The organism is Alteriqipengyuania triglochinis, assembly GCF_054655655.1.
In genome coordinates this window covers 333,136-388,215 of record NZ_BAAHNC010000003.1, presented here as the reverse complement: position 1 = coordinate 388,215, position 55,080 = coordinate 333,136, and the positions used below count along the sequence as shown (strand labels likewise).

The following is a 55,080-nucleotide window of genomic DNA, read 5'->3' as shown; positions in this document are numbered from 1 at the left end:
TCGACAAGGGGATGGAGCAGGAAGCGAAGGTCCGCCGCGAGATGGAAGCGGCGATTCGCAAGGGGCTGGAACAGGGGGAATTCACCCCCCACTACGAACAGCAGATCGATCTCGAAACCGGCCGGCTGGTCGGCTTCGAAATGCTTGCGCGCTGGAACTCGGCCGAACTGGGCGAAGTCCCGCCCGATATCTTCATTCCGATCGCCGAACACAGCGGCCTGATCGGCCCGTTATCCGAAACGCTCATCCGCCGCGCCCTGATCGACGCGCAGAGCTGGCACGAGAGCCTGACCCTCTCGGTCAACGTCTCGGCGATGCAGCTGCGCGATCCGTGGTTTCCGCAAAAGCTGCTGAAGTTGCTGGTGAGCAGCGATTTTCCGGCGAGCAGGCTCGATGTGGAAATCTCCGAAAGCTGCCTGCAGGAAAACCTGTCTTCCGTGCAGACGATGGTCGTCAGCCTCAAGAACATGGGCGTGCGGGTCAGCCTCGACGATTTCGGAACCGGATTCTCCTCGCTCACCCAGCTGCGCGCCCTCCCGTTCGACCGGGTGAAGATCGACCGCAGCTTCGTCGGCGAACTGCGCAAGGTTGCCGAAGCCGCGCCTTCGCGGGGTCGCGATCCGGAACAGCACGACCATATCGTGAGCACGCTCGTCTCGCTCGGCAAGGGATTGCAGATCCCGGTCACGGCGGAGGGGGTCGAGGACGATTCGATCCTCGAAACGCTGCGCGGCATGGGCGAAATGAAGGGCCAAGGCTATCTCTACGGCAAGCCCGAAGATGCGGCGGCGGTCGTCAAGCGACTCGGCGAACTCGACATGCTGGCCGAGAAACCGCAACCGCCACCCATGCCGGAACCCGAACACCGCAAGAGCGCCTGACCTTTACGAAGGCCACCCCCCGCCATAAGTGCGGGGAACGATGCGTATTCCCTTCGTCAAGATGCATGGGCTGGGCAATGACTTCGCGATCCTGGACGGGCGCGAAGCGGACGTACCGCGCCTCGCGCCCGCACAAATCCAGGCCCTGGCGGATCGCCATCGCGGGATCGGCTTCGACCAGCTGATCGTCCTCGGCCCGGCGCAATCCGCCGCCATGACCATGCGCATCCACAATGCCGACGGCAGCGAAGTGGAGGCATGCGGCAATGCGACCCGGGCGGTCGCCGTGCTGCATGGCGCTCCCGCGACGATAGAGACGGCCGGCGGGCTGCTGCATGTCCGGCCCGATGGCCTCCAGGCGGAGGTCGCGATGGGACGTCCCCGGTTCGACTGGCAGGACATCCCCCTCGCCTATGCGATGGACACGCGCGAGATGCCGCTGGGTTGGGAGATGCTCGAACAGCCGGGCGCGGCGAATATCGGCAATCCCCATGTCGTCTTTTTCGTGGACGATCCGGACGCGGTTCCGCTCGACAGGCTGGGCCCTCAGATAGAGACCGATTCCCTGTTTCCCGAGAGAATCAACGTCAATGTCGCGCAGATCACCGCGCGCGATGCCATCCGCCTGCGCGTGTGGGAACGCGGCGCGGGGCTTACCCTCGCCTGCGGCACCGGCGCGTGCGCGACGGCCGCGGTCGCCTATCGCCGCGGTCTCGTCGATGCACAGGTCCGGGTGACGCTGCCCGGAGGCACGCTGACCATCCGTCACGACGAGGACGGCGTCATCCACATGGGAGGCCCCGCGAGCGAAGCGTATCGCGGCACCTTCGAGCTCGACGATTTCGCATGAGCGAGGGGCGCGTCATTTCACTCGGCTGCCGCCTGAACCATGCCGAGAGCGAGCGGATCTCCGCCCTCGTCGAGGCTGAGCGCGATCTCGTGGTGGTCAATTCGTGCTCGGTCACGCGCGAGGCGGTGCGCCACACGCGGCAGGCGATCCGCCGGGCGCGCAAGGCGCATCCCGATGCCCGCCTGCTGGTCACCGGCTGCGCGGCAGAGACGGAGCGCGAGGATCTGGCGAACATGGCGGAGGTCGACGGGTTCGTCGCCAACGCAGCCAAGCTCGATCCGCGCAGCTGGAACCTGCCCGAACCCAGGGCAGCGCTGCGCCAGCAGGGCACGCGTGCCTTCGTTGGCGTGCAGAACGGCTGCGACCACGCCTGCACCTTCTGCATCATTCCGCAAGGACGCGGCGCAAGCCGGTCGGATTCGATCGGGACCATACTGCGCGCGGTCGAGGCGCGGCTGGCGGAAGGAACGCGCGAGGTCGTGCTTACGGGGGTCGACCTGACATCGTGGGGGCAGGACCTGCCCGGCTCACCCGGGCTGGGATCGCTGGTGTCCGCTATTCTCAACGCCTTCCCGCAGCTGCCGCGCCTGCGCCTCTCCTCGGTCGACGGGATCGAGATCGACGAGCATCTGTTCGACCTGATCGCGCACGAGCCGCGCGTGATGCCGCACCTGCACCTGTCGCTCCAGCACGGCAGCGACCTGATCCTCAAGCGGATGAAACGGCGCCACAGCCGCGCACAGGCGATCGATCTCGTCGCGCGGCTCAAGGCGCGGCGGCCCGAGATCGCTATCGGGGCAGACCTGATCGCGGGTTTCCCGACCGAGACCGATGCGCACCACGCCGATAACCTCTCGATCATCCGCGAATGCGGGATCGTCCACGGACACGTCTTCCCCTACTCCGCGCGCGAGGGCACGCCCGCCGCGCGCATGCCGCAGGTTGCGCCGGCGACGATCAAGGCGCGGGCGGCGCAGCTGCGCAGCGCGGTGCGCGAAACCCGCGACCAGTGGCTCGCCGGCCTGATTGGCACGGGGCACGAAGTGCTCGCCGAAAAGGATGGCAGCGGCTACACTCCCCACTTCGCCCGCGTGGCCCTGCCAAAGGGTACCGCGCCGGGGACCATCGCAACCATTTCCCCCACCCGGATCATCGAAGGGATGCTCGTATGAGCGACCAAGGCTCCTCAAGCTGGAGCGACCGCCTGCTCGGCGGATTTCGCAAGACCTCGGATCGCCTGAGCGAGAATATCGCACCGGTCGGCAACACCCGGCTCGACGATGCGACGCTCGACGAGATCGAGGACGCACTGATCATGTCCGACCTCGGGCCAGAGGCGGCGGGCCGCGTGCGCGAAGCGCTGCGCGAACAGCGTTTCGGTGCCGAGATTACCGAGCGGCAATTGCGCGAGGCGGTCGCGGAAGAGATTGCCGCGATCCTGCGCCCGGTGGCCAAGCCGCTTGAGGTCACCGCCTTCCCACGCCCGCAGGTGATCCTCGTGATCGGGGTCAACGGCAGCGGCAAGACGACCACCATCGCCAAGCTCGCCCACCTGTTCATGGAAGACGATTACGAGGTGATGCTGGCAGCGGGCGACACCTTCCGCGCGGCAGCCATCGGCCAGTTGCAGACCTGGGCAGACCGCGTGGGAGTGCCCTTGGTCCGCGGGCCGGAGGGCGGCGACCCGGCGAGCATCGTGTTCGACGCGGTCAAGCGCGGCACAGATGAAGGCACCGACGCACTGATCGTCGACACCGCAGGCCGGTTGCAAAACAAGCGCGAGCTGATGGACGAGCTGGCCAAGATCCGCAAAGTCCTCGGCCGCCTCAACCCGGAGGCGCCGCACGATGTCGTGCTGGTGCTCGATGCCACCAACGGCCAGAATGCGCTCAGCCAGATCGATGTCTTCCAGGAGGTGGCGGGCGTCACCGGCCTGATCATGACCAAGCTGGACGGCACTGCGCGCGGCGGCATCCTGGTCGCGGCGGCGCAGAAATACGGCTTGCCCATCCATGCCATCGGCGTGGGCGAGCAGATGGGCGACCTGCGGCCCTTCGATCCGGACCTCGTCGCGCGCGTGATCGCCGGGGTAGCATAATATATAGCCGCTCAGGGCGAGCGGATAGTGAGGCTGCAATGAGTGAACCCGAACCCCAAACCGAACCCCAGAAGCCCAAATCCGGCTGGCTGAACGTCGCGATCGATTACGGCCCGCTGATCGTCTTCCTTGTCAGCTTCTACCTCTTCCAGCCCGATGGGGAGGATTCGGTCGGCACGCTGTTCGCGATCATCAAATCGACCGGGGCTTTCATCGTCGCGGCAATCGCGGCGGTGATCGCGAGCAAGCTCATCCTTGGCCACGTGTCCAAGATGCTGATGCTCTCGACCGTGCTGATCGTGGGCTTCGGCGGCATGACGATCCTGCTGCGCGATCCGTTCTACGTGCAGGTCAAGCCGACGGTGCTCTACGCCTTTTTCGGCATCGTGCTGCTGATCGGCTGGATGCGCGGCAAGGCCTTCCTGCAATGGCTGCTCGAGGCGGCGTTCGAGGGATTGTCACAGGAAGGCTGGCTCAAGCTGTCGCGCAACTGGGGCTTTTTCTTCCTGTTCCTTGCCGTGCTGAACGAGGCGCTGCGCATGTCGCTCAGCTTCGAAAGCTGGCTATGGGCCAAGCTGTGGGTGTTCATGGGGCTGAGCCTCGCCTTCACCTTAACCCAGTTGCCGATGCTGCTGAGGCACGGCCTCGACCCCAATCGGAACGAAGGCCTGCCCGATGAGGAACCGCCAACCGGGGCATAGGCAGGGTTGTCAGCTGCCGGGTTCGGCACCGCCCGCGTGGTGGCCGTCGTCATCCGGACGGTCCGTGGCGGCCAGCCCGAGGCGGGCGGCCATCCAGTTGATCGTCGGGCCCTGAATAACGCTCGACAGCAGCACCACGAAGAACACGATGTTGAAGATCGTGAACGCGCTCGGCACGCCTGCCACGATCGGGAAGGTGGCGAGCACGATCGGCACCGCTCCTCGCAGCCCCGCCCATGATACGAACAGCTTTGCCCGCCAACCGAACTGGCGAAATGGCGCGAGGCAGACGAACACGCTCACCGGGCGGGCAACGAACATCAGGATAAAGGTGATGGCGAGGCCCGGCACAATCACGCCCGTCAGGTTCGACGGGGCAATCAGCAGGCCGAGGGTCAGGAACATGACGACCTGCGCAAGCCACGCCAGCCCGTCCTGAAAGGTCGAGACGATGGTGCGCGCGAGATAGGTCCGGTTGCCCGCGACCAGCCCGGCGACATAGGCCGCGAGGAAGCCGTTGCCGCCCAGCACCGCTGCCAGGCCATAGGCGATCAGCGCGGCAGCGATCGAGATGACGAATGCCAGCCCGCCATGGCGGTAAGGCGAGCGCTTGAGGATCTCGGGCAGCATATAGCCCGCCCCGAACCCGATCAGCGCCCCCAGCGCCATTTGCAGGAGGAATTGCGGCACGAGCGACACCGGCGAGAAATCGGGCACCGTGATGAACATCAACGCTGCCCCGACGAGGAAGATCGCCATCGGATCGTTCGAGCCCGATTCCACCTCGATCAGCGCAGGCACGTCGCCGTGCAGGTCGAGCCCGGTGGAGCGCAGGATCGCGAAGACCGCCGCCGCGTCGGTCGACGCGACGATGGCGCCCAGCAGGAAGCCCTGGAACGGGCTGAAACCCAGCAGCAGGACCGCAGCGAGAGCCATGATCCCGGCACTGATCATCACGCCGCCCGTGGCCAGCACCAGAGCGGGCGTGGCGACGCGGCGCACGTCGCGCCAGTCGGTATCGATCCCGCCGGAAAACAGGATGAAGATGAGGCACGCGATGCCCACGCCCTGCGTCAGGACGTAATCGTCGAACGCGATGCCCCCTGGCCCATCCACCCCGGCGAGCATGCCAAGACAAAGGAATCCGATCAGGGCCGGCAAGCCGAAGCGGCTCGAGAGCGATCCCGCGAACACCGTGGCTAACAGCAGGATGCCCAGGACGAGGAGGGCGACTTCGGGACTGAGGCTAAGCATGGGGCCTTGAGATACGATCAGAGACACCGTGACAAGCGGGATGCGCGCCAACCAGCGCTGAGGCCGGCCCGTCGATGCGTTTCGTTGCCCCGTCGCCGTGCGCGGACAGCCCTAGACGACCGCCTAGATCCGCACCTGGCTCCCAAGCTCCACCACCCGGTTCGTCGGCAGGCGGAAGAACTGCATTGCGCTCGCGGAGTTGCGGAGCATCCAGGCGAAGATCTTCTCGCGCCAGATCGGCATGCCGGGCTTCTCGCTCGGCAGCAGGGTCTGGCGGCTGAGGAAGAAGCTCGTCTCCATCATGTCGAACTTGCCGCCGCACCGGCTCATGCTCTTGAGGCCTTCGGGCACGTTGGTTTCGTCCATGAAGCCATAGTGCAGGATCGCACGGTAGAAGCCGCTGCCGATCTCGGTGAACTCGCAGCGCTGTTCGGGATCGACGTAAGGCACATCCGCGATCTCGACCGTCAGGATCACCACGCGCTCGTGCAGGACCTTGTTGTGCTTGATATTGTGCAGCAGCGCGGAGGGCACGCCGGCGGTGCTCGACGCCATGAAGATCGCGGTCCCCGGCACCCGGGTGGCGCTGTTCTGCGCGGACTTGGCGAAGATCTCTATGGGCAGCGCGACCTCGCCCATCCGTTCGCGCATCAGCTTGCGCCCGCGCGCCCATGTGGTCAGCAAGGTGAAGGCGATCAGGCCCACGATCAGCGGGAACCAGCCACCATCGCCGATCTTGGTCAGGTTCGCCGCGAAATACGCCCCGTCTACGATCAGGAACAGCAGCACGATCGGCGCGGCGACCCACCATTTCCACTTCCACACGCCCACGAACAGCACGCCCATCAGCAGCGTGTCGATGGTGACCGCGCCGGTCACCGCGATGCCGTATGCGCTGGCGAGGTTGGAGGAATTCTGGAAGGTCAGCACGAGGATGATGACCGCGGTCATCAGCGCCCAGTTGACCGCCGGGATGTAGATCTGGCCCGCCTCGCTCTCGCTCGTATGCCGCACGGCCAGACGCGGAATGTAGCCCAGCTGCATCGCCTGGTGGGTGATCGAGAACGCGCCCGAGATCACTGCCTGGCTGGCGATGAAGGTCGCCACCGTAGCGAGGAACACGAGCGGCAGGCGCCATTGCTCGGCGGCGAGGAAGAAGAACGGGCTCTCGATCGCTTCCTGCGCCGCTTCGGGCGGCAGGCTGATCATCATTGCGCCCTGCCCGAAATAGTTGAGCAGCAGGCACGGCATGACGAAGCCGAACCACGAAAGGCGCATCGGGCCGCGGCCGAAATGGCCCATGTCCGAATACAGCGCTTCCGAACCCGTCACCGCGAGGACGACCGAGCCGAGCGCGAGGAAGGCAAGCCACCCGTCGAGCAGGAAGAAGTTGACCGCATGGTGCGGGCTCAGGGCCCACAGCACCTGCGGGTGCTGGATGATCTGCCATACGCCGAGCAACGCGATGACCGAGAAGTAGACGATCATCACGGGCGCAAACAGCGCACCGACCTTGGCTGTCCCGCGACGCTGGATCAGGAACAGCGCGACCAGCAGGCCGAGCGCGATGGGGATGACGAAGTCCTGCAGCCCTTGGTCGACGACAGTCAGCCCCTCGACCGCCGAAAGCACGGAGATCGCGGGCGTGATCATCGAGTCGCCATAGAACAGCGAGGTCGCGAATACGCCCAGCAGGATCGCGAGCCAGCTGTATTTCGACTGGCCGATATAGCGTGAGATCAGTGCGACCAGTGCGAGCGAGCCCCCCTGCCCCTTGTTATCGGCGCGCATCAGGATGGTGACATACTGGATCGCGACGATCAGCGTCATCGACCAGAAGATCAGGCTGACCACACCCAGAACGTGCGCCGCATCGAGCGCGAGCGGATTGGGCCCCACGAAAGTCTCGCGGAAGGCGTAGAGCGGGCTGGTCCCGATATCGCCGAAAACGATGCCGATCGCGCCGAAGGCGAGGGTTGCGGTGGACGCCTGATGCGCCGCCGAGCCCTTTGCAGGCGCAGCGGCACCGGGGCGATTGCCCGGTTCGGAGCCCGATGCTGGTGCGGAATCACTCATGCAATGAATGCCATTCTCATGCCTGCGAGCCCCCGGCAGGCGCGGTCTTCACTCTTTCGAGGAGAGAGACCGGCGCGGTTAGCAGTGCCCGTGTGCAAGTGCAACATGCACGCGCAAGCGGATTTACCGTGGTTCAGCGGGCGCTTGCATCATCGGCCCGCGTTGCGGGGGGCGTTCGCCCAGCACCTTGATCACCCCTTCGAGCCGCTCCAGCTGCTGCGCGACATACTCGCGACCGCGGGCATCCTCGGGAATATCGGCGATCGCCTGGGCCCAGAAATCACGTGCGCCGACGAGGTCGCCGGTCCGCATCGCGAGCAGGCCGCGAAAGTAATCGGGCGCAGGATTGTCCGGCGTTGCCTCACGTGCACGCTGAAACGCATAGTCGATCGGGGGCGTCACCCGCCCCCGCGTGTGGTCGGCCAGCGCCAGTGCAAGCGCCAGCCACGCCTCGCCATCCTGCGGATTCTCGCTCACCCCGTTGCGCAGCAGGCCGGCCGCATCGACATGCTGGCCACGGCGGGAGAATGCGTCGGCCATGACGACATAGCGCGAAGGCTGGATGCCCTCGATATTGTAGAAGCCGCGCCGCGATTCGATCAGGTTTTCCGATGTGGGCATGATCGTGTTTTCCGCCTGTTTGGGCGCCGCTGCCAGATCCGGCGATCCCTGCCATGCATAGCCTGCCAGCGCGAAAACCAGCGCCGAGGCGAGCAGCGTCCACACCCGCCGACCCTCGCGCGCGGCCAGCAGGCCGACACCCAAGGCGGCAAGCGCGAGCACGCCGATGGCGATCCATGTCGCGATCACTCCTCACCCCTCCCCAGACGGCGGAACAGGATCGCGCCCGCAACGAGAATGAACAGCACCGGGAGAGCGAAGAGCGGCCAGGTCGCCCGGTCGAAGCCGGGGCGATAGGTCACGTAGTCGCCATAGCGCTCCACCAGCCAGGCCCGTACTTCATCCGGGCTTTCGCCTGCCGCGATGCGACTGCGCACCTGATGGCGCATGTCGCCCGCCATCGCCGCATTGCTGTCGGCGATCGATTGCGACTGGCAGGTGAGGCAGCGCAGTTCTTCCATCAGCGCCTGCGCGCGTGCCTCGTCCTGCGGATCGGCCAGCTGTACATTGGCAAGCGGCGCAGACGATGGCGCCTGCGCTGCCACAGGCGCGGCCAGCGCGAGGATGAGGGCGGCGAGGAGCGTCGATCGCATCATCGTGCGTCCTCCCAGGCGGCGTAGATCTCGTCGACATTCTCGGGCCGGATATCGCCGATATGCTGGTGCCGGATGATCCCCTCGCCATCGATCACGAAGGTTTCCGGGACCCCGCTGGAGCCGAGCGCGAGCTGCAGCTCGGCAATGTCGTCGCGCGCGACGACCGTATAAGGGTCGCCATAGTTTTCCAGGAAGCGGGCGATATCTTCCGGCGTGTCGCGAATTGCGATGCCGACGATCGGCACCCCCCGCTCCGCCAGGGCTTCGAGCTGCGGAGCTTCGGCGATGCACGGCACGCACCAGCTGGCCCAGACATTGAGCAGGCGCGGCTGGCCATCGGCGAACGCACCGGAGGATACCCGCGCGGCTTCGTCGGTCGTCCCCGGCAGGTCGAAAGCGGGCAATGGCTTGCCGATCATCGTGCTGCGGATGAACTCGTCCTTGGGCTGGGTCAGCTGATAGCCCGCCATGCCGAGGAAAAGCGCAAACAGCGCCAGCGGGAGGATGAGCCAGACACGCTTCATACCGTCGCCTTCTCCGCGCGCCGCCGCGCGACCTCTTCACGGATGCTGCGCGCCCGCGCACTGGACCGCATGTGGCCGAACATCGAAAGCAGGCCGCCCAGCGCGATGATCAGCGCGCCGTACCAGATCAGCGTCACGAAGGGCTTCCACCAGAGGCGCAGCTGCCACCGGTCCTCGCCCGCCGCATCGCCGAGAATGGCGTAGAGCTGGCCGTCCCAGCGCGTCAGCAGCGCGCTCTCGCTGGTGGCCTGCGGGGGATCGGTGAAGTAGCGTGCTTCGGGCAGCAGCTCGTTCTCGATCCCGCCATGCGACACCATGACCCGGGCCTGCAGCGCCGTCCAGTTAGGCCCGGCGACCGGCTCGACCGATTGGAGGGTCACGTCGAACGGCCCCACCGCCACGCTTTCGCCGGTGCGCATGGCAACCAGACGCTCGCTCGAAAAGGCGGTCTCGCTGGCCATCCCGGCAAGGCTGACCGCGACACCGAAATGCGCGATCATCGATCCCCACAGTGCCAGCGGGACCAGCCGCAGGCGGCGGCCCTTCAGCGGCATCCAGCTCGCCACGGCCAGTGCTGCGGCGAGCGCCAGCCCTATGGTCGGCAGCACGCCCGCGCCGGTGAAGGCCGCGACGAGGGTGACCGATGCGGCAAGGATCGCGCCCACCAGCACCAGCGGGATGGCGATCCGCGCCAGACTGTCGCGCTTCCAGCGCAGCAGCGGACCGACCAGCAGGACCAGCAGCATCGGGACCGCGAACATGGCGGTGACCGGATTGTAATAGGGCGGGCCGATGGAAACGCGGGTGTCGAACGCCTCGGCCAGCAGCGGGTAGAGCGTGCCCAGCAGCACCACTGCGAGGATCGCGCTCAGCATCACATTGTTGAACACCAGCGCGCCCTCGCGGCTGACCACCGCGAACCGCTTGCCCTCCGCCAGGGCCCCTGCCCGCAGGGCGAACAGCCCGAAGGCCCCGCCCACGTAGAGCGTCAGCAGCGCGAGGATGAACGCCCCACGTGCCGGGTCGACTGCGAAAACGTGCACGCTGGTCAGGATGCCGGAACGCACGAGGAAGGTGCCCACCATGCTCATCGAAAAGGCGACGACGCCCAGCATCATGGTCCAGGTGCGCAGCGCATCGCGCGCGGCCAGCACGCCGACCGAGTGAAGCAGCGCGGTCGCGGCAAGCCACGGCATCAGCGATGCATTCTCGACCGGATCCCAGAACCACCAGCCGCCCCAGCCAAGCTCGTAATAGGCCCAGTAGCTGCCCGCCGCGATGCCGAGCGTGAGGGCAACCCATGCCGCCAGCACCCACGGCCGCATCACCCGCGCCAGTTCCGGCCCCGCCTGCCGGGTCACCAGCCCTGCGACGACGAAGCAGAAGGCGACCGAGAGGCCGACATAGCCGAGGTAGAGAATCGGCGGATGGAACGCGAGGCCGATGTCCTGCAGCAGCGGGTTGAGCCCGGCACCGAAATCGGCGGGCGGGCTGAGCCGTTCGAACGGGTTAGAACTGAACAGCAGGAAGGCCAGGAAACCCAGAGCCACGAAGGCCTGCGCCGCCAGCACCGCCTTCATGAAGCGATCGTCCATCCGCCGCTCAAGCGCGGCGACCAGCGCACCCGACAGGCCCAGGATCGTCACCCACAGCAGCATCGAGCCCTCGTGGTTCCCCCAGGCACCCGAAAGGCGATAGATGAAGGGCTTGTCCGCATTGCTGTTCGCTGCGACCAGCGCGACCGACAGATCGGTCATCACGAACACCCGCAACAGGCAGGCGAAGGCGAACAGCAGCAACAGCCCCTGAACGACCGCGGCCGGCCGGGCGAGCGCGCTGACCGGATCGGGCGCAGCCTCGCCATCGGGCGCCGCGCGCACGCCCACGATCCCAGCGAGGAACTGCAGCACGCACATGCCTGCGGCGAGCCACAGGGCAGCAAGGCCGAGTTCTGCGGTCATGGTGCCTCGACCTGGTTCACCGCGCGGCGCTTTCTTCCAGCCGTTCGTGCATCGCCTCTTCGCTCAGCCCTTCCAGCTCGCGCGGGGTGTAATTCTCGTCGTGCTTGGCGAGCAGCGTCTCGGCCTCGAACGTGCCGTTGGAGGCCAGGCTGCCATTGGCGATCACGCCCGATCCTTCGACGAACAGGTCGGGCACGATCCCGCGATAGGTGACAGGGATCGCATTGTCGCCGCGTCCAACGACCGAGAACGCGATCGTCACGCCATCGGGCAACGTGCGGATCGAGCCTTGCTGAACCATCCCGCCAAGGCGAATGGCGCGGCCCGGTTCGGGCGGGTTCTCGGCAATATCCTCGGGCAGGTAGAAATAGTCGGCCTGCGCGCGCAGGCCCCACGCGGCCAGCATCCCGGCCGCGAGCAGGACCGCCAGCGCCACCAGCACCAGCACCAGACGCTGGTGCTTGGGTGCCAGTCCGGTCTTTGCGGGGTTGCTCATTTCGCCTCCCTGCCCAGCTTGCGGGCTTCATCGCGCGCACGTTCCGCACGGCGCATCCGCAGCCAGCTGAGGATCAGCAGTGCGGCAATCGCGGGGATCGCCAGCGCATAGGCAGCGATCACGTAATCCCATTGGGAAAGCGCTTCACGTATCATGATGCGGGCTCTGCCTCCATCGCGCGGCGACGAAGCCGCGCCTCCGCCTGCGCCTCGGCCAGCAGCGCGCGCATGTTCATCAGCACGCAGGCCGCGAACAGGCAGGTGAAGCCCAGCAGCGCGACCATCATCGGCCACAGGAATACCCCGTCGATCGCGCTGCCGCCGGTGGTGATGCTGGGCGGCTGGTGGAGCGAGTTCCACCACACGACCGACCGGTTGATGATCGGAACATTGACCGCGCCGACCAGCCCGAAGATCGCGGGCAGCCGCGAGGAGGCGCCCTCGCGCGCAACCGCTTGGCTGAGCGCGATGTAGGCGAGATAGAGGAACAGCAGGATCAGCATGCTGGTCAGCCGCCCGTCCCACACCCACCAGGTGCCCCATGTCGGCCGGCCCCAGATCGATCCGGTGGCAAGGCACAGCGCAGTGAAGACGAGGCCGGGAACGGCGGCAGCGCGGGCTGCGAGGGCCGCAAGCGGGTGGCGCCAGACCAGCAGCGCGAGGCTGGACCCCGCGATGGTCATCCAGCCGGCCATGCCTAGCCACGCCGTAGGCACGTGGATGAAGATGATCCGCACGGTCTCGCCCATCAGGCGGTCCGGCGGGACCATGAAAAGGCCCCACGTGACCGCGGCAATCGATGCGACCAGACCCACCGCGAGGAGGATCGGGGTCAGCCTTCGTGCGAGGCCTAGGAACTTACGAGGATTGGCGAAGCCGTGCATGATTTTATCGCCCGCCCTATGCCGTCCGCGCAGGCCCGACGCAAGGATTCATGGGCCTTTGTGCCGCCGGACCATCCGGGCTTCAGCCGCGCCCGATAAGCTCCTGCGCCATCGCATCGGCCACGCGATCGGGCGAGGAACCGCTCGCCTCGCTGTCGTGCCAGATCTTGGTCAGCCGCTCGGGAATCTGCGCGATGCGCTTGCGCACTTCGTTAATATCGCAGGGCGCATCCTCGCGGCGGCACAGGTATTCCATCGTCACGCTGATGATCCCGCCAGCGTTGATGACGTAATCGGGCGCATAGAGAATGCCGCGCTCGGCAAGGGCCGTGCCGTTTTCCGGCCGGGCGAGCTGGTTGTTCGCACCGCCCGCAACGATCTTGCAGTCGAGCCGGGCAATGCCCTCATCGTCGAGGATCGCGCCCAGCGCATTGGGGCTGAAGACATCGCAGCCGACCGACATGATCGTGTCGGCGGCGACCGTGTCGGCCCCCAGTTCCTTCGCCAGAGACTCCGCCTGGTCGGCATGAATATCGGCCAGCGTCAGCTTTGCGCCATCCTTGGCGAGCAGGCGCGCGACACCGCCGCCCACGCTGCCGATGCCCTGCATGGCGACATGCACGCCTTCGACGCTGTCGGTGCCCAGCTTGTGCTGCACGGCGGCCTTGATGCCCAGATAGATACCCAGCGCCGTGAAGGGGCCGGGATTGCCGCCCGCCTCGCCTTCTTCGACCGGCAGGCCGGACACGTATTCGGTGCGCTGGTTCACGGCGACCATATCGCTCACCGTAATGCCGACGTCTTCCGCCGTGACATACTTGCCGCCGAGCCCGTCGACCGCATCACCGAAAGCGGCGAGCATCTCGGGTGTCTTCGTGCGGTCTTCGTCGGCCAGGATCACGGCCTTGCCGCCGCCCATCGGAAGGCCGGCCATCGCGTTCTTGTAGCTCATCCCGCGGCTCAGCCGCAGCGCATCGCGCATCGCATCGCCGGGTTTGGCATAGTGCCAGAAGCGGGTGCCGCCGGCTGCCGGGCCGAGATGGGTCGAATGCATTGCAATAATCGCGGTCAGACCACGCTTTGCGTCGCGGACGAAGTGAACGACCTCGTGGTCGTCGTAATCGGGCTCGGTCCAGAAAGCGGTCATCGCGTTGCGCGTCGTCCCCATGATCGGTGTTGTCATCCTGATCGGGACTGACGGGGGGCAAATGGGGCGATCGAGGGGTCTCGAACCCCCGACCTCCGGTACCACAAACCGGCGCTCTAACCAACTGAGCTACGATCGCCATATGCCCGGCGCATCCCCGCCAGGGGGGAGGCAGTTACGCGCACGAATCGTTCCGTCAAGGGCGGAACGTGTGCGCCTTATTCGCTTGCACGCAGGAAGCCAATTAGGAATTTAAATCGAGCTTAAAAACCTGTTTCACGCATCATTCTTGCGCGGCTTGCGAATCGCCCTCCCCCTGTCGCATGAGACCGGCATGCGCGATCCCGGCGAATCCGATGCGAGAGAGCTTGCGGCCAAGGGCATGCAACGCCTGCCCTACCCCAAGCTGGAGCTGTTCCAGAAACGCGGCTTCCTCGACCCCGAATTCTGCGCCGAGCTGATCACGATGATCGACGCCAAGCGCCGCCCCTCCACTCTCGCCGATCACGACGGGGACATGTATTTCCGCACCAGCGAGACCTGCGATCTGCCGGTCGACGACCCGCGTACGCAGACGCTTGATGCGATGCTGACCGAACTGTCCGGGATCGATCCCGCCTATGGCGAGCCTCCGCAGGGCCAGCGCTATGCCGTGGGGCAGGAGTTCAAGGCCCATTGCGACTACTTCAATCCCGACGGGCAAGACTGGGAGAAGTACTGTTCGGTCGCAGGCCAGCGCACCTGGACCTTCATGATCTACCTCAACGAGCCCGAGGCAGGCGGCGCAACGCGCTTCAAGGTGGTGAAGAAGAGCTTCCAGCCGGAGACCGGCAAGCTGGTGTGCTGGAACAACCGCCGGCCAGACAAGACCACCAACCCCAACACGATGCATCACGGGATGAAGGTGCGCAAAGGCACCAAGTACGTGATTACCAAGTGGTATCGCGAGAAGCCGTGGGGGTGGTGAGGATCACCGCGAATTTGCCAAGAAGCACCGCCCTATCCCCAACCGTCGTCCCGGACTAGCGAACGAAAAAGGGCGGCCCCGTCGGACCGCCCTTCCCTCGCGGCACGAGGCCGCAAAGCGCGTAAAATCGCGTTATTTCTTGAGGCTGAGCCCACCGAAGCGCTTGTTGAACGCGGCCACGCGGCCACCTTCCTGAAGCTGCTGCTTGCCGCCGGTCCATGCCGGGTGGCTGGTCGGGTCGATTTCCAGCGTCAGCGTGTCGCCTTCCTTGCCCCAGGTGGAGCGGGTCTGGAATTCGGTGCCATCCGTCATCTTGACGTTGATGGTGTGGTAGTCGGGGTGACCTTCGGCCTTCATGTCATGTCTCCATAGCCTCGGAACGGTTCCGACCGGTCCAGCTGTCGGGTTGTGAAAGGCGCGCGGATAGTCGCATCGCACGCCTTTGGCAAGTCTTCTCGCCTACTCCGGCGGATCCGCGATCATCGCGGTGAATTCGCACTCGCAGGTCACCTTGCCATCCACGCTCGCCTTGCCGGCGAACTTGTAGACCCGGCTGCGCTTCTGCAGGAACGAGACCTTCAGGTCGAGCAGGCAGCCCGGCGTCACAGGCGCACGGAACTTTGCCCCGTCGATACCCATGAAATAGACGAGCTTGCCCGTGCCGGCGAGCTCCAGCGTCTCTATCCCGAGGATCGCAGCGGCCTGCGCCAGCGCCTCGATCTGTAACACGCCGGGCATGATCGGCGCGCCGGGGAAGTGGCCCTGGAAGAAATCCTCGTTGAAGGTCACCGCCTTCACCGCATGGATTTCCTCGCCGAGGGTCAGGCTCTGCACGCGATCGACGAGCAGCATTGGGTAACGATGCGGCAGGGCCTTGAGGACCTGCCGCACATCCATCTGCCGCGTCTCGCCCCCTTCGGGGCCGGCACCGTTGTTTTCCACGTCCGAGATGGGATTAACGCCCGGTCGGCTGCGCAGCGGGCTGCTGCGCTGCGGGCTGCTGGCCCTGCTGCGCCGCGGCAGCCTGACGCTGCTGCATGGCCGAAAGCATGATCAGCTGCTGGATTTCTTGGTACAGCTGCGCACCGGCCTGCGACGGCTGCCAGTCGGCGGGCGGGGTAACCTGAACCGTCGGCGCAAGCGTGTTGATCGCGGCGGTCACCGAAGCGGTCACATCGGCATTCTCGGGCGCGTAGATCAGCGCATTGGGCGCGAGCATGATCTGGATCGAACGCTCTTGGATCACCTGCTGCACGGCCTGGGCGTATTGCTGGCCAATCTGCGACACGACCCAGATGCGGGCACGCTGGATCGGGGCCTGGATCGCATCGATCTGCTGGTCGAGCGAACCGACCTGCTGTTTGGTCGCTTCGGGTGCGGTCGCCACTTCGGCGTCGGACAGCTGGCCATCGCCGTCGGTGTCGAGACCGCGAACCACGACATCGCGCTGCTGCTGCAGCTGGGTCGCCTGTGTGATCTGGGCCTGGTACTGGGTCCGGATCTGCTCGTAACCGGTCTGCAGCGCCTGTGCCCTGGCGACAGCCAGCGCCCGGTCGGCGGTGGCGATCCCGTTCACCTGCGCACTGACCGGTGCGGACAGGGCAAGGCTTGCGAAGGCGACGGCGCCTGCGGCGGCAAGATTGCGATAATTCATCAGAATTGCGTCCCTACATTGAATGAGATTGTCTTGGTGTCATCGCCCGGTTGCTTGCTGATGACGTGTGCGAGGTCGATCCGGAAGGGACCGAAAGGCGAATTCCAGTTGACCCCGATGCCGACCGAGATGCGCGGCGTGGCCGAATTGCCGAGGAAGACCTCCTGGAACGGCGGGATATTCCTCGCGAGCGCCGTGTTATCAGCCGACGTAAGGCATGACGGCGGGTTGGGATTGACCGGGTTGGTCACCGTGGTGACGTCGCCCGGATCCGAACCCGGCGTACACACGGCAGTGCCGCCTCCCGCCGGGGTCACCAAGGTCGCGACGTTGACCTGCGTGTACAGGGCTTCGCCATCGGCATTGCGGATCGGGATATCGAGCCCGTCGGGGAACGGGCTGTTCTGCAGCGTCGGCGTCTCGACATTGAACAGCGCCCCGACATCGAGGAAGATCGACGGCCGCAGACCCAGCTCACGCGCGCCCGAGCCGAGCGGAATTTCAAGCTCTGCCCGGCCGAGGTAATAGGCGTTGCCGCCGATTGCGTCGTCCTGGATGCGATCGCGGTCGGTAATGATGACAGGGTTGCCGTCTGCGTCCGCCGTGATCGGCTGGCGCAGCACGCGCGGGCCGATGCCGCGAATGTCGAACCCGCGGAATTGCGGCTCGCCGAGGAAGAAGCGGTCCGTCAGCAGCACATCGTCGCGTCCCGGACCGCGATCCTCGAGACCCTTGATATAGCCGCCTTCGGCCGAAACCGAGAAGATGAAGTCGCCCAGCACCGGCCAGTACTTTGCGGCCTGGCCCCGGAACTTCACATACTTCACGTCGCCGCCGAGACCGGCAAAATCGACGCCGAGCGTGCCGCGCTCACCGCGTGTGGGGCGATAATAGCTATTGAGCGAGTTGTAGACGAGGTTGAGGCCGAGGATCGAACTGGTCCGATCGCCCAGCACGTCGCACAGGAAGCGCCCGGCAAGGATCGGTTCGCACTGTCGCACGCCGTCACCGTCGAAATCGGCGAAGAAGGCGTTCTCGTCGACGCTGATCTGGTCGTAGTTGAGGGTGTAGCTACCGATCAGCGATGCATATTCGGTCAGCGGAACACCGACCCGCAAGGAGCCGCCAGTGGTCGTGTTCTCGTAGCGGGTCTGGTTGCGATTGTTCAGGTTGAAGCTGTTGACGTCGCGCCGGTAGAGATCGACCCCCAGCGAAATATTGCGGTCGAACATGTAAGGTTCGGAGAAGCTGAGGTTCACCGAGTTCGAGAAGCGGGAAACCTGGGCCGAAAGGCCGATGGTCTGCCCGCGACCGCGGAAATTGCGCTGCCGAATCGAGCCCGCGAACAGGAAGCTTTCGAGCGAGGAGAACCCGGCCGAAAGCTGCAGTTCGCCTGTCGGCTGTTCCTCGACATTGGCTTCGAGGATGATCCGGTCCGGATCGGCGGTCTCGACCTGCTGGACTTCGAAACCTTCCTGGAAGAAGCCGAGCGAGTTGATGCGCGCGGTGGTCCGGTCGATCGCGAGGCTGTTGAAGGCGTCGCCTTCCGAAGCACGGAATTCGCGACGGATCACCTTGTCCTGCGTCAGCGTGTTGCCGTTGACGTCGACCCGCTCGATGTAGACGCGCGGCGCCTCGTTGATAACGAGGGTGACGTCCATCGTCCGGTCTTCGAGATTGCGACGGAACTGCGGGCGAACGTCGGCGAAGGCATAGCCGAAGCGGCCGGCCAGCTCGCTGAGCGATTCCACCGTGTCCTCGATCCGCTGGGCATTGTACCATTCACCCGGCTCGATCGCGATGTTCTGGGTCAGCACATCCTCGTCGAAATCACGGATTTCGCTGGTGACGTCCACATCGCCGAAGGTGTACCGCTCGCCCTCTTCCACCACATAGGTGATGATGAAGTCGCGCTTGTCCGGGGTCAGCTCGGCAACGGCCGAAACGACGCGGAAATCGACATAGCCTTCGGTCAGGTAGAATTCGCGCAGCTTCTGCTGGTCGAAGGCCAGGCGATCGGGGTCGTAGCTGGTATTGCCGCTGAGGAAACTGAACAGGCCGGTTTCCTTGGTGATCATCTCACCCTTCAGGTTCCCGTCCGAGAACGCTTCGTTGCCGATGACGTTGATCTGGCGGACGCGGGACTTGGGCCCTTCGCTGATCTCGAAAACGAGATCGACGCGGTTCTGGCTCAGCTGGACCGTCTTCGGCTCCACCGTAGCGGCAAAGCGCCCCTGGCGCTTGTACAGTTCGATGATGCGGGCAACGTCCGCACGCACTTTCGACCGGGTGAAGATCTGGCGCGGGGCCAGCTTGATCTCGGGCACGATCTTGTCGGACTTGAGACGATCGTTCCCTTCGAGGATGATCCGGTTGATAACCGGGTTTTCCTCCACCTCGATCAGCACTTCGCCGTTATCGTTGCGGATCGTGTAGCTTTCGAACAATTCGGTCGCAGCCAGATCCTTCAGCGCCTGGTCGGCTGCGGCGGTGGTGTATTCGTCGCCGGGGCGCAGGCGTACATAGCTGAGGATGGTCTGCGGCTCGAGGCGCTCCACCCCGCGCACGGAAATCGTGCGAATGGTGTCGCCCTGCGGCTGAGCGGCGGTTGCGGCAGGCTGAGCGTCAGCCTCCCGGGTGTCATCCTCTTGAGTTTCCTGCGCGAATGCCGCTTGCGGCAGGCCGCCAAGGGTAGTGCAGGCGAGCAGCGCAATCGCGTAGCTGCGAATAGTGCGCGAGCGGCGCGATGCGCCCGTATCGATGGCCGTCATTGGCGAAAGTGTCCCGTCAAAATGTGTCGACCCGGATCGTACCCAGCTATCTTTGCCGCACCGGTCTTCCGGATCCGAGGATCCGGCGCCCTCTGCCCGATACGCGCTCCCCTTTCAAGCTGGTGCGATGTGCTGTGGGTCCACCTCTCATGTCCCTGCCCGGATCCGCGTCAGCCAAACAGCGTCAGCGTCGCCAGGTCGTTGATCGTCACGAATAGCATCAGCGCCAGCACGAGGGCCACGCCGGTACGATACGCCATTTCCATCGCGCGGGGGCCAACCGGTTTCCGGCGGATTGCCTCCGCCGCGTAGAAAGCCAGGTGGCCACCGTCGAGTGCGGGAATTGGCAGCAGGTTAATGAATGCCAAATTAAGTGAGATCAGCGCGACGAAGTTGATGAAGGCGACCCACCCCAAGCTCAGCTGCTCGCCGGAAAACTTGGCGATCTTCACCGGGCCGCCCAGTTCGCGCACCGAACGCTGGCCGACGACGATCTGCTTGATACCCGTGATCATCATCGAAAACGTGTCGATCGACTGTTCCACCCCGCCGACCAGCGCATCGACGGGACCCTGTTTCTGGAAGTCGTATTCGACCCCCGCCGACTCGACACCGAGCAGGCCGATCTTCGAAACGTTGCCGAAGCGGTCCTCCACCTCGTGGCTCATGGTGGTGACGCTGATGTCGAGCATGTCGCCATCGCGATCCACGCCCAGTTCCATGCGCCGTTCGGGGTGCAGCATCACTTCCTGCTGCAGGTCGCGGAAACTCTCGATCGGGTTGCCGTCCAGTGTCACGATCCGGTCGCCGATCTCGATCCCGGCGTCGCGTGCAGGCGATTCCTCGCTGAAGCCCGCAACGGTCAGCTGCTGCTCCGCATCGACCGGCACCGGCCGGCCGAAAATCATGAAAAAGGCGGCAAAAATGCCCAGCGCGATGAGGATATTGGTCGCCGGCCCGGCAAACACGATCAGCGCGCGGCGCCACAGCGACGCGTTCTGGAACGCGCCCGGCGGCGCAGGCGCATCGGGATCGGGGATGCTCGCGGGGTTCATGTCCCCCCGGAACTGGACGTAACCGCCCAGCGGCAGGGCGGAAATCCGCCAGCGCGTTCCGTGCCGGTCGTTGAAACCGGCGAGTTCCTTGCCGAAGCCGACCGAGAAAGCATCGGCCTGCACCCCAAGGGCGCGCCCGACCAGCAGGTGCCCCAGTTCGTGAAGGGTCACCAGCGGCCCCAGCACCAGCAGGAAGCCGATGACCCACATCCATACAGGGGGCTGTTCGATCATGCGTTCTCCAGAATGGCCTGCGCCTGCCGCCGCGCAGCCGCGTCTATTGCCAGCACGTCATCCAGTGCAGCAGGCCGTGGCGGCCTGGCCGACTGTTCCAGTACGTCCTCCACCAGTGCCGCAATCCGGGTGAACGGAATGTGACCGGCGAGGAATGCCGCGACCGCAATCTCGTTGGCGGCATTCAGAACCGCGGGAGCCGCCCCGCCCTCCTCGCAGGCTTCACGCGCGAGGCGGGTGGCCGGAAAGCGCTGTTCGTCGGGCGCGAAGAACGTGAGTTCGCCGATCCCCGCCAGATCGAGCGGCTTGCACGCCGCCTCCATCCGCTTGGGCCACGCGAGGCACGATGCGATGGGGACCATCATGTCCGACGGGCCGAGCTGGGCCAGCGTCGAATGGTCGCGATATTCGACCATGGAGTGGATCACGCTTTGCGGGTGAACAATGATCCGGATCTTCTCGAGCCCGACCGGAAAGAGGTGGTGCGCCTCGATCAGTTCCAGCCCCTTGTTCATCATGGTGGCCGAATCGACGCTGATCTTCGCGCCCATGTCCCAGTTGGGATGTGCGACCGCCTGATCGGGCGTGACGCGCTGCAGCTCTTGCGCGGAATGCAGCCGCAGCGGCCCACCGCTGGCCGTGAGCGTGATCATCCGCACTTCGGCGAGATCATTGCCCGCCAGGCACTGGAAGATCGCATTGTGCTCCGAATCGACCGGCAGCAGCGTCGCGCCGTGCTCTTCGACCGCCTGCATCATCACTGGCCCGGCAGAGACCAGCGCTTCCTTGTTCGCAAGCGCGATGGTGCCGCCCTGCTCGATCGCCGCCATGACCGGCGCAAGGCCGGCGCAACCCACGATCGCCGCCATGGTGATATCGACCGGGCGGCTCGCCGCCTCGATCAGCGCCGCGCGTCCGCCCGCCGCCTCGATCCCGCTGCCGCTCAACGCCTCGCGCAGTTCGGGCAGGCAGGCTTCGTCGCTGACCACCGCGATCTTCGCATCGAATTCGCGCGCGAGCTGCGCGAGCTTGGTCGCGCTGCAATGCGCGGTCAGCGCCTCGACGCGCCACGCGTCGCGATGCTGCCGCAGCAGCTTGAGCGTCGAGTCACCGACCGAGCCGGTGCTGCCGAGGATGGAAATCGAGCGCATCGGCCTAGATCGCCAGCGAAACCATGATGCCGACCACGATGGAAACCGGAATCAGGCCGTCGAAGCGGTCCAGAAAACCGCCGTGCCCGGGGATGAGACGGCTGGAATCCTTTACCCCTGCCCGCCGTTTCAGCCAGCTTTCGAACAGGTCGCCGAGCAGCGCGATAAGCGCGAGAACCGGCCCGGCCACCGCCGCCACCAGCAGCGCCTGCGTATCGAGCACGCCCATGATGCGCGACGACAGGTAGATGAGCGGCGTCAGCGCCAGGAAACCGCCGAACATCCCGCCGATCAGGCCCGCCCATGTCTTGTTGGGGCTGACCCGCGGCATGATCCGCGGCCCGCCGATCAGCGTACCGAAGATATAGGCGAAGGTGTCCGCCAGGATCACCACCGCGATCGAGATGTAGAACGACTGGATGTCGAAATCGATCAGGATCAGCGCCGCAAGGCCGATATAGGCCCCGCCGGCAAGGATGCCCGCGAGCCGATAGGGAATATTGCCGGTCGCCTTGATGATGAGGAAGATCAGCTCGAGAAAGCAGATCGCCGAGACCACCGCGACCAGTATGTCGAGCCCGCGGTCGCCCAGCCAATAATAGGCGCCGAGCGCGATGGCGATCATTACCGCCGAAGACGCGGCCCTGATGCCCAGCGTCTTGCGCCGCGAATGTTCCTTGATCTCGCGCAGTTCCGCATCGGTCGCGAGCACTTCGGGATGCGCATCCGCATCCTTGTTCAAGCGATCGGTCCCGGTATCGTCCGGCGTGTCGTTCGCGGTCGCCTTGTCATCGGCCGCCATAGCGCCTCTCCCTCTTCGCGAAGTCGTCCAGCGCTTGCGCCAGATGCTGCGGGGTGAAGTCCGGCCACAGCGTCTCGACGAAGATCATCTCCGCGTAAGCCATTTGCCATAACAGAAAATTCGACAGACGCACCTCGCCACTTGTCCGGATGAGGAGATCGAGCGGGGGCAGGTCGGCGGTGAACAAATGACGCTCGATCGCCTCAGGCGTGATCGCGCCTTCCTTCGCCGCAGCCTTCGCGGCTGCCGCGATTTCCTGCTGCGAACCGTAGTTGAGCGCGACCGCCACCGTGCGCGTCCCGCCGGAGGTACGCTCCAGCGCGTCGTCCAGCATGTCGACGATATCGGGATCGAGCGCGCGCCAGTCGCCCACGATCTTCAGCTTCACGCCGTTCGCGACGAATTCGTCGAGGTCGGTCCGGATGAAGCTGCGCATCAGGTTCATGAGGTCGGACACCTCGTCTTCCGGCCGCTTCCAGTTTTCGCTGCTGAAAGCGTAGAGCGTGAGGCATTCGACCGGACCGTCCTTGAGGCTGCGAACCAGCGTCCGCACCGCCTCCACCCCGCGCTTGTGGCCGAGGGCGCGCGGAAGCCCCCGGCGCTTGGCCCAGCGCCCGTTGCCGTCCATGATAATGGCGACGTGCCTGGCTCGGATTTCGTCCGTCATCGTCAAAGCCCGTTCGTGGTGAACCTGTCGAACCGCGAACGGCAAGCACGCGTTCGCCCTTCGAAGCTGCCGACGGCGCGGAGCGCCACCCGCCCGGGGCGAACGGTGGCGGACCCGCCGATCACTGGGTCATGATTTCCTTCTTCTTCGCTTCGACGGCCTTGTCCACCTCCTCGACATACTTGTCGGTCAGCTTCTGGACCTCGTCCTCGGCGCGCTTGCGATCGTCTTCGGAAATCTCTTTCTTCTTCTCGTCTTCCTTGAGCGCTTCCATCCCGTCGCGGCGGACGTTGCGGATGGCGATCTTCGAATTCTCGCCGTACTTGTCCGCCAGCTTGGCAAGATCCTTGCGGCGTTCTTCGGTCAGGTCCGGCATCGGAATGCGCAGGGTCTGCCCGTCCTGCATCGGATTGAGGCCGAGATTGGCGTGGGCAATGCCCTTCTCCACCGCGCTCACGTTGCTCTTGTCCCACACCTGCACGCTCAGCATGCGCGGCTCGGGGGCCGAGACGGTCGCCACCTGGTTCAGCGGCATCATCGATCCGTACACCTCGACCACCACGGGATCGAGCAGGCTGGTGTTCGCGCGGCCGGTGCGCAGGCCGGCCAGATCGCCCTTCAGGCTTTCCACTGCGCCCTGCATGCGGCGTTCGATATCGCTCTTGTCGTACTTGGCCATGTGTTCGGCTTCCTCGGTCTATTGTTCTGCCTGGACGATCGTCTGCGCACCCTGTCCGGCGAGAACACGGGCGAGATTGCCCTTCTCGCGGATCGAGAACACGACGATCGGAATCTTGTTGTCGCGGCACAGGGCCACGGCGCTGGCGTCCATCACTTTCAGGTTGTCCGCCAGCACCTTGTCGTAAGTGACTGTATCGAAACGCTTGGCATCCGGGTTCTTCTTGGGGTCCGAATCGTAGACCCCGTCGACGCTGGTGCCCTTGAACAGCGCATCACAACCCATTTCGGCAGCGCGCAGCGCGGCACCGCTATCGGTCGTGAAATAGGGTGCGCCCACACCGGCGGCAAAGATGACGATGCGGCCCTTTTCCAGATGCCGCTCCGCCCGGCGCCGGATCACAGGCTCGCACACCTGGTCCATCTGCACCGCCGACTGCACCCGGGTCGGCACGCCCAGCTGTTCGAGCGCGCTCTGCATCGCCAGCGCGTTCATCACCGTGGCCAGCATGCCCATGTAATCGGCCTGCGCACGATCCATGCCCTGCGCCGCGCCGGCCATCCCGCGGAAGATGTTGCCGCCGCCGATGACGAGGCAGATTTCCCAGCCTTCCTCCTTGGCCTGTTTCACTTCCTGCGCCAGCTCGCTGACGAACGCGGGATCGATCCCGAACTCCTGTTCGCCCATCAGCACCTCGCCCGAAAGTTTCAGGAGGATGCGCTTTGCGTTGCTGATCGGCATGGGGGGTGCTCGGCCTTGAAGTGCTGGAAACCAAAAGGCCCTAACGCGAGCGCGCGCGGGTGGCAACGGCGTGCGCGGCATTTGATCGGGCGCTTGCCGGATCGTCGAAGCCCCGCCATTCCATCGCGATGAGCGATTTCGCCCCGCACCGCCCCCGCCGACGGACCGTCCTCCTTACCCTCCTGGCGGTCGCGACGGTGATCGGCGCGCTGGTTGCGTGGAAAACGTCGCGCGACACATTGTCCGATCCTGAAGTCAAGCGAACCGCCGTCTCCCTGCCCGATTGGCCCGCAGGAAGCGATCCGGTCACGCTCGCGCTGATCTCAGACATCCACGTCGCGGGGCCCGACATGCCGCCCGACCGCCTCGAACGGATCGTGGCGCAGGTCAACGCGCTGCATCCCGACGCGATCGTGATCGCGGGCGACCTCGTGAGCGAGAAAGGACTGGCCACGCGTGTCTACCCGCCGGGGGAGATCATCGCGCCGCTGGGCAGTCTTTCCGCGCCGCTCGGCGTGTTTCTGGTGCCGGGCAATCACGATCACTGGTTCGGCTGGCCCGGGCTCAAGGCACAATTGGAGCGCATCCGGATCACGACCCTTGAAAACGAGGCCGCGCAGGCGGGACCGCTGGTCATCGGCGGGCTGGACGACGACCATACCGATCACGACGATATTCCGAAAACCCTCGCCGCGGTCGCGAAGCTCGACGGTGCGCCGGTGTTCCTCAGCCACAGTCCCGATCCCCTGCCCGACCTGCCGCAAGGATCGGTGATCCTTGCCGGACATACGCATTGCGGACAGGTGCAGCTGCCGCTGATCGGGATGGTCTTCACCCAGTCGCGCTATGGCAAGCGCTTCGCCTGCGGTCGCACCGACGATCCGCACGGCACCGCCATCGTCGGCGCCGGCCTCGGGACCAGCGGATTGCCGCTCCGCTTCGGCACGAGGCCTCAGGTGTGGCTGATCGAGTTTCGCGCGGCAGACCGAAGGTCGGCGAGGTCCGAGTAGCGCTGGCGCGTTCCGGCGACGGCTGGGCCGAGCCAATACTGCCGAACGTCAGGCGTCCTGCGGGAAGGCGATCTGGCGGGAATTTACCTGGACCGAAACGACCGATCCTCCAGTGGCGAGAATCGGCTTGAAACTGACCGACCAGAAACGCTCGTTACCCCGGGCGGTAGGACAGCTGGCCGTGAACTCGAGCGCATCGCCCTGAAGTGCGGCGAAGAACCTGGTCTTCACGAAAGCCTGCGACTCTTCGGGCCACAGTTCCCACCAAGGCTTGCCCAGAACCATCTCCGGACTGTCGATCTCCATCGCGCCGAGACCGCCGCAATTGATGAACTCTATGTTCCCGTCCACGCTCAGCAGCTTGATGCAGTCCTCGCTCTGTTCGAGCAGGCTGGCCGCGAGATCGGAAAAGGACAGGCCGACGGCTTCCGGATCGGGAAGGTAGCCGGCTTCTGGAGAGGGAGAGATATTGTACGTGTAGGCGGCAGTGGACATGACAGTTCGACCTTTCGATCCCGACTGCGCCCACCGCAACGCGCCTCCGGATACCTCTTCGCATAGTGCTGAAAGGTTTAACAAAAGGTTGCCGCCCTTTCGGCGAGGGTCCGGCATACGAAAACGGCCGCCGGGCAGGAACCCGGCGGCCGCGAATTGGGCGCATTGTGATCGGGTTTTAGCCCTTCACGGCTGCCGCGACTTCCGCCGCGAAATCGCTTTCTTCCTTCTCGATTCCTTCACCGAGCTGGAAGCGGACATAGTCCTTGAGGACGATCGGCTTGCCAGCGTCCTTGCCGGCCTGCGCCACGACCTGTTCGATCGGGGTCTTGTTGTCGTGCACGAGGATCTGGCTCATCAGCGCGTTTTCCTTGGCGAACTTCGCCACCGCGCCCTGAACCATCTTTTCCTGCACGTTTTCGGGCTTGCCACTTTCGGCAGCCTTTTCGGCGGCGACCTTGCGCTCGCGCTCGATCAGCTCGGGGTCGAGATCATCGGCAGTCAGCGCCTGCGGGAAGGCGGCGGCGATGTGCTGCGCCAGGCGGGTGCCGAGTTCTTCGAGCACGGCCTTGTCGGCTTCGCTTTCGAGCGCGACGAGGACACCGATCTTGCCGAGGTTCGGCGACACGGCATTGTGCACGTACGGCACGACCAGACCCTGATCGACCGAGACGGTCTTCATCCGGCGAACCTGCTGGTTCTCGCCGATGGTCGCGACATTATCGGTCAGCTTGTCGCCGATCGTGCCGCCATCGGGATGGGCCATGCCCTTCAGCGCTTCGACATCGTCGGCGTCGGCGCTCAGCGCGACCTGCGTGGTCTTGCGCACGAAATCCTGGAACTGGTCGTTCTTGGCGACGAAGTCGGTTTCCGAGTTCACCTCGACCGCCACGCCGTTGGTGCCTTCCACGGCAACGCCGACGAGGCCTTCGGCGGCGGTGCGGCTGGACTTCTTCTGCGCGGTGGCGAGGCCCTTGGCGCGCAGCGCATCGACCGCGGCTTCGATATCGCCGTTCGCGCCTTCGAGCGCCTTCTTGGCGTCCATCATGCCCGCGCCGGTCTTCTCGCGGAGTTTCTTCACATCAGCGGCGGTAAAAGCGGCCATCGATCTGTTCCTTGAATGTCTTGAATATGGTGAGCGGCCCCGGAAGCGAACCAATTCGCTACCGGGGCGCTAGTCAGCGATTGTGAAGCGGCGGTTACGCGCTGGCTTCGGCCGTGGCTTCGGCCGGCGGATTTTCCATCTCGCCAACGCCCGAATCCTGCGAACCGTCCCTGCGGGCCGCTTCGCCGAAGGCTTCGCAATAGAGGCGCACGGCGCGGGCCGCGTCGTCGTTGCCCGGAACGGGGAAGGCGATGCCGGTCGGGTCGGTGTTCGAATCGAGCACCGCGACCACGGGGATGCCAAGCACGTTGGCTTCCTTGATGGCGAGGTCTTCCTTGTTGGCGTCGATCACGATCATCACGTCGGGAATGCCGCCCATGTCGCGGATACCGCCGAGCGAAAGCTCGAGCTTGTCGCGTTCGCGGGTGAGGTTGAGCACTTCCTTCTTGGTCAGGCCGCCGGTGTCGCCCGACAGCTGTTCTTCGAGCGTCTTGAGGCGCTTGATCGAACCCGAAATGGTCTTCCAGTTGGTCAGCATGCCGCCCAGCCAGCGGTGGTTGACGAAATGCTGCCCGCTCATGCGGGCGGCTTCTGCCACCGGCTCCTGCGCCTGGCGCTTGGTGCCGACGAACAGGACCTTGCCCTTGCCCTGCGCGGTCGCGGCGACGAAATCGAGCGCACGCGCCATCAGCGGCACGGTCTGCGACAGGTCGATGATGTGGACACCATTGCGCGCGCCGAAGATGTACGGCTTCATGCGCGGGTTCCAGCGGTGGGTCTGGTGGCCGAAGTGTGCGCCGGCCTCGATCAGTTGCTGCATCGTGACGGTAGGAGCCGCCATAGGTAAATTCCTTTCCGGTTGGACCTCTGGAAGGCGGTAACCCGCGGCGGTAGAGCCCGCCTTGAGCACCGGTTTATGATGCCTTCCATGTGGAGTTTTCCGCGAATCCTTGCCGCGGAAGGCGCGCACTTAGCGATCGGTGGAGAAAAAATCCAGCACGATTTCGTCGCTACGAAATGCGCAATCGCATTGATCCGCCTTGACAGGTGAGAACAAATAGAGAACATTGCGACTCATCGGCGGAACAGCGTGATCGCCGGACAAGTATCAACATGTTTTCCACAGCCGGTCCAGCGCTTTTGCTCCGGGATGTTCTGGAAGACGGAAGGCGGAGAAAGACCATGATCGCATTTGCCATTGGCTCCCTGCTGTGTGTGACCGTCCTCGTGGCGCTCGTATCGTCTGCCGACAGCCTGCTGCGCGGCTGGCATTCCTACCGCGCGTTGGCTGCGGACCTGAAGGCGATCAGGGCGACGCATCGCACGGCCCCCGCCGCTCGCCCTGCCGGACGAGTGCGCATGTCGCGCACGCCGGCCGTTCGCGGCGCTACGCCGCGGCGCAATGCCACGGCCGCCGCCCTGCCCGCCGCCGCCTGAGCAGGACGGCAGAACCTCTCGCGAAGAAATTACTGCTGGAGGCCGTCCAACTCGACCGCCTCGCCGAGCCGTCCGATCACGGTCTCGCCTGCGATCACACGCTGGCCCATCAGCACCTGGGGCGCGGTGCCCGCAGGAAGATACAGATCGACCCGGCTGCCGAAGCGGATCAGGCCGACCCGCTGCCCGGCAGCCACGATATCTCCCGGTTTCACGAAGGGGACGATCCGCCGCGCGACGAGGCCGGCGATTTGCGTCATCCCCACGACCAGCCCGTCGGTGCGGGTGATCACGATGTGCTGCCGCTCGTTTTCCTCGCTCGACTTGTCCAGCTCCGCATTGACGAACTTGCCCGGCACATAGGCCATGTCGCCAATAGTGCCCGCGCACGGGCTGCGGTTGATGTGAACGTCGAAGATGCTGAGGTAGATCGAAACGCGGGTGACCGCGCCCGGCACCATGCCGCCCTCGCCCTGCAGTTCGCGCGGCGGCTCCATCTGCGTGATCTGGGTGACCGTACCGTCGGCAGGGGCCAGCAGCAGATTGTCGCCCCGCGGCACCACGCGTTCGGGATCGCGGAAGAAGGCGAGGATGCACAGCGACAGGAAGCCAAGCGGCCAGGCGATCGTCTCCCAAGCCAGAAAGGCTGCGATCAGCGCCAGCCCGAAACAGATCAGCGCAAACTTGCGCCCCTCCGGGTGGACCGAAGGGAGCCCGGGCCGCGCATTGCCCTGCCCGCGATTATCCATGATCTCACCGGCCAAGACGCGTCGCTCCCGCGTGGCGCGTGACAGAATTCGCGATTCCCATCACGCCACCTTGCGCACGAAGACCGCGCCCGCCGAATAGCCCGCGCCGAAACTGCAGATCAGGCCCGTATCGCCAGCCTCCAGATCCTCGCTATGCAGGTGGAACGCGATGATCGAACCCGCGCTCGACGTGTTGCCATAGGTATCGAGCACGGTCGGGCTCTCGTCCGCGCTCGCCTCGTGGCCGAGGACGCGCTGCGCGATGAGGCGGTTCATCCCCGCATTGGCCTGATGCAGCCACATGCGGCGCAACGCGGCCGCATCGAGCGAGAGGCGCTGCGCCTCGCTCACGATCATCTCGGCGACCATCGGCACCACTTCTTTGAAGACCTTGCGGCCTTCCTGGACGAAGAGCTTGTCGTCGGTCCCCATGCTTTCAGGGTCGGAGCGGTTGAGGAAGCCGAAATTATTGCGGATGTTGTTGGAGAACACGGTCTTGAGCCGCGTTCCCAGGATGTCCCAATGGCTTGCCGGCGCGATATCCGCGCTCTCTACTAGAACGGCCGTCGCCACATCGCCGAAGATGAAGTGGCTGTCGCGGTCGCGCCAGTTGAGGTGGCCGCTGGTAATCTCCGGGCTGACCACCAGCACGCTCTTCGCGTTGCCGCTGCGGATATAGTCCGCGGCCGTCTGGATGCCGAAGGTGGCGGAAGAACACGCGACATTCATGTCGAAGGCAAAGCCGTCGATCCCCAGCGCCTGCTGGATCTCGATCGCCATCGCCGGATAGGGCCGCTGCATGTTCGATGCGGCGCACAGCACGGCATCGACGTCCTTCGGATCGCGCCCCGCACGGCCCAGCGCATCGCGCGCCGCCGCCAAGCCGATCTCGGCCATCAGCGAAAGCTCGTCGTTCTCGCGCGGTTCGTGCCGGGGCTCCATGATCGCCGGATCGATCAGCGGCGCCTTGTTCATCACGTGGCGCGCCTTGATCCCGCTCGCCTTCTCGATGAACTCGACCGAGCTGCGCGTCAGCGGCTCCACCTCGCCCGCCGCGATGCCATCCGCATGGGCGGCGTTGTGGCGATCGACGAAGGCGTTGAAGCTTTCGACCAGCTCTTCGTTGCTGATGCTGTCCTCGGGCGTGAAGAGCCCGGTGGCGGAGATGACGGGCCGTGCGGCCCCGGTATCGGTATGCGCGTTCATGGGAGTCCGTGAAGTAGCGGCGTGTGCGAAATGCGGCAAGCCGCATCCCGGTCGCCAATGGATATCGGGCGCCCGCAGGTCCGGGACGCGAGAGCACGGCGAGCAAGAAAATGCGCCGGCTGCGTCGCCCTGGGCCTAGGGAATCGCCAGCGGCGGGATGCGGTAGGCCCCCGCTGCCCGCACCGCATCGAGATCGGGATAGCCGTTCACGGCCATCAGCAGGTCGGCCTCTGCAAGGATCGAGCGCAGAACATGCGCCGCGCCCGCCGCACCGCCGATGGCCAGGCCATAGGTATAGGGCCGGCCGATCCCGACCGCCGATGCCCCCAGCGCGATCGCCTTGATCACATCGCTGCCGGAGCGGATTCCGCTGTCGAACAGCACGGGCGTGCGCCCCGCCCCCTCGACCACCGCGGGGAGCATGTCGATCGCGGCAATGCCGCCATTGGCCTGCCGGCCGCCGTGGTTGGAGCAATAGATGGCATCGACCCCGTGATCGCTCGCCTTGCGCGCATCGTCGCCATGGCAGATGCCCTTGAGGACGATCGGCATGTCGGTCATCTCGCGAAAGCGCGCGATATCGTCCCACGTCAGAACCTTGCCGAAGGTCGCCGCCCACTTGGCCACGGCGGCGGGGACATCCTCTTCCGGCGGTCGCTCGAGCAGGCCCCTGAAAACGGGATCGCTGAAGTAGTTTTCCAGCACCTTTCCGCGAAGCTGGGGGAAATTGGCGGTGTTGAGATCCCGCGGGCGCCATCCGGTCAGCCAGGTATCCAGCGTGATCACCAGCGCGCGGTAGCCTGCCTCCTGCGCCCGCGTGATGAAGCTCTGCGTCAGTTCCTCGTTCTTGGGCGTGTACAGCTGGAAGAACCCCGGAGTGTCTCCGGCAGCGCGCGCTACCTCTTCCAGCGGGGTGTTGGAAAGGGTGGACGCACAGAAGGGAACGCCCGTTTCGGCCGATGCACGCGCGGCCGCCACGTCCCCCTTGCGGTCCTGCGTCGCCTCCCCGTTCACCCCGATCGGCGACATGAAGATCGGCGACGGCAGGCGCATCCCGAACAGCTCGACCGAAAGATCGCGCTCGGCGCAATCGACCAGCATGCGCGGGACCATGCCCCAGTTGTGAAACGTCTGCGCATTGCGATCCTGCGTGTGCTCGTCGCCGCAGCCGCCTTGGATGTAGTTGCGCATGGACGGCGACAGCGCCTGTTCGGCGCGCGATTCGAGCGTGGCGAAATCGACCGGGTAATCGGGCTGAACTCCACTGAGGCCGGCATTGTAAATCGCATTCTGCATATCGCCGTAGTGCGGCATCTCGTCTCTCCCCACGCTCGCTCAGGAGCTTTTTTCGAGGATCTCAGCCTAGACAAGCGAAGCCGCTTTACCAAGGGTCTGAAAAAACTACTGGCCAGTACCCCGGTTCTTTGGCATCTTGCCTGCAAGGTGGAGAGACATCCACCAAACGGAGAGATGGAATTGCTTGAGCGCCCCAGATCGGCGATGGTGCCGTCATGTCAGCTATAGCTATGAAGGCGCTCGACGCGTCGATCAAACCGAACGACTCCCTGAAAGACGAGTTCGTAGCGTTCAAGACCAACCGCATCATCGAGGCTGCGAGCCACCTGTTCTACCAGCGCGGCTACAGCAGTTGCACGCTCGACAATGTGGCCGACCGGCTCGGTGTAACCAAGCCGTTCCTCTATTCCTATTTCAAGAACAAGGAAGCCATCCTCGCCGCGATCTGCAGCGTCGGGATCAGCGAAGCGCTGAACGTGCTGGAAGCCACCCTGGCCAACGATCACAAGACCCATCGGGATCTGCTCGCCGAAGTGGTGCGCCAGGTGGGCAGGATCGTGATCGACCGGCAGGAATATGTCGTCGTCTACCAGCGCGAGATGAAGCATCTGAACAAGGTCGACCACCAGCGCATCCTGCGCCTGAGGGCCTCGTTCGACCATCAGATCGCCGAGTTGATAGACGAAGGCGTAGAGGCCGGCGAATTCCGCGAGGATACCGATTCCTTCGTGGCCGTCTGGATCGGCGGGCTGATCAGCTGGATCCCCACCTGGTACTCGCCGGACGGGCAACGTTCCCCGGAAGAGGTAATCGATCAGCTGGTGACCGCGGCGCTCCGGCTGGCCGGCGCAGAATAAGCCCAACTCCGAAACCCAAAGGAAAGCACACGCCGAATTTTAACTGAAAATACTGGCCAGTAGAAAATTATAAGGTCGGTATAATGGGAGAGAGAACCATGAGAATGAGCATCAAATGCGCGCTGATGTCGGCCACTGCGGTGGTCTCGCTCACCGGCGCTACCCAGGCTGCGGCACAGGATGCCGACACGCCTGAAGATACCCGAGCCGTCCCCGACGCGCAGGCCCCCAACACGATCGTCGTGACAGCCACCAAATCGGGCCAGTCGCTCGAGGATACGGCGGCCGCAATCTCCGTCCTGACCGCCGACGAGATTGGCCCCGGCGGTATCGAGAATGCGGGCGACCTTGCCGTGGCCGTTCCCAACGTCTCAGTGGGCGACCAGTTCGGCGTCAATCGCACCTTTATCCGCGGCATCGGCCTGACGAGCATCGATCTGGGTGCGGACGGCGCGGTCGCCTTCCTTCAGAACGGTGCCATCATCAGCCGTCCCGCCGCCCAGCTGAGCGGCTTTTACGACATCGAGCAGATCGAGGTGCTGCGTGGCCCGCAGGGGACGACCTACGGGCGCGGAGCGACCGGCGGGGTCATCAACCTCGTCACGGCGCGCCCCACCTCCACGTTCGAAGGCTATGCGCGCGCCTCCTACGGCAACTACGATGCGGTCACGCTGGAAGGCGCGGTCGGCGGGCCGATCTTGGGCGACACGCTCGCCTTCCGGGTGGCCGGCAAGTACGAGAACCGGGACGGTTACGGAGAAAACCTGTTCACCGGCAACCCGATCGACGACCGGAACGCCTACTCCATTCGCGGATCGTTGCAGGCGAACCTGAGCCCGGACTTCGAAGTGCTGGTCGTCGCCGACCATTTCGAAGAGGACGACTACAACTACGCCTTCCACTATTTCGGCCCCACGGTCGTGCCCGAGGACCAGATCGCCTCGTCCCTGCTCGGCGGGCAGACGATCAACGATTACTACGCGGCGCGGGGCGAGCCGACCGATGTCCGCAACATCTATTCGGACGAAGACGCGATCAATGATCGCAAGGGCACCAGCATCCAGGGCATCGCGACGCTGGACAAGGGCGACTTCACGCTGACCTCGACCACGGCGTATCGCAAGTTCAAGCGCTTCAACCGAGACGACCTCGACGTCAGCGACGTCAACGCTTTCGGCCGGAACGACTATACCGAGGACAGCGAATCCTTCAGCCAGGAGCTGACGGTTACTGCCGACCTCGGCCGCCTGTCGCTGCTGGGCGGCGCGATGTATTTCCAGGAAGAGCTGTTCGGCGAAGTGCGCGTGCCGACGACCAACCTGGCGCAATATTTCAACATCGCGCTCGGGACCGACCTTCCGCCCGATGCCTTCGACAACGGCAACTATCTCCAGCGCGGCACGGTCGATACCACCGCAGTCGGCGTCTATCTGGAAGGCTCGCTGGAGATCGTGCCGAACCTCACCTTCACCGCAGGTGCCCGATACAACTGGGAAGAACGCTCCGGCGTAGGGCGCTTCACCTTCGAGGCGCAGGGCATCGACATTCCGACCGACAAGACCGGCGACTGGGACGCGATCACGCCCAAGTTCGTCCTCGAATACGAGACCCCCGGCGGCACGCTGCTCTACGGCAAGGTTACCAAGGGCTTCAAATCGGGCGTGGTGAATATCGGTTCGGTCAACGCTGTGATCGATCCCGAGGATGTGTGGAGCTACGAAGTCGGCGTGCGCGGTGAAACGATCGACCGCACCTTCGGCTACAGCGTGTCCGGCTTCTACTACGATTATTCCAACCTGCAGGTCGGCTTCGTCAACGCCAACTCCATCGTCGAGACGATCAATGCGGCCTCGGCGCGCAACTACGGGATCGAGGTAGAGACGACGATCAGGCCCGCACCGAACACCACGTTCCGCATCTTCGGCACCTACCTGAATGCCGAGTACACCGATTTCTGCAACGGGTACTACGGAGCGGGCGATCCGGCGCGGCGGCAGTTCCCAACCTGCCCAACCGATCCGGCCCTGTCCGACCTGTCCGGCAACAAGCTCGCGAACGCGCCGACCGTCACCGTCGCCGCCTTCGCCGATCACACGATCGAGCTGGGCGACGGGGGATCGATCGATCTGTCGGCAGATGTGAACTTCCAGGACGAGATCTTCTTCACCGAGTTCAACAACCAGGATGCCCGGCAGGAAGCCTTCGCGATCGCGAATGCCAGCGTCACCTATCGCACGGCAGGCGGCCGGTGGTCGGCCTCTGCGTGGGCGAAGAACATCTTCGACAAGGAGGTGCTGGCCAACACGATCATCGCCTCACCGCTCTACAGCTTCGTGTCGGTCGGCTCGCTGCGTCCGCCGCGCACCTACGGGATCACGCTCGGCTATGATTTCTAGGCCGCGGGGCGAACCGATGACCGAAGCATTTCGGATTGGACGCCATAAGGTCCATCGGATCGAGGAGTGGCAGGGCGGGTTCAGCCCGCCCGACGCCCTCTTCGCCGAATACGAACCTGCGGCCTTCGCCGCCCAGGCACCGGGCTTCGAACCCGATTTCCTGCGCGACGGCCTCATCTACGGCTATCTCCAGAGCTGGCTGATAGACACCGGCGAGGAGAGGGTTCTGGTCGATACCGGGGCGGGCAATAACAAGTCGCGCCCCGGCATCCCGATCTTCGGCGATCTGGAGGGGGATTTCCTCGGCAGGCTGAACCAAGCGGGATATGCGCCCGAAGACATCGACAAGGTCTTCTGCACCCATCTCCATATCGATCACGTGGGATGGAACACGCAGCTGGTCGACGGGGAGTGGAAGGCCACCTTCCCCAACGCGACCTACTTCTTCCCCACCATCGATGAGCGCGCGTGGAACCCGGACAAGGATGTCTACGCCTCGCTCGCCGGGGCGCAGGTGAATGCCAACGTGTTCGAAGACAGCGTCGCCCCCATTATCGAGAGTGGGCAGGCCCGTTTGATCGAGAGCGGCGCGACCATCGCCGACGGGATGAGTGCCTTCGATTCCCCCGGCCACACGCCCGGCCACATGGTACTGCAGGTGGAAGACGGCGGAGACGTGGCGCTGTTCACCGGGGATATCCTGCATCACCCGATGCAGGTTCTTCGGCCCGACTGGAACAGCGTGTATTGCGAAGACCGCGAGGCAGCGGCGGACACGCGGCGCAAGATTCTGGAACAGGCGACAGACCGGCAGGCACGGATCGTGCCGGCCCATTTCGGCGCGCCCCACTCCGTCTTCGTCGAGCGCAGCGACGATGGCTTTCGCCCCGTCTATCGCTAGCCTCAAGCGGCACCCTGACGCCAAGCCGGCCGCCGGCAACCAAGCTCAGGGCGTGACGACCACCTTGCCGAGGCGATCGCTGGCGGACACGCAGGCGATCGCCTCGCGCGCATCGGCCAGCGCGAACGTGCGCGCGATCGGCGGGTCGATCCGGCCGGACCGGCCCATCGCCAGCACGATGGAGAGAATTTCGCGAACCCGCGCTGGCTCGCTCTCCCACAGGTAGCGGGCATCGACCCCCGCCAGCTCCCCCGATTTGAGCAGCGGCAGGTTCGCAGGCAGGCTGGGAATGCCATCGCCGGAAGCGAAGCCGACCACCAGATGCCGGCCCCTCTTTACCAGCGAGCGGAAGCACGGCTCAAACAGAGCGCCGCCGACCGGATCGAAGACCATGTCGACGCCGCGCGGGAATTCACGCTTCAACCGGTCGCGCCAGGTGTCATCCCGGTAATCGATGACCAGCACTGCCCCGAGCGCGGAGACCATCGCCTGCTTGTCCTCGCCTGACGCGAGCCCGATCACGCTGGCCGCGCTCGCGCTCGCGAGCTGCACCGCAGCCGAGCCGACGCCGCCCGATGCTCCGGTGACGAGCAGGGTCTGGCCCGGTTTGAGCCCACCCCGGTCGAACAGGCCATAATAGGCGGTGAGATAGTCGAGGAGCAGCGCCGCCGCCTTTTCCGGCGCCAGCTCGCTGGGCACGGCCACCGTGTGCTGCGCCCCGAGAACAGCCTTGTCGGCGAGGCCCCCGCCGAACTGCCACGATGCGACCCGCTGACCGGGCTCGAAACCGGCCACCCCCTCGCCCACCTGTTCGACGATGCCGACGATCTCGCCCCCCGGCACGAAGGGAACCGGGGGCTTCATCTGGTAGAGCCCACGCATCACCAGCGGGTCGACGAAGCCCAGCGCGGTCGCTTCCACCGCGACGAGGATTTCTCCCCGTCCCGGCCGCGCCACGGGCACCTGCCGGAGCGAGAAGTGGTCGAGGCTTCCCAGCGCGTCGCCGCAATAGGCGCGCATGGCGTGGCCTTCAGCGCGCAGCGGCGGCCCGCTGCGCCGTCTCGCCGTCATAGGCAAGGTCGCTCTCGTCGGGCTTGCGGGTCATCCGCCAGAAGGCGTCGTTGCGCCACGGGGTGATCGCGATGACGCGGCCCTTCGAATTGCGATACCAGTTCTCGGTGCCGGGATGGGTCCAGACCAGCTTCTCGTGCGCTTCGTCGATCCGGCGCAGGTAATCCTCGTACACATTGTCGCGCACTTCCACCGTCTGCGCGCCGTGTTCGTTGGCCGAGAGGACGACTTCGCCGGCGAAGTGCATCTGGTTCTCGATATTGCGGATCATGCTGCCGCCATGGCCCGAACCGACATTGGGGCCCAGCAGGATGAAGAAATTCGGGAAGCCGGGCACCAGCGTGCCGAGATAGGCCGCAGCATCGTCCTTGCCCCATTTCTCGCGCAGCACGGCGCCATCGCGGCCGATGATGTCGTACGAGCCCAACACGTTCGTCGTCTGGAAGCCGGTGGCAAGGATGATCACGTCGGCCTCGACCGTCTCGCCGGAGGAGGAATGCAGCACGTTGCCGTCCACCCTGGCAAGGTGTTCGGGGATCAGCGTGACATTGTCCTTCTTGATCGTGCGGTACCACCCGTTGTCGAGCAGCATGCGCTTCGCGAAGGGCGGATAATCGGGCAGCACGTGCTCGATCAGGTCGGGCCGGTCCTCCAGCTCTTCCTTCACATAGCGGGTGAAGGCGCGGCGGTGGCCATCGTTGATCGCATTGACCGCGCGTTCGGGATGATCCCACTCGGGATCGCGAAACAGTGTGCCGTGCACCCGGTCGTTGAAGGTCCACGAAAGGCGCTGTTCGGTCCATGCACGATAAAGCGGCACGACCTTCATGAGATAGCGCACGCCGGCCGGGATGGTCTTGCGGAATTGCGGGAACGGCGCGGCCCATTGCTTGGACCGGGCGAAGATCGTCAGGCTTTCCACCTCGTCGGCGACCGCGGGGGCGACCTGCATACCGGAGGCACCATTGCCGATCACCGCGACCCGCTTGCCGGCCACCTCAGCATCCTCGGGCCAGCGGCTGGTGTGGTAGACATCGCCCGCAAACTCATCGAGCCCGGGGATGGTCGGGTATTTCGGAATGTTGAGGATGCCGACCGCGCTGAACAGGTAATCGGCGCTGTACGTGTCGCGCTTGCCTTCGGGCGAGGTGATGGTGACGTCCCACTTCGCGGAGGCTTCGTTCCAGCGCGCTTCCTCGACAGTCGTGTTGAAGCGCGCGTTTTCGTAGAGATCGAAGTGCTTTGCGGTATCGAGCAGATATTCCTCGATCTCGTCGCGCAGCGGGAAATACATCGACCAGTCGTTGGGCCGGCAGGAGAACGTGTAGGTCAGCGCCGGCGTATCGACGCCGCAGCCGGGATATCTGTTTTCGAACCAGGTACCGCCGAAATCATCGTTCTTTTCGAACAGGGTGTAGGGAATGCCGAGCTTGCCCAGTTCGATGCCTGCACAAATGCCCGACACGCCGCCGCCGATCACGATCGCGGTCTTGCCGTCGGGCACCGCATCCGGCGCCGGTTCCTCGGCCCCGTAATCCATGCCCGAGGCGATGATGTCGCCATATTCCTGGGGCACATCCTCGGTCATCGCGACGGTCAGCATTTCGGCGAGCTTTGTATTGCTCGGCCGGGGGATCGCCATCGGCTTGCCATCGAGCCAGGCCGTGATCGCAGCACCGGCCGCGTCGCGGATCTCGTGCTGGAGGGGCTTCGACAGCTGGCCGCTGTCATTGTCGTCCAGCCCCGGCGAACGGCCGGGCGCATAGGGCGCTTCCAGCCAGCGGTCGTTGCCGGTCATCTGGTAGAGCACCATCAGCAGCGCGGGGATGTTCGCCTTTGCGATCCCGTCTTCCAGCAGGTCGCGATCGACCTGGGAGGCGGATATCGAACGGGTTTCGAACGGGTTGGTCATCGAATGAATCGTCCTGCTTGGGTCCGGGCAGGTTCGGCCTGCCGCATGGAGGGGTTCGGGGGCGGTCAGGCGCTGAAGTTCTCGCGCCTGACGCGCAGACCTGCGGCTTCGCGGTCCCAGGTGTCGTGGGTTATGCCCTCGGCGCGCAGTTCGGCCTTCATCACCTTGGCCGAAGGCGTCTTGGGCAGTTCCTCGAGGATGCGGATGTATCGCGGCACCATGAAGTAGGGCATCGCATCGATCAGGAACTGGGCCAGCTCGTGCCGGTCGATCTCCCGCCCGGGAACGGGCGCGACGATCACCATGACCTCGTCCTCCGAATATTCGCTCGGCACCGCAACCGCGGCGGCCTCGCGCACGCAGGGGTGGCGGCAGACATCAGCTTCGACTTCGAAGGAGGAGATATTCTCGCCCCGCCGCCGGATCGCGTCCTTCACCCGGTCGACGAAGTAGAAATAGCCATCCTCGTCCTGGCGGAAGGCGTCGCCCGTATGGAACCAGCCGTTGCGCCAGGCTTCGGCGGTGGCTTCGGGATTGCCGTAATAGCCGCTGTTCATCGCGAAGGGCCGATCGGTGCGAACCAGCATCTCGCCGATCTCGCCCACCGGCACTTCGCAATCATTGGCATCGACCAGCCGGACATCGACCCCTTCGCGCACCTTGCCGCAGGTGCCGATCCGGTCCGGATTGGCTTCGGACACGATCGGCGAGGATATCTCGGTCATGTTGAAGATGGTGTAGATGTCGACCCCGAAGCGCTCGTGAAAAGCCTGCGCATCGCTGGTCAACGGGACCATGAAGGCCTTCTTGACCGTGTGGTCCTTGTCGCTCGGCCTGGGGTCGGCCTTGAGCAGGAAGGTCGCCATCACGCCGAGCAGGAAGACCATCGTCGACTTGGTCGCCTTTGCGATCGACCAGAACTCGTCGGTCGAAAAATTGTCGATCATCGCGACCGAGGCACCGCGCGCCAGCATCACGAAGGGCGGGCCCATCCCGCCGATGTGGAAGATGGGTGCGACGCACAGGTAACGGTCGTCCTCACCCACCATCGGCCAGGATTCCGGCCCTGCGTTGCAGAACATGTGCAGGTATGACGACAGCACGCCCTTGGAGGGGCCCGTGGTCCCCGACGTGTAGATGATCGACTGGATATCCCATGGTTCGATGGGCCGTTCCAGCGGAAGGGTGCCGTCAGGATCGCCGATGACGCTGTCGTACGCAGTCACCGGCAGGGGCGCGGTACACCCTTCCCCGTCGCCGGTGACGACCAGCCGTTCGAGCCCCGCCAGATCCACTTCGGACAGGCGCGGAAGCAGATCGGGGTGCACCAGCATGAAGCGCGCACCCGAATTGCCGACGACGTGCTGGAGCAACTGGCCGCGATAGGCGGTGTTGAACGGCACGAAGACCGCGCCGATGTAATTGATCGCATAGAAGGCGATGATCGCATCGGGGCCGTTGGGCAGCCACACGGCCACATGCTCGCCCTGCTCCACACCCAGCGCGCGCAGGCCTGCCGCCTTGGCGCGAACCTTCTTCTGCAGCTCGCCGAAGGTCCACTCATCCCCGTTGGCGAAGACGATATGGGCCTTGTCGGTCCGTTCCTCCGCCCACCGGTCGAGGAGGTAGCGCAGAACGCATTCGTCGCGATTGGGAATGCGCGGATCGGTGAAATCGCGTTCTCTAGTCATGCCATCCCCTCAGGCTGCAAGGCGCAGGATCTGCATGACATCGTCGGCGCTCTTCACCGGACGCGGGTTCGTCCGCCCCCAGATGTCGAGCAGCGTGTATTCGGCCACCTGCTGGAAGCGCGATTCGTCCACCCCGACCTCGCTCAGCGTGCGCGGCATGCCGAGGTTACGGATGAACGCGTCGAGCGCTTCCGCCGCGGTGGGGTGCGTGTTGCCGAGCACCGCGAGGGTGCGCTGCTGGCGGCTGTCGTCGTACTCCGCGTTCCACTGGAGCACGTAGGGCGCCATGACGCACGAACAGTGCCCGTGGGGAACGTCGCAGGTGCCGCCCAGGATATGGCCGATCGCATGGCTCGCCCCCATCGGCACGCCGCCGATGATGCTGATCATCGATTGCCACGCGCCGATCTGGCACTTGAGCCGGCCTTCGAGATCGTCCGGATTGGCCTTCACACGGGGCAGACCCTCGACCAGCAGCTTGAGCGCGCTTTCGGCAAGCCCGTCGGCAAAATCGTTCGACTTGTCGGAAGAGAGGGTTTCGATCGCATGATCGACCGAGCGCACTCCGGTCGAAAGCCACAGCCATGCGGGCGTATGCACGGTGATCGCGGGATCGAGCACGACCATCACCGGCGCCATGTTGCGATGTTCGTAGCCCTGCTTGTGCTGGGTCGCCTCGTCGGTCGAGCCCGACAGCGCGTTGAATTCGCCACCCGAAAGGGTCGTTGGCACGCAGATGACCGGAATGTCGGGGCCGACGGTGATCGGATTGATGACTTCGCCATCGTCGGTCACGTAGGTCCGCAGCGGCTCGAAATCTTCGATCGTGCGGACATCGTGCTTGATCATCAGGCTGACGATCTTCGCGGCGTCGGTCGCCGAGCCACCGCCGATCGAGACGATCAGATCCGCCCCGGCATCGCGCGCGGCATTGGTGGCCGCCAGCACATCGGTGCGCGGCGCGTGGGGCGCGATGCCGCTGAACGTGCCGCCGTGGCGCGAGCCGAGCGCCTGTTCGATCTTGGCGATCTCGTCGGTATCGTTGCGCAGCGTCGATGATGCGATCAGAAAGACCTTGCTGCAGTCCATTGCCTGCGCCTGATCGACCAGAGCCTCTGCAGCGGGCATTCCCATCGTGACCCGTTCGGTCCGGGTGAAACGCAGTTCGCTGGGTGTGACACTTCCCATCTCAGTTCCTCTCTTCCCATGGTGCCCGCATTTTTGCGGATCGTGGTTAGATAGTGACAGCCAATCGCCTTACTGGCTAGTAGCTTTTTCAACTGACGGGAATATCGGGGAGAGACCCATGGACGATGATCGAGCGGACGTGCCGGAGACGGTGCGCGACGAGAGCACGCCGCTGGCCGGGGTCAAAGTGCTGGAGTTTTCGGGCCTGGGACCGACCCCGTTCGGCGCGATGCTGCTCGCCGATCTGGGAGCGGACGTGATCCGGATAGAAAGAGCGGGCCCGGCAAACCCGCTCGGCGGATCGCCCGATTTCGATTTTATTTTCCGGGGCCGCCCGACCCTATCGCTCGATCTCAAATCGGCTTCGGGAAAGCAGCGCCTGACCCGGCTCGTGCGCCACGCGGACGTGCTGATCGAAGGCTTCCGGCCCGGGGCGATGGAGCGACTGGGCGCGGGCCCGGACGATCTGTGCGCCCTCAACGACCGGCTGATCTACGCCCGGATGAGCGGCTGGGGCCAGCACGGTCCGCTGGCGCACAAAGCGGGGCACGACATCAACTACCTCGCGGTCAGCGGTGGCCTGTACCCCATCGGCCCCTTCGACGGCCCGCCCACGCCTCCGCTGAACTTCGTCGGCAATTTCGGCGGCGGCGGGACGTTTCTTGCAATGGGCGTGCTCGCCGCGCTTCACGAGCGGGAACGGTCGGGCAAGGGGCAGGTCATCGATGTCGCCATGATCGACGGGATCAGCGTGCTGATGACGCAGCTGGCCGGATGGATGCAAATGGGCCGCTGGAACGAGGGCCGCGGCGGAAACCTGCTGGACGGCAGCGCGTATTTCTACCGCTGCTACGAAACTGCGGATCGGCGACATGTCGCGGTGGGGGCCCTCGAAAAGCCGTTCCACGATGCGTTCGTCGAAGGGCTCGGCCTCGATCCCGAAGATTTCGCCGACCACCTCGACCCGCGTTGCTGGAGCGCGCGCGCCGAAAGGATTGCGCCCATCGTGGCCCAGCGGACCATGGTCGAATGGCAAGCGGTGTTTGCGGACCGAGACGCCTGCGTGACGCCGGTTCTCTCGCTCGAAGAGGCCGCCGCTGCCGGGACGGCGGGAGAGCGCGCGTCGTTTCACTCCACCGACGTTTCCTTCCAGCCGCTTCCCGCGCCGCGCTTTGGCAGGTCGCAAACGCGCCCTCCCTCGGACCGAGTCCGGCAAGACGGGCTGGCGCAAGCGCTGGAACGGTGGGGCGTGGCAGACGATCGCTAGCAGGGCACGAGGCCAGAACCGCACCATCGGACGGGGCGGGATCGGCCCCTCGCCTCTTGGGAAGAAAGGTGGTGGACAGGGCTGGATTCGAACCAGCGTACGCTTGCGCGGGCAGATTTACAGTCTGCTGCCTTTAACCACTCGGCCACCTGTCCACAGGGTCTGGTCTGCCAGAAGCAATGCAAGAAACGGTCGATCCGTTGGGTCAACCGCTTGCCGAGGAGCGCCCCTTTGAAGAACGCGCGCTTGCCTGTCAATGGCCGCGCTGGCAGGGCGTGGAGCAATGAGCAAAACGGAACGAAAAAGAGCGCTTCGCGGGCGCGCGGGTCGCATGAAGAACGGGCGTGGCAGTGGCCGGGCCAGTACGGGACAGGTGCGCCTGTGGGGCCGCCACGCGGTCGAGGCGGCGCTGCTGAACCCCGAACGCAAGCACCGCAAGCTGTGGGCGACGCGCGATGGCATCGATTCGCTGGATGGCGAACTGCCCGCCGATTTCCCGATCGAATATGCCGATACTGGCGATCTCGACCGGCTGGTGGCGCGCGATGCGCCGCACCAGGGGCTGGTGCTTGAATGCGCGCCGCTGGAGGAACGCGACCTGATCGAGGTAATTCAGGGCGGTGAGCCGGGGCGGCCGATCGTCGTCCTCGACCAGGTGACCGATCCGCACAATGTCGGCGCGATCCTGCGCTCGGCCGCAGCCTTCGATGCCGCCGCCATCGTCACGCAGGACCGGCACGCCCCGCCCGAAAGCGGCGTGGTCGCCAAGTCCGCGTCGGGCGCGTTGGAGACCGTGCCGTGGATCCGGGTCGTCAACCTCGCGCGGACGCTCGAAGAGCTGAGCACGCACGGCTTCTGGCGAATCGGAATGGCTGGCGAAGCCGAGATGACTCTGGCGCAGGCCATGCCCACGGGCCCGGTGGCGCTGGTCATGGGGGCCGAGGGCGCCGGCCTGCGGCATAATATCGCGGGGCACTGCGATGCGCTGGCCAAGCTGCCGATCTCCGACGCGATCGAGAGCCTCAATGTCTCCAATGCGGCCGCCATCGCGCTGTACGCATTGGCAACGCGCGCAGGCTGAGCCTCCCGCCCTTCTCCCACCATCCGCGACCCGCGCAAAGCGGGCACAAAAAAACCCCGTCGGTCCACCACCCGACGGGGTTTTTCTTTGTCGGTGCCTGGTCAGGCACCCGGCTTTGCGTGATTAGTTCACGGCATCCTTGAGGCCCTTGCCAGCCTTGAATTTCGGCTGGTTGGAAGCCTTGATTTCCATCGGTTCGCCAGTGCGCGGGTTGCGGCCCGTCGAGGCCTTGCGCTTGGCGACCGAGAAGGTGCCGAAACCAACGAGCCGGACCTCATCGCCATCGGCGAGGGCCTTCTGGATCGAATCGAAAACGCCTTCGACAGCGTTCGATGCATCGCTCTTGGACAGGCCGCAGGATTCAGCAACGGCGCCGATCAGCTCATTCTTGTTCATTCGGAAAACCCCTCAGTCCCAGACTTTAACGGTGTGAATTCGCATCATGCGAATGCCCCGACTTGAGACTTTTGTCGCGAGTCTGTCAAAGCCATTCTGGCCAAAAAGCGCAGAAAAAGGCGATTCCTTGGTTTCGCGCCCGTTAACCGGACAAAATCGCCCGCCCTTTCCAGAACAAACGCCGTACAAACTGCCTATCAGTGCGTAGTTTGGCCACTTTCCGAAAACGGAACCGCGTTGACCGGCTGACTCGCCAGATCGTCCGCCTCGGTCCATTCGATCGCTTCGGGCTCGCGCACCAGCGCACGGTCGAGCACCTGGTCGACATGCGAGACGGGCACGATTTCCAGCCCTTCGGTCACCCGCTCGGGTATCTCGGCGAGATCCTTCACGTTGTCCTCCGGGATCAGGACCATCGGAATCCCGCCGCGGCGTGCGGCCAGCAGCTTTTCCTTCAGCCCGCCGATCGCAAGCACGCGGCCGCGCAGAGTGACTTCGCCGGTCATCGCGACATCCGGGCGCACCGGGATTCCGGTCAGGGTCGAAACGATCGAGGTGACCATGCCGACACCCGCGCTCGGCCCGTCCTTGGGCACCGCACCTTCGGGCAAGTGAATATGGATGTTCTTGCGCCGGAAGATCGAGGGCTTGATCCCGTAGGCAGGCGCCCTCGCCTTTACGAAGCTGAAGGCGGCGGCGACGCTTTCGTTCATGACATCGCCCAGCTTCCCGGTGGTCTTCACGTCGCCCTTGCCCGGCGTCGTGACGCTCTCGATCGTCAGCAATTCACCGCCCACTTCAGTCCAGGCGAGGCCGGTGACCGCGCCGATCTGCGCGTCCTTTTCGCCCAGCCCGTGCTTGAACTTGCGCACGCCTGCGAACTCGCCGAGGTTTTCCGAGGTAATCTCGACCGTCTCGGCCTTCTTTTCGAGGATCTTGCGCAAGCTCTTGCGCGCCAGCCGCGCGATCTCGCGCTCCAGCGTCCGGACCCCGGCTTCGCGGGTGTAGTAACGGATCAGATCGCGCAGGCCGTCGTCGGTGAGCGAAAACTCGCCCTCCTCTAGGCCGTGGTCGGCGATCTGCTTGGGCAGCAGGTGCGACTTTGCGATCTCGACCTTCTCGTCCTCGGTATAGCCTTCCAGCCGGATGATCTCCATCCGGTCCAGCAGCGGCTGCGGGAGGTTGAGCGTGTTGGCCGTGCATACGAACATGATGTCCGACAGGTCGAAATCGACCTCTAGGTAATGGTCCTGGAAATGCGCGTTCTGTTCGGGATCGAGCACTTCGAGCAGGGCCGAAGCCGGATCGCCCCGGAAATCCTGGCCCAGCTTGTCGATCTCGTCCAGCAGGAACAGCGGATTGCTGGTGCCTGCCTTGGTCAGGTTCTTGACGATCTTGCCCGGCATCGAGCCGATATAGGTCCGGCGGTGGCCGCGGATCTCGGATTCGTCGCGCACCCCGCCGAGCGACTGGCGGACGAACTCACGCCCCGTGGCGCGGGCGATCGACTTGCCGAGGCTGGTTTTGCCGACACCCGGAGGGCCGACGAGGCACAGGATCGGGCCCTTCAGCTTGTTGGTGCGGGCCTGGACCGCGAGATATTCGACGATCCGCTCCTTCACCTTTTCCAGCGCATAGTGATCGTCGTCGAGCACCTCCTGCGCGGCGTCGATATCGTGGTTCAGCTCGCTCTTCTCGCCCCACGGCAGGTCGAGCAGGACGTCGAGATAATTGCGGATGACGGTCGCCTCGGCGCTCATCGGCTGCATCGACTTGAGCTTCTTGAGCTCGCTGTCCGCCTTCGAGCGCGCCTCTTCCGACAGATCGAGCTTTTCGATCTTCTCCTGCAGCTCGGCAATCTCGTCGCCGTCGGCGCCCTCGCCCGAACCGCCCAGCTCGCTCTGGATCGCCTTCAATTGTTCGTTGAGGTAATATTCGCGCTGCGTCTTCTCCATCTGCCGCTTCACGCGGCCACGGATGCGGCGCTCCACCTGCAGGACAGAGAGCTCGCCTTCCATGAACCCCAGCAGCATCTCGAGCCGCTTGCGCGGATCGGGCTCGGTCAGCAGCGCCTGCTTGTCCGACACCTTGATGGAGAGCGCTGCTGCAATGGCATCGGCCAGTGCGCCGGCATCGTCGATGTCGCCCAGCTCGTCCGCCGCGCCCTCGTTCTTCTTCGAAAGCTTGGCGTATTCGGTAAACTGCTCGACGACCGAGCGCATCAGCGCGGTCACTTCGCTGCCCGACACGGTGGTCTGGTCGATCTCGCGCACTTCGGCGATCGTCAGGTCCGCCTCGTCATGCAGCGCGCTCAGGTGCGCGCGCGACGTCCCCTCGACCAGCACGCGAACCGTGCCGTCGGGCATTTTCAGCATCTGCAGGATCTGCGCCACGACACCAATGTCGTAGAGGTCGGAACCGCCGGGTTCATCGCAGCCGGGATCGATCTGGGCGAGGAGGAACACGTCCTTGTCGCCTTCCATCGCCGCTTCGAGCGCGGCGACGGAGCGTTCGCGCCCGACGAAGATCGGCACGACCATGCCGGGAAAGACGACGATGTCGCGAAGGGGAAGCAGGGGATAACGCTGAGTCATAAGTATCTTTTAGCGCGCGGATTGGTCGCGCACCCGTCCTTGGGAAGGAATATGGGTTCACTTCGCCGAGGTCGCAATGGGAGGTATCGGCGAGTTGTGGATGCGTCTCGATGGCGGACACCGAAGGCTGGTTGCCCAGCCTTCCCGCTTTCCTACCCCGAACGGCGCCGGTAGCGTGCCCCCCGGCTCCTTCTCATCGTCGCTCGAAATGGGAGCCCCCCCGTCGCTTCGGAACGCCATTCTGTCACCTGACGCAGGCTATCTCGCTGGAACATAAAGAAAAACCCAGGGTGACAGGTGGGTGACACGTGTCACCTACCGTCGCCCTGAGCCTGTTATCCCGGGGCCCTCACCGGACCTCGTGCGATCCCGGATGGCCACCGCGTGAGATCGCGGTTGCTGCCGCTGCTGCGAGCCTTCAACCCATGCCGGGCAGGTTGAAGCCCGGCGGCAGGCCCATGCTGCCTTGGATCTTCTGCATTTCCTCGTTCGAAACTCGATCGGCCTTGCCGCGCGCATCGTTGAAAGCGGCAGCGACCAGATCCTCGACCATCTGCTTTTCTTCGGGCTTCATCAGGCTTTCGTCGATGGTGACGCCCATGATGCGCCCGCGGGCGGTGCATTTCACCTTCACAAGGCCGCCACCGGCAGTGCCTTCGACCTCGATCGAATCGAGCTTCGCCTGCGCGTCGCCCATCTGGCTCTGGATCGTTTCGGCCGCTTTCTGCGCGGCGGCCATCATTTCTTCCATCGATTTCATGCTTGCTTGCTCCATTGGGGGGTTTGAGCGGCGGTGCCCTGCTCCTTTTCGTCGAGCAGTTCCGCCTGGGGGAAGGCCGCGCGTGCGGCCTGCATCAGGGGGTGAGCCTCCATGGCATCGCGAACGGCCGCCGCCTGCGCCTGCGCCGCTTCGGCCATGCTCGGCGGGGCGGCCGGATCGCTGACCTCGGTCAGCACCCAGCTGCGCCCGGTGGCCTTGGACAGCGCGCTGCGCAGCTCGGCCTCGATCTTGTCCTTGAATTGCGGCGCGCGGGCAAAGGTGATCGCCCCATCCTCGATCGCAGTGACACGCAGTTGCAGGCGCATGATGCTGGCCGCAATGTATTCGCCCGCATCTTCCACCTTGGCGACCAGCGCCGCAAAGCTGTCGGCAGCAGCGAGGTGTGGCGCGGCGCTCGCTGCCGGGGCGGACGCAGGTGCCGGGGCAGCCGATCCATCGGAGGACGGCGCCGGAATGCCCTTGGCCAGTTCCTCCATCTTGCGGATGAGGGTGCCCGGATCGGGCGCATCGGCGGCGTGGACCAGCCGCAGCAGCGCCATCTGCGCGCTGACGAGCGGATCGGGCGCGGTCTTGACCTCGTCGTAGCCCTTCAGGAGCAGCTGCCACAGCCGGTGGAGCTGGCCCGGGCTTAGCTGTTCGGCCCACGCGGACAGCGTCCCGCGCTCTTCCTCGCCCGCGAGGTCGGGCATTGCGCCGCCGACCTGCATCACCGTGATCCGGTGGACGATATCCATCAGCGCCCGCATCAGCGCCAGCGGCTCGACCCCCAGCGCATACTGGTCGGCCACCGCATCCAGCATCGCCCTGGAATCGCCTTCGAGGATGCAGCCGAGCAACCGGCGCTGCGCGCCCGCGTCGGCCAGCCCCAGCATGTCGCGCACCCGCGCGGCGGTAACCTTGGCATCGCTGTCGAGATCGGCATGGGCAATCGCCTGGTCGAGGATCGAGAGCCCGTCGCGGACCGACCCTTCGGCCGCAGCCGCGACCAGCGCCAGCGCCTCTGGCTCGGCCTCGACACCTTCCTGCTCGCACACCCAGGCGAAGTGCTCCGCCAGCCGTTCGGTCGGGATGCGGCGCAGGTCGAAGCGCTGCGTGCGGCTGAGCACCGTCACCGGCAGCTTGTCGACCTCGGTGGTGGCGAACAGGAACTTCACATGGCTCGGCGGCTCCTCAAGAGTCTTCAGCAACGCATTGAAAGCATTGCGCGACAGCATGTGAACTTCGTCGATGATATAGATCTTGTAGCGCGCGCTGACCGCCGAATAGCGGACCGCCTCGATGATCTCGCGCACGTCGTCGACACCGGTATGGCTGGCCGCGTCCATCTCGATCACGTCGATATGGCGGCCTTCGGCAATCGCGCGGCACGGTTCGCACGCGCCGCAAGGGTCGATCGTGGGCCCGCCCTGCCCGTCCGGCCCGATGCAGTTGAGCGCCTTGGCAATCAGGCGCGCGGTGGAGGTCTTCCCCACCCCGCGCACGCCGGTCATCAGGAAGGCATGCGCCAGCCGGTCGCGGCGGATCGCGTTGGCCAGCGTCTGGACCATCGGCTCCTGCCCGATCAGCTGGCTGAAGGTCTGCGGACGGTACTTGCGCGCAAGAACGCGGTAAGGCTGCGCAGGATCGGCCGGCGCAGCGGCAGCAGGCGGTGCGGCCGGTGCCGGCGTTTCGTCCGCCGGAGGCTCTGCAGGCGCGGCATCCGGGGCGGCGGGCTCTTCCGTCCCCCCGCCGAACATCGCACTCTGCCCCGCTGCCTCGAGCTCGGCGGCGCTCGGCCCACCCTCCTCGCCCTGCGGCGGGAGGGCGTCTTGATTGTCCGGTGAATCACCCATGCCGACCTAGGTAGGCGCACAAGCCCGCTTTGCGAAGCTTGACTATTAGGTTTCATTTTGCAATCTAGATTGCAGAGGAGACGATGATGGCAGTAGTCCAAGGACGCGTGACCGCCGATTTCACGGGCCCGCTGGTCGTCTTCGTGATCGGCATGCGGATCAACCATTTCCACAAATTTTCGAAATGGTGGCCCGTCGCATCCGCCATGCCGCCGATGCTGGAGGAGCTGGCCGCCAATCCGGACAGCGGTTTTCTGGGCACCGAGTACTGCCTGCAGGGCCTGCGCCAGCTCATGCTGCTGCAATATTGGCGGGATTTCGACAGTCTCGAAGGCTACGCCCGCTCCCGTGACGAGAAGCACTGGCCCGCCTGGGTCGCCTTCAACAGGAATATCGGGGCCGACGGAAGCGTGGGTATTTTTCACGAGACCTATGCCGTGAACGCGGGCGCGCACGAGACGATCTACGCGAACATGCCACCATTCGGGCTCGGCAAGGTGGCCGGGGTGGTGCCCGCGACGAAGACGCGCAACGAAGCGCGCAGCCGGTTAGGCGCGGGCACTCCGGCCGAATAGGCACTCGTACAAGGCGATGGGAAAGGAGCCGAGCGACCCGCCGCAATTCACCTGGGCTGCTTCCTTCCGGACCTGACCCGGTGAGCGAACGCAAACGTCCACCCGACTCCCGAGGCGGCATATGGCGCGCAAAATTGCGAAGCGCAAGGTCAGTTCGCGTTGCGTATCATCTCTGCCGCGATCGACCCGATTTCGGCACCTAGAGCATCGGCGAACGCGCCCGCTTCGCGCGGCCGATCGAGGAAGAAGACGAGCGTGTACCAGCCAGTCCCATCAGGATCGAAGATGGCCACATCGTTTATTTCCACCGCACCCGGCGCGGCGCAGTAGCCGGTCTTGTCTCCGGCCTGCCACTCTGCGGGCAATCCGGCCCGAACCCGCTGCAGCCCCGTGCTGCTGTCGATGAGCCACTTGGCGAGCCTTGCGCGCCCCGTGTCATCCAGCACCGCCTTGTCGGACAGCAGGCGGCGATAGGTTTCGCCAAAAGCAAGTGGGCTGGTCGTGTCGCGCGGATCACCGGCAGCATTCTCGTTCAGGGCCAGCTCGTACCGGTCGAGCCGGGTCACATCGTCGCCCAGCATACGGACCCAGTCGGTCAGCCCGCGCGGACCGCCAATCTGGTCGAGCAGGAGGTTCGCCGCTCCATTATCGCTGACCGTGACGATGCTCTCAGCCGCCGCACCCACCCTCATCCAGCCCTCTTCGAGCCGCGTCCGGCTGTACGGCGCGTGGCCTTCAATCGCAGCAGGATCGAAGGTCAGCCGGCCGTCCAGATCGAGGTCCGCGGCACCCGACAGGACCATTCCTGCCAAGAGTGTTTTGAAAGTGGAGCACATCGCAAAGCGTTCATCCCCACGGTGCGACAAAAGCACGCGGCCGGACGGATCCCGCAGGGCGACGCCAAGCCTCCCACCGCTGCGCTTCTCGATATCGGTGATTCGAGCCTGCGCATCCGCCACCGAGGCAGACAGGCGATCGCTCATCTCGATCTGTCGGGATGGGGAATCGGCTGGCGGGGCCGCACACCCCGCAAGGCAAACCAGCAGGGCGAGCCATCGCACAGCGGGTAACCTAGCGGAAATTGTCGGCGTAGGCCTGCAGCTTGAGCTTCTTCGGCGGGGTCGCGTGGACGCGGGCCGGAATGCCGTGCTTCTCGGCATAGGCTTTCGCCTCGTCCTTGCTCGGGAAGTTCAACTGCACCTGCACCTGCGTGTCGCCCGACCCGGTCCAGCCCATCAGCGGGTCGGCACGGCGTGCTTCGGACTGCTCGAACTCGAGCACCCATTCGTCGATCCGGGCCTTGCCGGACTGCATTGCGCTCTTGGGGCGCTGATAGATTCTGGCTGCCATGGGGGAGCTTTAGACTCAAGACGGATCGGCTGCAATCCATGCGTACGCACAGAGAACCGCAAACGCGCTCAGGGAGCTTTCACGGCCTTGACGCCCGCGATACACCCTCACCTATGGCTTCTGCGCATCCCGAAGAGCCACCTGCGCCGACCACCACACTCGAGCCGGTCAGTTCAGCTGGCGCCTCGTTCCATTAACAAACATGGCAACCTGGGCCATCACCTTCGCAAGCGGACATGCCAGAATCCGAGGATTTTTAACCACCCCATTGTCGCAGAAGGCCTCTATTTCTTCACGCCCTGATAATAAAGGCGCAGACACGTGGCATCATTCCTCGCCTGATCTGCATAATCCGGATGGACTTCCATATCCTGGGACGCGCACAACCTGTCGTGCTCCAGCGTTTCGATACCGGCACCCTCGAGCAAGTCCATTATTTCAGTCGCCGTTAGCCTGTTTATGTATTGGACCTTGTTCTCAAGAAGCAATTTCCAAACCAATTCGGAATGCTTTATGTAGCGCTTATCGTCTTTCTTGTAGCACCAGTAGCTCGTATGATCGACTAGGCCAACTTGCGCCAAGAATTGGCCTCCCGGCTTCAAAATGCTGGCCCATTTCTTTGCCGCACCTTCGAATTGTCTAGCGGGAATATGCTCCAGCACATCGATTGAAAAAACGATATCGAAAAAGGAATCCGGATAATCCGGCAGACCGGATTCAGCGACTTGGTAGTGCAGGCCCAACTCTTTATAAGCCTCATCCAGAGATGATGCGCGGTAAACTTTCTCCAGCTTTTCGCGCCCCGCGCCGGGCAGATCGCCCTCCGGAAAGTAGAGTTCCTGACTTTGCCGAACAGCCTCTTTGAAATGACCGATACCGTACCGGATATCTTGAACATCGAAAGAGTGAATTTCGCATTCTGGTCGACTCAAGGCAACCGCTATACTATATGCACTGATCCAGCCAGTCCCGAGATCGAGCACGGTAAGCGGGCCGGACGGAACTCTTTCCAGCAACCATTCTCCGATTTCTTTATTTGGCAGCTTAACGGAAGCTTTGTTTTTGGCCAAAGATCGATAAGCCGACATGGTGAGTGGCGACATCGACACCAGCTTGAGCGCTGCTGACGCGAGATAATAATTCATAAAGGTTACCTTGTGCCAATTCTTGAAATCTGGTGATGTAAATTTCGACCTAACGGCAATCAGCGCTCTGCCTTCAAAGACGAAAGATCTTTGGAAATATCCATGAATACCGAAGTATGTCTTCGCCACTTTGTTCATGACATCTGCAAACTGACCAATTGCAATGTGCTCTTTGCTCGCCGGCAGATTCTCGCCCCCACGAGCAAGCTCCTAATTCAGCCTTGGCTTCTTGAAAAGGCGTTCTTGGTCTTCAAGCTCGCGACTTCGGCCCATGGTTCCTCCGGCCAGCGATGCTTGGGGTAGCGGCCCTTCATGTCCTTGCGCACATCGGCCCAGCTGCCGCGCCAGAAGGCGGGCAGGTCGCGCGTGGCCTGAACGGGGCGGCCCGCGGGGCTGGTCAGCTTGAGCAGCAGCGGCACGCCCCCAGTTCCCTCGCCGATCATGGGATGACGATCGAGCCCGTAAAGTGCCTGCACACGCACCTCGACCGCCGGAGCGTCCTGCCCGGTATAGTCGATGGCATGATGCGTGCCCGCCGGGCTGGTGAACTCGCGCGGGGCCGCCTGATCGAGCCGCTGCCGCTCGTTCCAGTCCAGGATGCCGAGCACCGCGTCCACCAGCCTGCCCTTGCCGATGGCCAGATCGCGCCGTCCGGCGAGCAGCGGGGCGAGCCAAAGATCGGCACTGTCGCGCAGCGCATCGGGGGACAGCGCCTCGATCCCGGCGAACCGCGCGCGCGCCAGCAGGTCGGGTGGGAGCAGTTCTCCCACGTCGCTCCCCAGCTTATCCAGAGCCTTGTCCACAAGCAGTGCCTGCACCGCGTCCATGTCCGGCTCGGAGTCCGGACCCTTCGAGAGGACCACCGCACCCAACCGCTCTTCGCGCCGCGCTTCGACGCGTTCGCCGGTCCAGCGCAGGGTGCGGTGCAGCGCGATCCGGTCGCCCAGCCACTGGCGCACGTCGCTTTGGGCGAGCGCCGCAGCCGCGGTGATCCGCGCCCCTTGCGCCGATCCCTGCGCGTCACCGATCACGCAATACTCGCCGCGCGCCACCGGAGACGCTGGATCGAGGCGATAACCTCGCCCGTTTGCGGCCAGCCAGTCCTCGCCCGATGCGCCGCGCCTCTTCGCCACGAAACCGGGACGGCCTGCGGCGAGGATGATCGCGAGCGGCGGATAATCGGCGTCCTGCGGCTGCACGAGCTTGTCTGCCGCCCCGGCCCACCGGCCCGCCAGCTTGCGGCTTGCCTCGGCACGCGCGCTCCGTTCCGCCTGCCAGCGGGACAGGCGCATCTCGAGATCCTCGCCCCGCCCGCCGAGGCCGCGCTCCTGCAGCAGCAGCGCCGCTCGCGCCGCGCGCTCGGCGCAGCCGTGCCGCGCGCCGAACAGCACCATCGCCGCCCCTGCCGGATCGAGCGGGACCTGTGCCATCGCCTCGCCCTGCGCGGTAACGCGCCCCTCGTCATCGAGCGCGCCCAGCGCCCGCAATTCTTCGCGCGCGGTAAGGAGCGAGGCGGCGGGCGGCGGGTCGAGCCAGCGCAGGTTCGCCGGTTCGCTCTCGCCCCACCTGGCCAGTGTGAGGACCAGCGGCGCAAGGTCGCTGGTGGCAATCTCGGGCGGTTCGAACGCCGAACGCCCCGCATGCGCCGCCTCGGCCCACAACCGGTAGGCCACACCCGGAGCCTGCCGCGCCGCGCGCCCCGCCCGCTGCGTGGCGGAGGCTTGCGAGGCCTGCACCGTGACCAGCCGGTTGCCCCCCGCCGCACGGTCGTATTCGGCGCGGCGCGAGAGCCCGCCATCGACCACTACGGTCACGCCATCCAGTGTCAGCGAGGTTTCGGCGATCGCGGTGGCGAGCACGATTCGGCGGCGGCCTTCGGCGTCGCGGCGGATCGCGGCGCGCTGTCCGGCCGGGTCGACCTGCCCGTGCAGCGGCA

The 55,080-nt window shown here is 64.9% G+C and carries 52 protein-coding genes, 2 tRNA genes and 1 other RNA gene (2 of these 55 cut by a window edge); 14 read left to right on the top strand and 41 right to left on the bottom strand.

Annotated features, from left to right (window positions below):
• The 5 genes in view from ACYQ0L_RS12090 to ACYQ0L_RS12070 are tightly spaced (at most 40 nt apart) and all read left to right on the top strand, a layout consistent with a single transcriptional unit that may run on beyond the window.
• A protein-coding gene (locus ACYQ0L_RS12090; RefSeq protein ID WP_459789473.1) for a putative bifunctional diguanylate cyclase/phosphodiesterase crosses the window boundary here: on the top strand, nucleotides 1-881 show its 3' portion. It extends 793 nt beyond the left edge of the window; the window shows 881 of its 1,674 coding nt (coding positions 794-1,674); the start codon falls outside the window, past its left edge; it ends in the stop codon at nucleotides 879-881.
• Between the two features lie 40 nt (nucleotides 882-921).
• The gene (dapF, locus tag ACYQ0L_RS12085; protein WP_459789472.1) at nucleotides 922-1,731 is read left to right on the top strand and encodes a diaminopimelate epimerase; all 810 of its coding nucleotides are present in this window, start codon (nucleotides 922-924) and stop codon (nucleotides 1,729-1,731) included.
• Nucleotides 1,728-2,903, top strand: a complete 1,176-nt coding sequence (locus ACYQ0L_RS12080; protein ID WP_459789471.1) for a MiaB/RimO family radical SAM methylthiotransferase — start codon at nucleotides 1,728-1,730, stop codon at nucleotides 2,901-2,903. The genes dapF and ACYQ0L_RS12080 overlap by 4 nt, the downstream gene beginning before the upstream one ends.
• Nucleotides 2,900-3,829: a signal recognition particle-docking protein FtsY gene (ftsY, locus tag ACYQ0L_RS12075; RefSeq protein ID WP_459789470.1), complete on the top strand. Its 930-nt coding sequence runs from the start codon at nucleotides 2,900-2,902 to the stop codon at nucleotides 3,827-3,829. The genes ACYQ0L_RS12080 and ftsY overlap by 4 nt, the downstream gene beginning before the upstream one ends.
• A gap of 38 nt (nucleotides 3,830-3,867) precedes the next feature.
• Nucleotides 3,868-4,530 (top strand): inner membrane-spanning protein YciB, encoded by a 663-nt coding sequence (locus tag ACYQ0L_RS12070; protein WP_459789469.1) that lies wholly within the window; start codon nucleotides 3,868-3,870, stop codon nucleotides 4,528-4,530.
• A gap of 9 nt (nucleotides 4,531-4,539) precedes the next feature.
• On the opposite strand, the gene ACYQ0L_RS12065 is transcribed toward ACYQ0L_RS12070, so the two are convergent.
• The 11 genes from ACYQ0L_RS12065 to ACYQ0L_RS12015 all read right to left on the bottom strand — a co-directional run bounded on the left by ACYQ0L_RS12065 (nucleotide 4,540) and on the right by ACYQ0L_RS12015 (nucleotide 14,227).
• On the bottom strand, nucleotides 4,540-5,784 hold the full coding sequence (locus tag ACYQ0L_RS12065) for a potassium/proton antiporter (RefSeq protein WP_459789468.1): 1,245 nt from the start codon (nucleotides 5,782-5,784) through the stop codon (nucleotides 4,540-4,542).
• A 123-nt stretch (nucleotides 5,785-5,907) separates the two neighbouring features.
• Nucleotides 5,908-7,860: a potassium transporter Kup gene (locus tag ACYQ0L_RS12060; protein WP_459789467.1), complete on the bottom strand. Its 1,953-nt coding sequence runs from the start codon at nucleotides 7,858-7,860 to the stop codon at nucleotides 5,908-5,910.
• Nucleotides 7,861-7,983: 123 nt separating this feature from the next.
• Entirely contained in the window at nucleotides 7,984-8,670 is a 687-nt protein-coding gene (locus ACYQ0L_RS12055) for a tetratricopeptide repeat protein (RefSeq protein ID WP_459789466.1), read from the bottom strand.
• Entirely contained in the window at nucleotides 8,667-9,074 is a 408-nt protein-coding gene (locus ACYQ0L_RS12050; RefSeq protein ID WP_459789464.1) for a cytochrome c-type biogenesis protein, read from the bottom strand. The genes ACYQ0L_RS12055 and ACYQ0L_RS12050 overlap by 4 nt, the downstream gene beginning before the upstream one ends.
• Nucleotides 9,074-9,601, bottom strand: coding sequence for a DsbE family thiol:disulfide interchange protein (locus ACYQ0L_RS12045; protein ID WP_459789463.1), 528 nt, complete (start codon nucleotides 9,599-9,601; stop codon nucleotides 9,074-9,076). Before ACYQ0L_RS12045 ends, ACYQ0L_RS12050 begins: the two co-directional genes overlap by 1 nt.
• Nucleotides 9,598-11,562, bottom strand: coding sequence for a heme lyase CcmF/NrfE family subunit (locus ACYQ0L_RS12040; RefSeq protein WP_459789462.1), 1,965 nt, complete (start codon nucleotides 11,560-11,562; stop codon nucleotides 9,598-9,600). The genes ACYQ0L_RS12045 and ACYQ0L_RS12040 overlap by 4 nt, the downstream gene beginning before the upstream one ends.
• A gap of 16 nt (nucleotides 11,563-11,578) precedes the next feature.
• A complete protein-coding gene (gene ccmE, locus ACYQ0L_RS12035) occupies nucleotides 11,579-12,058 on the bottom strand; it encodes a cytochrome c maturation protein CcmE (RefSeq protein ID WP_459789461.1) in 480 nt (159 codons plus the stop codon).
• Nucleotides 12,055-12,213 (bottom strand): hypothetical protein, encoded by a 159-nt coding sequence (locus tag ACYQ0L_RS12030; protein ID WP_459789460.1) that lies wholly within the window; start codon nucleotides 12,211-12,213, stop codon nucleotides 12,055-12,057. The genes ccmE and ACYQ0L_RS12030 overlap by 4 nt, the downstream gene beginning before the upstream one ends.
• Nucleotides 12,210-12,941 (bottom strand): heme ABC transporter permease CcmC, encoded by a 732-nt coding sequence (ccmC, locus tag ACYQ0L_RS12025; protein WP_459789459.1) that lies wholly within the window; start codon nucleotides 12,939-12,941, stop codon nucleotides 12,210-12,212. The genes ACYQ0L_RS12030 and ccmC overlap by 4 nt, the downstream gene beginning before the upstream one ends.
• Before the next feature lie 82 nt (nucleotides 12,942-13,023).
• Entirely contained in the window at nucleotides 13,024-14,088 is a 1,065-nt protein-coding gene (locus ACYQ0L_RS12020; protein ID WP_459789668.1) for a Leu/Phe/Val dehydrogenase, read from the bottom strand.
• Between the two features lie 62 nt (nucleotides 14,089-14,150).
• A tRNA-His gene (locus ACYQ0L_RS12015) sits at nucleotides 14,151-14,227 on the bottom strand.
• 195 nt (nucleotides 14,228-14,422) lie between these two features.
• On the opposite strand from ACYQ0L_RS12015, the gene ACYQ0L_RS12010 reads away from it, so the two are divergent.
• Entirely contained in the window at nucleotides 14,423-15,055 is a 633-nt protein-coding gene (locus ACYQ0L_RS12010) for a prolyl hydroxylase family protein (protein ID WP_459789457.1), read from the top strand.
• Between the two features lie 132 nt (nucleotides 15,056-15,187).
• Here ACYQ0L_RS12010 and rpmE read toward each other — a convergent pair whose 3' ends face one another.
• From rpmE to pyrH, 10 genes are all read right to left on the bottom strand, one after another.
• On the bottom strand, nucleotides 15,188-15,412 hold the full coding sequence (rpmE, locus tag ACYQ0L_RS12005) for a 50S ribosomal protein L31 (protein ID WP_010412358.1): 225 nt from the start codon (nucleotides 15,410-15,412) through the stop codon (nucleotides 15,188-15,190).
• A 102-nt stretch (nucleotides 15,413-15,514) separates the two neighbouring features.
• On the bottom strand, nucleotides 15,515-15,952 hold the full coding sequence (gene fabZ / locus ACYQ0L_RS12000) for a 3-hydroxyacyl-ACP dehydratase FabZ (protein WP_459789667.1): 438 nt from the start codon (nucleotides 15,950-15,952) through the stop codon (nucleotides 15,515-15,517).
• 58 nt (nucleotides 15,953-16,010) lie between these two features.
• Nucleotides 16,011-16,709 carry an OmpH family outer membrane protein gene (locus ACYQ0L_RS11995; RefSeq protein ID WP_459789456.1) on the bottom strand — a complete coding sequence of 233 codons (699 nt, stop codon included), beginning with the start codon at nucleotides 16,707-16,709 and terminating at the stop codon, nucleotides 16,011-16,013.
• The gene (bamA, locus tag ACYQ0L_RS11990) at nucleotides 16,709-19,480 is read right to left on the bottom strand and encodes an outer membrane protein assembly factor BamA (protein ID WP_459789454.1); all 2,772 of its coding nucleotides are present in this window, start codon (nucleotides 19,478-19,480) and stop codon (nucleotides 16,709-16,711) included. Before bamA ends, ACYQ0L_RS11995 begins: the two co-directional genes overlap by 1 nt.
• 170 nt (nucleotides 19,481-19,650) lie before the next feature.
• On the bottom strand, nucleotides 19,651-20,769 hold the full coding sequence (gene rseP / locus ACYQ0L_RS11985; RefSeq protein ID WP_459789453.1) for an RIP metalloprotease RseP: 1,119 nt from the start codon (nucleotides 20,767-20,769) through the stop codon (nucleotides 19,651-19,653).
• Nucleotides 20,766-21,920, bottom strand: coding sequence for a 1-deoxy-D-xylulose-5-phosphate reductoisomerase (locus tag ACYQ0L_RS11980; RefSeq protein ID WP_459789452.1), 1,155 nt, complete (start codon nucleotides 21,918-21,920; stop codon nucleotides 20,766-20,768). The genes rseP and ACYQ0L_RS11980 overlap by 4 nt, the downstream gene beginning before the upstream one ends.
• A gap of 4 nt (nucleotides 21,921-21,924) precedes the next feature.
• Nucleotides 21,925-22,722, bottom strand: a complete 798-nt coding sequence (locus ACYQ0L_RS11975; RefSeq protein WP_459789451.1) for a phosphatidate cytidylyltransferase — start codon at nucleotides 22,720-22,722, stop codon at nucleotides 21,925-21,927.
• Nucleotides 22,709-23,389 carry a polyprenyl diphosphate synthase gene (gene uppS / locus ACYQ0L_RS11970; protein WP_459789450.1) on the bottom strand — a complete coding sequence of 227 codons (681 nt, stop codon included), beginning with the start codon at nucleotides 23,387-23,389 and terminating at the stop codon, nucleotides 22,709-22,711. Before uppS ends, ACYQ0L_RS11975 begins: the two co-directional genes overlap by 14 nt.
• A gap of 121 nt (nucleotides 23,390-23,510) precedes the next feature.
• Nucleotides 23,511-24,068 (bottom strand): ribosome recycling factor, encoded by a 558-nt coding sequence (frr, locus tag ACYQ0L_RS11965; protein WP_459789449.1) that lies wholly within the window; start codon nucleotides 24,066-24,068, stop codon nucleotides 23,511-23,513.
• An 18-nt stretch (nucleotides 24,069-24,086) separates the two neighbouring features.
• The gene (gene pyrH / locus ACYQ0L_RS11960; RefSeq protein WP_459789448.1) at nucleotides 24,087-24,809 is read right to left on the bottom strand and encodes a UMP kinase; all 723 of its coding nucleotides are present in this window, start codon (nucleotides 24,807-24,809) and stop codon (nucleotides 24,087-24,089) included.
• Nucleotides 24,810-24,937: 128 nt separating this feature from the next.
• On the opposite strand from pyrH, the gene ACYQ0L_RS11955 reads away from it, so the two are divergent.
• Nucleotides 24,938-25,819, top strand: coding sequence for a metallophosphoesterase (locus ACYQ0L_RS11955; protein ID WP_459789447.1), 882 nt, complete (start codon nucleotides 24,938-24,940; stop codon nucleotides 25,817-25,819).
• A gap of 48 nt (nucleotides 25,820-25,867) precedes the next feature.
• Here ACYQ0L_RS11955 and ACYQ0L_RS11950 read toward each other — a convergent pair whose 3' ends face one another.
• From ACYQ0L_RS11950 to rpsB, 3 genes are all read right to left on the bottom strand, one after another.
• The gene (locus tag ACYQ0L_RS11950; RefSeq protein ID WP_459789446.1) at nucleotides 25,868-26,314 is read right to left on the bottom strand and encodes a PAS domain-containing protein; all 447 of its coding nucleotides are present in this window, start codon (nucleotides 26,312-26,314) and stop codon (nucleotides 25,868-25,870) included.
• A 178-nt stretch (nucleotides 26,315-26,492) separates the two neighbouring features.
• The gene (gene tsf / locus ACYQ0L_RS11945; RefSeq protein WP_459789444.1) at nucleotides 26,493-27,419 is read right to left on the bottom strand and encodes a translation elongation factor Ts; all 927 of its coding nucleotides are present in this window, start codon (nucleotides 27,417-27,419) and stop codon (nucleotides 26,493-26,495) included.
• A 94-nt stretch (nucleotides 27,420-27,513) separates the two neighbouring features.
• A complete protein-coding gene (gene rpsB, locus ACYQ0L_RS11940; RefSeq protein ID WP_459789443.1) occupies nucleotides 27,514-28,260 on the bottom strand; it encodes a 30S ribosomal protein S2 in 747 nt (248 codons plus the stop codon).
• Nucleotides 28,261-28,601: 341 nt separating this feature from the next.
• Between rpsB and ACYQ0L_RS11935 the strand changes: the two genes are divergently transcribed.
• The gene (locus tag ACYQ0L_RS11935; RefSeq protein ID WP_459789442.1) at nucleotides 28,602-28,856 is read left to right on the top strand and encodes a hypothetical protein; all 255 of its coding nucleotides are present in this window, start codon (nucleotides 28,602-28,604) and stop codon (nucleotides 28,854-28,856) included.
• Between the two features lie 29 nt (nucleotides 28,857-28,885).
• Here the strand turns inward: ACYQ0L_RS11935 and ACYQ0L_RS11930 are convergent, their stop codons facing one another.
• The 3 genes from ACYQ0L_RS11930 to ACYQ0L_RS11920 form a co-directional block, all read right to left on the bottom strand.
• The gene (locus tag ACYQ0L_RS11930; protein WP_459789441.1) at nucleotides 28,886-29,620 is read right to left on the bottom strand and encodes a phosphatidylserine decarboxylase; all 735 of its coding nucleotides are present in this window, start codon (nucleotides 29,618-29,620) and stop codon (nucleotides 28,886-28,888) included.
• A gap of 45 nt (nucleotides 29,621-29,665) precedes the next feature.
• Nucleotides 29,666-30,811, bottom strand: a complete 1,146-nt coding sequence (locus ACYQ0L_RS11925) for a beta-ketoacyl-ACP synthase III (RefSeq protein ID WP_459789440.1) — start codon at nucleotides 30,809-30,811, stop codon at nucleotides 29,666-29,668.
• 135 nt (nucleotides 30,812-30,946) lie between these two features.
• On the bottom strand, nucleotides 30,947-32,125 hold the full coding sequence (locus ACYQ0L_RS11920; RefSeq protein WP_459789439.1) for an alpha-hydroxy-acid oxidizing protein: 1,179 nt from the start codon (nucleotides 32,123-32,125) through the stop codon (nucleotides 30,947-30,949).
• A 197-nt stretch (nucleotides 32,126-32,322) separates the two neighbouring features.
• On the opposite strand from ACYQ0L_RS11920, the gene ACYQ0L_RS11915 reads away from it, so the two are divergent.
• The 3 genes from ACYQ0L_RS11915 (at nucleotide 32,323) to ACYQ0L_RS11905 (ending at nucleotide 36,261) form a co-directional block, all read left to right on the top strand.
• A complete protein-coding gene (locus ACYQ0L_RS11915; RefSeq protein ID WP_459789438.1) occupies nucleotides 32,323-32,964 on the top strand; it encodes a TetR/AcrR family transcriptional regulator in 642 nt (213 codons plus the stop codon).
• 104 nt (nucleotides 32,965-33,068) lie between these two features.
• Complete coding sequence (locus ACYQ0L_RS11910; protein WP_459789437.1) at nucleotides 33,069-35,360, top strand: TonB-dependent receptor; 2,292 nt, start codon at nucleotides 33,069-33,071, stop codon at nucleotides 35,358-35,360.
• 16 nt (nucleotides 35,361-35,376) lie between these two features.
• Nucleotides 35,377-36,261 (top strand): MBL fold metallo-hydrolase, encoded by an 885-nt coding sequence (locus ACYQ0L_RS11905; protein ID WP_459789436.1) that lies wholly within the window; start codon nucleotides 35,377-35,379, stop codon nucleotides 36,259-36,261.
• 45 nt (nucleotides 36,262-36,306) lie between these two features.
• On the opposite strand, the gene ACYQ0L_RS11900 is transcribed toward ACYQ0L_RS11905, so the two are convergent.
• From ACYQ0L_RS11900 to ACYQ0L_RS11885, 4 genes are all read right to left on the bottom strand, one after another.
• The gene (locus tag ACYQ0L_RS11900; protein ID WP_459789435.1) at nucleotides 36,307-37,332 is read right to left on the bottom strand and encodes an NADPH:quinone oxidoreductase family protein; all 1,026 of its coding nucleotides are present in this window, start codon (nucleotides 37,330-37,332) and stop codon (nucleotides 36,307-36,309) included.
• Complete coding sequence (locus ACYQ0L_RS11895; RefSeq protein ID WP_459789434.1) at nucleotides 37,292-39,244, bottom strand: flavin-containing monooxygenase; 1,953 nt, start codon at nucleotides 39,242-39,244, stop codon at nucleotides 37,292-37,294. Before ACYQ0L_RS11895 ends, ACYQ0L_RS11900 begins: the two co-directional genes overlap by 41 nt.
• Before the next feature lie 65 nt (nucleotides 39,245-39,309).
• Nucleotides 39,310-40,935 carry an AMP-binding protein gene (locus ACYQ0L_RS11890; protein WP_459789432.1) on the bottom strand — a complete coding sequence of 542 codons (1,626 nt, stop codon included), beginning with the start codon at nucleotides 40,933-40,935 and terminating at the stop codon, nucleotides 39,310-39,312.
• 9 nt (nucleotides 40,936-40,944) lie between these two features.
• The gene (locus tag ACYQ0L_RS11885) at nucleotides 40,945-42,123 is read right to left on the bottom strand and encodes an iron-containing alcohol dehydrogenase (protein ID WP_459789431.1); all 1,179 of its coding nucleotides are present in this window, start codon (nucleotides 42,121-42,123) and stop codon (nucleotides 40,945-40,947) included.
• 118 nt (nucleotides 42,124-42,241) lie between these two features.
• Here ACYQ0L_RS11885 and ACYQ0L_RS11880 point away from each other — a divergent pair, with 118 nt between their 5' ends.
• Nucleotides 42,242-43,390, top strand: a complete 1,149-nt coding sequence (locus ACYQ0L_RS11880; protein ID WP_459789430.1) for a CaiB/BaiF CoA transferase family protein — start codon at nucleotides 42,242-42,244, stop codon at nucleotides 43,388-43,390.
• 69 nt (nucleotides 43,391-43,459) lie between these two features.
• Here ACYQ0L_RS11880 and ACYQ0L_RS11875 read toward each other — a convergent pair.
• Nucleotides 43,460-43,545: transfer RNA gene (locus tag ACYQ0L_RS11875), tRNA-Tyr, on the bottom strand.
• A 176-nt stretch (nucleotides 43,546-43,721) separates the two neighbouring features.
• Here ACYQ0L_RS11875 and rlmB point away from each other — a divergent pair.
• Entirely contained in the window at nucleotides 43,722-44,471 is a 750-nt protein-coding gene (rlmB, locus tag ACYQ0L_RS11870; protein ID WP_459789428.1) for a 23S rRNA (guanosine(2251)-2'-O)-methyltransferase RlmB, read from the top strand.
• 123 nt (nucleotides 44,472-44,594) lie between these two features.
• On the opposite strand, the gene ACYQ0L_RS11865 is transcribed toward rlmB, so the two are convergent.
• The 4 genes from ACYQ0L_RS11865 to ACYQ0L_RS11850 all read right to left on the bottom strand — a co-directional run bounded on the left by ACYQ0L_RS11865 (nucleotide 44,595) and on the right by ACYQ0L_RS11850 (nucleotide 50,074).
• A complete protein-coding gene (locus ACYQ0L_RS11865) occupies nucleotides 44,595-44,867 on the bottom strand; it encodes an HU family DNA-binding protein (protein WP_342506100.1) in 273 nt (90 codons plus the stop codon).
• 197 nt (nucleotides 44,868-45,064) lie between these two features.
• Complete coding sequence (gene lon / locus ACYQ0L_RS11860; RefSeq protein WP_459789427.1) at nucleotides 45,065-47,461, bottom strand: endopeptidase La; 2,397 nt, start codon at nucleotides 47,459-47,461, stop codon at nucleotides 45,065-45,067.
• A 418-nt stretch (nucleotides 47,462-47,879) separates the two neighbouring features.
• Nucleotides 47,880-48,221: a YbaB/EbfC family nucleoid-associated protein gene (locus ACYQ0L_RS11855; RefSeq protein WP_459789426.1), complete on the bottom strand. Its 342-nt coding sequence runs from the start codon at nucleotides 48,219-48,221 to the stop codon at nucleotides 47,880-47,882.
• A complete protein-coding gene (locus ACYQ0L_RS11850) occupies nucleotides 48,218-50,074 on the bottom strand; it encodes a DNA polymerase III subunit gamma/tau (protein ID WP_459789425.1) in 1,857 nt (618 codons plus the stop codon). Before ACYQ0L_RS11850 ends, ACYQ0L_RS11855 begins: the two co-directional genes overlap by 4 nt.
• A gap of 86 nt (nucleotides 50,075-50,160) precedes the next feature.
• Between ACYQ0L_RS11850 and ACYQ0L_RS11845 the strand changes: the two genes are divergently transcribed.
• The gene (locus tag ACYQ0L_RS11845) at nucleotides 50,161-50,649 is read left to right on the top strand and encodes a DUF4188 domain-containing protein (protein ID WP_459789424.1); all 489 of its coding nucleotides are present in this window, start codon (nucleotides 50,161-50,163) and stop codon (nucleotides 50,647-50,649) included.
• An 18-nt stretch (nucleotides 50,650-50,667) separates the two neighbouring features.
• On the opposite strand, the gene ffs is transcribed toward ACYQ0L_RS11845, so the two are convergent.
• The 5 genes from ffs to hrpB all read right to left on the bottom strand — a co-directional run.
• Nucleotides 50,668-50,762: signal recognition particle sRNA small type (gene ffs / locus ACYQ0L_RS11840), an RNA gene on the bottom strand.
• Nucleotides 50,763-50,798: 36 nt separating this feature from the next.
• Nucleotides 50,799-51,632, bottom strand: coding sequence for a class A beta-lactamase (gene bla, locus ACYQ0L_RS11835; RefSeq protein ID WP_459789423.1), 834 nt, complete (start codon nucleotides 51,630-51,632; stop codon nucleotides 50,799-50,801).
• 88 nt (nucleotides 51,633-51,720) lie between these two features.
• Nucleotides 51,721-51,999: an ETC complex I subunit gene (locus ACYQ0L_RS11830; protein WP_459789422.1), complete on the bottom strand. Its 279-nt coding sequence runs from the start codon at nucleotides 51,997-51,999 to the stop codon at nucleotides 51,721-51,723.
• 284 nt (nucleotides 52,000-52,283) lie between these two features.
• The gene (locus tag ACYQ0L_RS11825) at nucleotides 52,284-53,282 is read right to left on the bottom strand and encodes a class I SAM-dependent methyltransferase (protein ID WP_459789421.1); all 999 of its coding nucleotides are present in this window, start codon (nucleotides 53,280-53,282) and stop codon (nucleotides 52,284-52,286) included.
• A gap of 77 nt (nucleotides 53,283-53,359) precedes the next feature.
• Nucleotides 53,360-55,080: the 3' portion of an ATP-dependent helicase HrpB gene (gene hrpB, locus ACYQ0L_RS11820; RefSeq protein WP_459789420.1), read on the bottom strand. The gene runs 733 nt beyond the window's last position; 1,721 of the gene's 2,454 nt are visible here — the last part of the coding sequence; its start codon lies beyond the right edge, outside the window; the stop codon is at nucleotides 53,360-53,362.

Excerpts from the sequence above, each read along its gene's own strand:
- dapF (WP_459789472.1), top strand. The coding sequence starts at position 922 with ATGCGTATTCCCTTCGTCAAGATGCATGGGCTGGGCAATGACTTCGCG.
- ACYQ0L_RS12080 (WP_459789471.1), top strand. The coding sequence starts at position 1,728 with ATGAGCGAGGGGCGCGTCATTTCACTCGGCTGCCGCCTGAACCATGCC.
- ftsY (WP_459789470.1), top strand. The coding sequence starts at position 2,900 with ATGAGCGACCAAGGCTCCTCAAGCTGGAGCGACCGCCTGCTCGGCGGA.
- ACYQ0L_RS12070 (WP_459789469.1), top strand. The coding sequence starts at position 3,868 with ATGAGTGAACCCGAACCCCAAACCGAACCCCAGAAGCCCAAATCCGGC.
- ACYQ0L_RS12065 (WP_459789468.1), bottom strand. The coding sequence starts at position 5,784 with ATGCTTAGCCTCAGTCCCGAAGTCGCCCTCCTCGTCCTGGGCATCCTG.
- ACYQ0L_RS12060 (WP_459789467.1), bottom strand. The coding sequence starts at position 7,860 with ATGAGTGATTCCGCACCAGCATCGGGCTCCGAACCGGGCAATCGCCCC.
- ACYQ0L_RS12050 (WP_459789464.1), bottom strand. The coding sequence starts at position 9,074 with ATGCGATCGACGCTCCTCGCCGCCCTCATCCTCGCGCTGGCCGCGCCT.
- ACYQ0L_RS12045 (WP_459789463.1), bottom strand. The coding sequence starts at position 9,601 with ATGAAGCGTGTCTGGCTCATCCTCCCGCTGGCGCTGTTTGCGCTTTTC.
- ACYQ0L_RS12040 (WP_459789462.1), bottom strand. The coding sequence starts at position 11,562 with ATGACCGCAGAACTCGGCCTTGCTGCCCTGTGGCTCGCCGCAGGCATG.
- ccmE (WP_459789461.1), bottom strand. The coding sequence starts at position 12,058 with ATGAGCAACCCCGCAAAGACCGGACTGGCACCCAAGCACCAGCGTCTG.
- ACYQ0L_RS12030 (WP_459789460.1), bottom strand. The coding sequence starts at position 12,213 with ATGATACGTGAAGCGCTTTCCCAATGGGATTACGTGATCGCTGCCTAT.
- ccmC (WP_459789459.1), bottom strand. The coding sequence starts at position 12,941 with ATGCACGGCTTCGCCAATCCTCGTAAGTTCCTAGGCCTCGCACGAAGG.
- ACYQ0L_RS12020 (WP_459789668.1), bottom strand. The coding sequence starts at position 14,088 with ATGACCGCTTTCTGGACCGAGCCCGATTACGACGACCACGAGGTCGTT.
- ACYQ0L_RS12010 (WP_459789457.1), top strand. The coding sequence starts at position 14,423 with ATGCGCGATCCCGGCGAATCCGATGCGAGAGAGCTTGCGGCCAAGGGC.
- rpmE (WP_010412358.1), bottom strand. The coding sequence starts at position 15,412 with ATGAAGGCCGAAGGTCACCCCGACTACCACACCATCAACGTCAAGATG.
- fabZ (WP_459789667.1), bottom strand. The coding sequence starts at position 15,952 with ATGGATGTGCGGCAGGTCCTCAAGGCCCTGCCGCATCGTTACCCAATG.
- ACYQ0L_RS11995 (WP_459789456.1), bottom strand. The coding sequence starts at position 16,709 with ATGAATTATCGCAATCTTGCCGCCGCAGGCGCCGTCGCCTTCGCAAGC.
- bamA (WP_459789454.1), bottom strand. The coding sequence starts at position 19,480 with ATGACGGCCATCGATACGGGCGCATCGCGCCGCTCGCGCACTATTCGC.
- rseP (WP_459789453.1), bottom strand. The coding sequence starts at position 20,769 with ATGATCGAACAGCCCCCTGTATGGATGTGGGTCATCGGCTTCCTGCTG.
- ACYQ0L_RS11980 (WP_459789452.1), bottom strand. The coding sequence starts at position 21,920 with ATGCGCTCGATTTCCATCCTCGGCAGCACCGGCTCGGTCGGTGACTCG.
- ACYQ0L_RS11975 (WP_459789451.1), bottom strand. The coding sequence starts at position 22,722 with ATGGCGGCCGATGACAAGGCGACCGCGAACGACACGCCGGACGATACC.
- uppS (WP_459789450.1), bottom strand. The coding sequence starts at position 23,389 with ATGACGGACGAAATCCGAGCCAGGCACGTCGCCATTATCATGGACGGC.
- frr (WP_459789449.1), bottom strand. The coding sequence starts at position 24,068 with ATGGCCAAGTACGACAAGAGCGATATCGAACGCCGCATGCAGGGCGCA.
- pyrH (WP_459789448.1), bottom strand. The coding sequence starts at position 24,809 with ATGCCGATCAGCAACGCAAAGCGCATCCTCCTGAAACTTTCGGGCGAG.
- ACYQ0L_RS11955 (WP_459789447.1), top strand. The coding sequence starts at position 24,938 with ATGAGCGATTTCGCCCCGCACCGCCCCCGCCGACGGACCGTCCTCCTT.
- ACYQ0L_RS11950 (WP_459789446.1), bottom strand. The coding sequence starts at position 26,314 with ATGTCCACTGCCGCCTACACGTACAATATCTCTCCCTCTCCAGAAGCC.
- tsf (WP_459789444.1), bottom strand. The coding sequence starts at position 27,419 with ATGGCCGCTTTTACCGCCGCTGATGTGAAGAAACTCCGCGAGAAGACC.
- rpsB (WP_459789443.1), bottom strand. The coding sequence starts at position 28,260 with ATGGCGGCTCCTACCGTCACGATGCAGCAACTGATCGAGGCCGGCGCA.
- ACYQ0L_RS11935 (WP_459789442.1), top strand. The coding sequence starts at position 28,602 with ATGATCGCATTTGCCATTGGCTCCCTGCTGTGTGTGACCGTCCTCGTG.
- ACYQ0L_RS11925 (WP_459789440.1), bottom strand. The coding sequence starts at position 30,811 with ATGAACGCGCATACCGATACCGGGGCCGCACGGCCCGTCATCTCCGCC.
- ACYQ0L_RS11920 (WP_459789439.1), bottom strand. The coding sequence starts at position 32,125 with ATGCCGCACTACGGCGATATGCAGAATGCGATTTACAATGCCGGCCTC.
- ACYQ0L_RS11915 (WP_459789438.1), top strand. The coding sequence starts at position 32,323 with ATGTCAGCTATAGCTATGAAGGCGCTCGACGCGTCGATCAAACCGAAC.
- ACYQ0L_RS11910 (WP_459789437.1), top strand. The coding sequence starts at position 33,069 with ATGAGCATCAAATGCGCGCTGATGTCGGCCACTGCGGTGGTCTCGCTC.
- ACYQ0L_RS11905 (WP_459789436.1), top strand. The coding sequence starts at position 35,377 with ATGACCGAAGCATTTCGGATTGGACGCCATAAGGTCCATCGGATCGAG.
- ACYQ0L_RS11900 (WP_459789435.1), bottom strand. The coding sequence starts at position 37,332 with ATGACGGCGAGACGGCGCAGCGGGCCGCCGCTGCGCGCTGAAGGCCAC.
- ACYQ0L_RS11895 (WP_459789434.1), bottom strand. The coding sequence starts at position 39,244 with ATGACCAACCCGTTCGAAACCCGTTCGATATCCGCCTCCCAGGTCGAT.
- ACYQ0L_RS11890 (WP_459789432.1), bottom strand. The coding sequence starts at position 40,935 with ATGACTAGAGAACGCGATTTCACCGATCCGCGCATTCCCAATCGCGAC.
- ACYQ0L_RS11885 (WP_459789431.1), bottom strand. The coding sequence starts at position 42,123 with ATGGGAAGTGTCACACCCAGCGAACTGCGTTTCACCCGGACCGAACGG.
- ACYQ0L_RS11880 (WP_459789430.1), top strand. The coding sequence starts at position 42,242 with ATGGACGATGATCGAGCGGACGTGCCGGAGACGGTGCGCGACGAGAGC.
- rlmB (WP_459789428.1), top strand. The coding sequence starts at position 43,722 with ATGAAGAACGGGCGTGGCAGTGGCCGGGCCAGTACGGGACAGGTGCGC.
- ACYQ0L_RS11865 (WP_342506100.1), bottom strand. The coding sequence starts at position 44,867 with ATGAACAAGAATGAGCTGATCGGCGCCGTTGCTGAATCCTGCGGCCTG.
- lon (WP_459789427.1), bottom strand. The coding sequence starts at position 47,461 with ATGACTCAGCGTTATCCCCTGCTTCCCCTTCGCGACATCGTCGTCTTT.
- ACYQ0L_RS11855 (WP_459789426.1), bottom strand. The coding sequence starts at position 48,221 with ATGAAATCGATGGAAGAAATGATGGCCGCCGCGCAGAAAGCGGCCGAA.
- ACYQ0L_RS11850 (WP_459789425.1), bottom strand. The coding sequence starts at position 50,074 with ATGGGTGATTCACCGGACAATCAAGACGCCCTCCCGCCGCAGGGCGAG.
- ACYQ0L_RS11845 (WP_459789424.1), top strand. The coding sequence starts at position 50,161 with ATGGCAGTAGTCCAAGGACGCGTGACCGCCGATTTCACGGGCCCGCTG.
- bla (WP_459789423.1), bottom strand. The coding sequence starts at position 51,632 with ATGAGCGATCGCCTGTCTGCCTCGGTGGCGGATGCGCAGGCTCGAATC.
- ACYQ0L_RS11830 (WP_459789422.1), bottom strand. The coding sequence starts at position 51,999 with ATGGCAGCCAGAATCTATCAGCGCCCCAAGAGCGCAATGCAGTCCGGC.
- ACYQ0L_RS11825 (WP_459789421.1), bottom strand. The coding sequence starts at position 53,282 with ATGAACAAAGTGGCGAAGACATACTTCGGTATTCATGGATATTTCCAA.